The 57,085-nt window shown below is 47.2% G+C and carries 59 protein-coding genes (2 of these 59 running past the window's edge); 47 read left to right on the top strand and 12 right to left on the bottom strand.

Annotated elements, in window-relative coordinates:
• From opuFA to AC4E8B_RS20760, 14 genes are all read left to right on the top strand, one after another.
• Positions 1–99: the 3' portion of an osmoprotectant update ABC transporter ATP-binding subunit OpuFA gene (gene opuFA, locus AC4E8B_RS20825; protein WP_490215302.1), read on the top strand. It extends 858 nt beyond the left edge of the window; the window shows 99 of its 957 coding nt (coding positions 859–957); the start codon falls outside the window, past its left edge; its stop codon occupies positions 97–99.
• Positions 92–1,609, top strand: coding sequence for an osmoprotectant update ABC transporter permease/substrate-binding subunit OpuFB (opuFB, locus tag AC4E8B_RS20820; RefSeq protein ID WP_490215301.1), 1,518 nt, complete (start codon positions 92–94; stop codon positions 1,607–1,609). Before opuFA ends, opuFB begins: the two co-directional genes overlap by 8 nt.
• 145 nt (positions 1,610–1,754) lie before the next feature.
• On the top strand, positions 1,755–1,907 hold the full coding sequence (locus AC4E8B_RS20815; RefSeq protein WP_224902431.1) for a DUF1540 domain-containing protein: 153 nt from the start codon (positions 1,755–1,757) through the stop codon (positions 1,905–1,907).
• Positions 1,908–2,075: 168 nt separating this feature from the next.
• Positions 2,076–3,635, top strand: coding sequence for a histidine kinase N-terminal 7TM domain-containing diguanylate cyclase (locus AC4E8B_RS20810; protein WP_490215300.1), 1,560 nt, complete (start codon positions 2,076–2,078; stop codon positions 3,633–3,635).
• Between the two features lie 872 nt (positions 3,636–4,507).
• Positions 4,508–5,656: an ABC transporter ATP-binding protein gene (locus tag AC4E8B_RS20805; RefSeq protein ID WP_490215299.1), complete on the top strand. Its 1,149-nt coding sequence runs from the start codon at positions 4,508–4,510 to the stop codon at positions 5,654–5,656.
• Positions 5,649–7,208, top strand: a complete 1,560-nt coding sequence (locus tag AC4E8B_RS20800) for a glycine betaine ABC transporter substrate-binding protein (RefSeq protein ID WP_490215298.1) — start codon at positions 5,649–5,651, stop codon at positions 7,206–7,208. The genes AC4E8B_RS20805 and AC4E8B_RS20800 overlap by 8 nt, the downstream gene beginning before the upstream one ends.
• A 427-nt stretch (positions 7,209–7,635) precedes the next feature.
• Entirely contained in the window at positions 7,636–8,097 is a 462-nt protein-coding gene (locus AC4E8B_RS20795; RefSeq protein WP_490215297.1) for a MarR family winged helix-turn-helix transcriptional regulator, read from the top strand.
• A gap of 2 nt (positions 8,098–8,099) precedes the next feature.
• Positions 8,100–11,231, top strand: coding sequence for an MMPL family transporter (locus AC4E8B_RS20790; RefSeq protein WP_490215296.1), 3,132 nt, complete (start codon positions 8,100–8,102; stop codon positions 11,229–11,231).
• Positions 11,232–11,391: 160 nt separating this feature from the next.
• The gene (locus tag AC4E8B_RS20785; RefSeq protein WP_490215295.1) at positions 11,392–12,111 is read left to right on the top strand and encodes a hypothetical protein; all 720 of its coding nucleotides are present in this window, start codon (positions 11,392–11,394) and stop codon (positions 12,109–12,111) included.
• Between the two features lie 15 nt (positions 12,112–12,126).
• Positions 12,127–12,522: a GntR family transcriptional regulator gene (locus AC4E8B_RS20780; protein WP_129613376.1), complete on the top strand. Its 396-nt coding sequence runs from the start codon at positions 12,127–12,129 to the stop codon at positions 12,520–12,522.
• Between the two features lie 2 nt (positions 12,523–12,524).
• Positions 12,525–13,397, top strand: a complete 873-nt coding sequence (locus AC4E8B_RS20775; RefSeq protein ID WP_490215292.1) for an ATP-binding cassette domain-containing protein — start codon at positions 12,525–12,527, stop codon at positions 13,395–13,397.
• Positions 13,394–14,335: an ABC transporter ATP-binding protein gene (locus AC4E8B_RS20770; RefSeq protein ID WP_490215291.1), complete on the top strand. Its 942-nt coding sequence runs from the start codon at positions 13,394–13,396 to the stop codon at positions 14,333–14,335. Before AC4E8B_RS20775 ends, AC4E8B_RS20770 begins: the two co-directional genes overlap by 4 nt.
• Positions 14,336–14,369: 34 nt before the next feature.
• Positions 14,370–15,536 (top strand): ABC transporter permease, encoded by a 1,167-nt coding sequence (locus AC4E8B_RS20765; protein WP_490215290.1) that lies wholly within the window; start codon positions 14,370–14,372, stop codon positions 15,534–15,536.
• A 175-nt stretch (positions 15,537–15,711) separates the two neighbouring features.
• Positions 15,712–16,299, top strand: a complete 588-nt coding sequence (locus tag AC4E8B_RS20760) for a sterol desaturase family protein (protein WP_490219816.1) — start codon at positions 15,712–15,714, stop codon at positions 16,297–16,299.
• A gap of 44 nt (positions 16,300–16,343) precedes the next feature.
• Here AC4E8B_RS20760 and AC4E8B_RS20755 read toward each other — a convergent pair whose 3' ends face one another.
• The gene (locus tag AC4E8B_RS20755) at positions 16,344–17,534 is read right to left on the bottom strand and encodes a cation:proton antiporter (RefSeq protein ID WP_490215288.1); all 1,191 of its coding nucleotides are present in this window, start codon (positions 17,532–17,534) and stop codon (positions 16,344–16,346) included.
• 283 nt (positions 17,535–17,817) lie between these two features.
• Between AC4E8B_RS20755 and AC4E8B_RS20750 the strand changes: the two genes are divergently transcribed.
• From AC4E8B_RS20750 to AC4E8B_RS20715, 8 genes are all read left to right on the top strand, one after another.
• Positions 17,818–18,081, top strand: coding sequence for a metal-sensitive transcriptional regulator (locus tag AC4E8B_RS20750; RefSeq protein ID WP_148973998.1), 264 nt, complete (start codon positions 17,818–17,820; stop codon positions 18,079–18,081).
• A 78-nt stretch (positions 18,082–18,159) separates the two neighbouring features.
• On the top strand, positions 18,160–18,387 hold the full coding sequence (locus AC4E8B_RS20745) for a sulfurtransferase TusA family protein (RefSeq protein WP_257992333.1): 228 nt from the start codon (positions 18,160–18,162) through the stop codon (positions 18,385–18,387).
• Between the two features lie 54 nt (positions 18,388–18,441).
• Positions 18,442–18,921: a DsrE/DsrF/DrsH-like family protein gene (locus AC4E8B_RS20740; RefSeq protein WP_009793111.1), complete on the top strand. Its 480-nt coding sequence runs from the start codon at positions 18,442–18,444 to the stop codon at positions 18,919–18,921.
• An 11-nt stretch (positions 18,922–18,932) separates the two neighbouring features.
• Positions 18,933–19,226, top strand: coding sequence for a rhodanese-like domain-containing protein (locus AC4E8B_RS20735; RefSeq protein WP_490215286.1), 294 nt, complete (start codon positions 18,933–18,935; stop codon positions 19,224–19,226).
• A gap of 38 nt (positions 19,227–19,264) precedes the next feature.
• On the top strand, positions 19,265–19,840 hold the full coding sequence (locus tag AC4E8B_RS20730) for a sulfurtransferase TusA family protein (RefSeq protein WP_490215285.1): 576 nt from the start codon (positions 19,265–19,267) through the stop codon (positions 19,838–19,840).
• 53 nt (positions 19,841–19,893) lie between these two features.
• A complete protein-coding gene (locus AC4E8B_RS20725) occupies positions 19,894–21,006 on the top strand; it encodes an MBL fold metallo-hydrolase (protein WP_490219814.1) in 1,113 nt (370 codons plus the stop codon).
• A gap of 69 nt (positions 21,007–21,075) precedes the next feature.
• Positions 21,076–21,852: a sulfite exporter TauE/SafE family protein gene (locus AC4E8B_RS20720; RefSeq protein WP_490215284.1), complete on the top strand. Its 777-nt coding sequence runs from the start codon at positions 21,076–21,078 to the stop codon at positions 21,850–21,852.
• 96 nt (positions 21,853–21,948) lie between these two features.
• The gene (locus AC4E8B_RS20715; RefSeq protein ID WP_490215283.1) at positions 21,949–23,016 is read left to right on the top strand and encodes a hypothetical protein; all 1,068 of its coding nucleotides are present in this window, start codon (positions 21,949–21,951) and stop codon (positions 23,014–23,016) included.
• Positions 23,017–23,055: 39 nt separating this feature from the next.
• Here the strand turns inward: AC4E8B_RS20715 and AC4E8B_RS20710 are convergent, their stop codons facing one another.
• The 3 genes from AC4E8B_RS20710 to hxlA are packed head-to-tail and all read right to left on the bottom strand — an operon-like array spanning position 23,056 to position 24,994.
• Positions 23,056–23,772 (bottom strand): 3-ketoacyl-ACP reductase, encoded by a 717-nt coding sequence (locus AC4E8B_RS20710; protein ID WP_490215282.1) that lies wholly within the window; start codon positions 23,770–23,772, stop codon positions 23,056–23,058.
• 27 nt (positions 23,773–23,799) lie between these two features.
• Positions 23,800–24,357 (bottom strand): 6-phospho-3-hexuloisomerase, encoded by a 558-nt coding sequence (hxlB, locus tag AC4E8B_RS20705; protein ID WP_490219813.1) that lies wholly within the window; start codon positions 24,355–24,357, stop codon positions 23,800–23,802.
• A gap of 4 nt (positions 24,358–24,361) precedes the next feature.
• Positions 24,362–24,994 (bottom strand): 3-hexulose-6-phosphate synthase, encoded by a 633-nt coding sequence (gene hxlA / locus AC4E8B_RS20700; protein ID WP_490215281.1) that lies wholly within the window; start codon positions 24,992–24,994, stop codon positions 24,362–24,364.
• A 165-nt stretch (positions 24,995–25,159) separates the two neighbouring features.
• On the opposite strand from hxlA, the gene hxlR reads away from it, so the two are divergent.
• Positions 25,160–25,525, top strand: a complete 366-nt coding sequence (gene hxlR / locus AC4E8B_RS20695; protein ID WP_490215280.1) for a transcriptional activator HxlR — start codon at positions 25,160–25,162, stop codon at positions 25,523–25,525.
• A gap of 283 nt (positions 25,526–25,808) precedes the next feature.
• On the opposite strand, the gene AC4E8B_RS20690 is transcribed toward hxlR, so the two are convergent.
• A complete protein-coding gene (locus AC4E8B_RS20690) occupies positions 25,809–26,507 on the bottom strand; it encodes a C39 family peptidase (RefSeq protein ID WP_490215278.1) in 699 nt (232 codons plus the stop codon).
• 180 nt (positions 26,508–26,687) lie between these two features.
• Here AC4E8B_RS20690 and AC4E8B_RS20685 point away from each other — a divergent pair, with 180 nt between their 5' ends.
• Complete coding sequence (locus AC4E8B_RS20685; RefSeq protein ID WP_490215276.1) at positions 26,688–27,488, top strand: aminoglycoside adenylyltransferase domain-containing protein; 801 nt, start codon at positions 26,688–26,690, stop codon at positions 27,486–27,488.
• 18 nt (positions 27,489–27,506) lie between these two features.
• Here the strand turns inward: AC4E8B_RS20685 and liaG are convergent, their stop codons facing one another.
• On the bottom strand, positions 27,507–28,355 hold the full coding sequence (gene liaG / locus AC4E8B_RS20680) for a LiaG family protein (protein ID WP_490215275.1): 849 nt from the start codon (positions 28,353–28,355) through the stop codon (positions 27,507–27,509).
• Between the two features lie 203 nt (positions 28,356–28,558).
• Between liaG and fdhF the strand changes: the two genes are divergently transcribed.
• The 9 genes from fdhF (at position 28,559) to AC4E8B_RS20635 (ending at position 38,272) form a co-directional block, all read left to right on the top strand.
• The gene (gene fdhF / locus AC4E8B_RS20675; protein ID WP_490215274.1) at positions 28,559–31,528 is read left to right on the top strand and encodes a formate dehydrogenase subunit alpha; all 2,970 of its coding nucleotides are present in this window, start codon (positions 28,559–28,561) and stop codon (positions 31,526–31,528) included.
• Entirely contained in the window at positions 31,521–32,060 is a 540-nt protein-coding gene (locus AC4E8B_RS20670) for a helical membrane plugin domain-containing protein (protein ID WP_490215273.1), read from the top strand. The genes fdhF and AC4E8B_RS20670 overlap by 8 nt, the downstream gene beginning before the upstream one ends.
• Positions 32,061–32,428: 368 nt before the next feature.
• Complete coding sequence (locus AC4E8B_RS20665) at positions 32,429–33,694, top strand: ammonium transporter (protein WP_490215272.1); 1,266 nt, start codon at positions 32,429–32,431, stop codon at positions 33,692–33,694.
• 60 nt (positions 33,695–33,754) lie between these two features.
• A complete protein-coding gene (locus AC4E8B_RS20660; RefSeq protein WP_490215271.1) occupies positions 33,755–34,729 on the top strand; it encodes a putative nucleotidyltransferase substrate binding domain-containing protein in 975 nt (324 codons plus the stop codon).
• Complete coding sequence (locus AC4E8B_RS20655; protein WP_490215269.1) at positions 34,729–35,460, top strand: exonuclease domain-containing protein; 732 nt, start codon at positions 34,729–34,731, stop codon at positions 35,458–35,460. The genes AC4E8B_RS20660 and AC4E8B_RS20655 overlap by 1 nt, the downstream gene beginning before the upstream one ends.
• A gap of 177 nt (positions 35,461–35,637) precedes the next feature.
• On the top strand, positions 35,638–36,282 hold the full coding sequence (locus AC4E8B_RS20650; protein ID WP_490215268.1) for an exonuclease domain-containing protein: 645 nt from the start codon (positions 35,638–35,640) through the stop codon (positions 36,280–36,282).
• A 127-nt stretch (positions 36,283–36,409) separates the two neighbouring features.
• Positions 36,410–36,982, top strand: coding sequence for a GNAT family N-acetyltransferase (locus AC4E8B_RS20645; RefSeq protein ID WP_490215267.1), 573 nt, complete (start codon positions 36,410–36,412; stop codon positions 36,980–36,982).
• Positions 36,983–37,013: 31 nt separating this feature from the next.
• Entirely contained in the window at positions 37,014–37,592 is a 579-nt protein-coding gene (locus AC4E8B_RS20640) for a GNAT family N-acetyltransferase (protein WP_490215265.1), read from the top strand.
• A 116-nt stretch (positions 37,593–37,708) separates the two neighbouring features.
• The gene (locus AC4E8B_RS20635; protein WP_490215264.1) at positions 37,709–38,272 is read left to right on the top strand and encodes a hypothetical protein; all 564 of its coding nucleotides are present in this window, start codon (positions 37,709–37,711) and stop codon (positions 38,270–38,272) included.
• A gap of 408 nt (positions 38,273–38,680) precedes the next feature.
• Here AC4E8B_RS20635 and AC4E8B_RS20630 read toward each other — a convergent pair whose 3' ends face one another.
• The gene (locus tag AC4E8B_RS20630; protein ID WP_490215263.1) at positions 38,681–38,815 is read right to left on the bottom strand and encodes a hypothetical protein; all 135 of its coding nucleotides are present in this window, start codon (positions 38,813–38,815) and stop codon (positions 38,681–38,683) included.
• Positions 38,816–38,980: 165 nt separating this feature from the next.
• Here AC4E8B_RS20630 and AC4E8B_RS20625 point away from each other — a divergent pair, with 165 nt between their 5' ends.
• From AC4E8B_RS20625 to AC4E8B_RS20600, 6 genes are all read left to right on the top strand, one after another.
• Positions 38,981–39,619, top strand: a complete 639-nt coding sequence (locus AC4E8B_RS20625; RefSeq protein WP_490215262.1) for an adenine nucleotide alpha hydrolase family protein — start codon at positions 38,981–38,983, stop codon at positions 39,617–39,619.
• Positions 39,620–39,912: 293 nt separating this feature from the next.
• Positions 39,913–40,182, top strand: a complete 270-nt coding sequence (locus tag AC4E8B_RS20620; RefSeq protein WP_490215261.1) for a hypothetical protein — start codon at positions 39,913–39,915, stop codon at positions 40,180–40,182.
• Between the two features lie 27 nt (positions 40,183–40,209).
• Positions 40,210–40,719 (top strand): spore coat protein, encoded by a 510-nt coding sequence (locus tag AC4E8B_RS20615; RefSeq protein WP_490215259.1) that lies wholly within the window; start codon positions 40,210–40,212, stop codon positions 40,717–40,719.
• A 245-nt stretch (positions 40,720–40,964) separates the two neighbouring features.
• Positions 40,965–41,768, top strand: coding sequence for a FixH family protein (locus AC4E8B_RS20610; RefSeq protein WP_490215258.1), 804 nt, complete (start codon positions 40,965–40,967; stop codon positions 41,766–41,768).
• A gap of 116 nt (positions 41,769–41,884) precedes the next feature.
• A complete protein-coding gene (locus AC4E8B_RS20605; RefSeq protein WP_490215257.1) occupies positions 41,885–42,664 on the top strand; it encodes a DUF4931 domain-containing protein in 780 nt (259 codons plus the stop codon).
• Between the two features lie 546 nt (positions 42,665–43,210).
• Positions 43,211–44,383, top strand: a complete 1,173-nt coding sequence (locus AC4E8B_RS20600) for an FtsW/RodA/SpoVE family cell cycle protein (RefSeq protein WP_490215255.1) — start codon at positions 43,211–43,213, stop codon at positions 44,381–44,383.
• Positions 44,384–44,409: 26 nt separating this feature from the next.
• On the opposite strand, the gene AC4E8B_RS20595 is transcribed toward AC4E8B_RS20600, so the two are convergent.
• The 4 genes from AC4E8B_RS20595 to AC4E8B_RS20580 form a co-directional block, all read right to left on the bottom strand.
• On the bottom strand, positions 44,410–45,474 hold the full coding sequence (locus tag AC4E8B_RS20595) for a Ger(x)C family spore germination protein (RefSeq protein WP_490215253.1): 1,065 nt from the start codon (positions 45,472–45,474) through the stop codon (positions 44,410–44,412).
• Positions 45,471–46,559 carry a GerAB/ArcD/ProY family transporter gene (locus tag AC4E8B_RS20590; protein ID WP_490215251.1) on the bottom strand — a complete coding sequence of 363 codons (1,089 nt, stop codon included), beginning with the start codon at positions 46,557–46,559 and terminating at the stop codon, positions 45,471–45,473. Before AC4E8B_RS20590 ends, AC4E8B_RS20595 begins: the two co-directional genes overlap by 4 nt.
• Before the next feature lie 17 nt (positions 46,560–46,576).
• Complete coding sequence (locus AC4E8B_RS20585; RefSeq protein WP_490215250.1) at positions 46,577–48,058, bottom strand: spore germination protein; 1,482 nt, start codon at positions 48,056–48,058, stop codon at positions 46,577–46,579.
• Positions 48,059–48,221: 163 nt separating this feature from the next.
• A complete protein-coding gene (locus AC4E8B_RS20580) occupies positions 48,222–49,190 on the bottom strand; it encodes an ABC transporter substrate-binding protein (protein ID WP_490215248.1) in 969 nt (322 codons plus the stop codon).
• A gap of 201 nt (positions 49,191–49,391) precedes the next feature.
• Here AC4E8B_RS20580 and AC4E8B_RS20575 point away from each other — a divergent pair, with 201 nt between their 5' ends.
• The 7 genes from AC4E8B_RS20575 to AC4E8B_RS20545 all read left to right on the top strand — a co-directional run bounded on the left by AC4E8B_RS20575 (position 49,392) and on the right by AC4E8B_RS20545 (position 54,596).
• Entirely contained in the window at positions 49,392–50,393 is a 1,002-nt protein-coding gene (locus AC4E8B_RS20575) for a FecCD family ABC transporter permease (protein WP_490215247.1), read from the top strand.
• Positions 50,393–51,448 (top strand): FecCD family ABC transporter permease, encoded by a 1,056-nt coding sequence (locus AC4E8B_RS20570; RefSeq protein ID WP_490215246.1) that lies wholly within the window; start codon positions 50,393–50,395, stop codon positions 51,446–51,448. The genes AC4E8B_RS20575 and AC4E8B_RS20570 overlap by 1 nt, the downstream gene beginning before the upstream one ends.
• Positions 51,449–51,500: 52 nt before the next feature.
• Entirely contained in the window at positions 51,501–52,328 is an 828-nt protein-coding gene (locus AC4E8B_RS20565) for an ABC transporter ATP-binding protein (protein ID WP_490215245.1), read from the top strand.
• Positions 52,321–53,055, top strand: coding sequence for an IucA/IucC family C-terminal-domain containing protein (locus AC4E8B_RS20560; RefSeq protein ID WP_490215243.1), 735 nt, complete (start codon positions 52,321–52,323; stop codon positions 53,053–53,055). The genes AC4E8B_RS20565 and AC4E8B_RS20560 overlap by 8 nt, the downstream gene beginning before the upstream one ends.
• A gap of 1 nt (position 53,056) precedes the next feature.
• Entirely contained in the window at positions 53,057–53,320 is a 264-nt protein-coding gene (locus AC4E8B_RS20555; protein WP_490215241.1) for a YusU family protein, read from the top strand.
• Between the two features lie 126 nt (positions 53,321–53,446).
• Complete coding sequence (locus tag AC4E8B_RS20550) at positions 53,447–53,641, top strand: hypothetical protein (RefSeq protein WP_490215240.1); 195 nt, start codon at positions 53,447–53,449, stop codon at positions 53,639–53,641.
• 37 nt (positions 53,642–53,678) lie between these two features.
• Entirely contained in the window at positions 53,679–54,596 is a 918-nt protein-coding gene (locus AC4E8B_RS20545; protein WP_490219811.1) for a proline dehydrogenase family protein, read from the top strand.
• 547 nt (positions 54,597–55,143) lie between these two features.
• On the opposite strand, the gene AC4E8B_RS20540 is transcribed toward AC4E8B_RS20545, so the two are convergent.
• Positions 55,144–55,272, bottom strand: a complete 129-nt coding sequence (locus tag AC4E8B_RS20540) for a YuzL family protein (protein ID WP_009791500.1) — start codon at positions 55,270–55,272, stop codon at positions 55,144–55,146.
• A gap of 297 nt (positions 55,273–55,569) precedes the next feature.
• On the opposite strand from AC4E8B_RS20540, the gene AC4E8B_RS20535 reads away from it, so the two are divergent.
• On the top strand, positions 55,570–57,085 hold the 5' portion of the coding sequence (locus tag AC4E8B_RS20535) for a 3-hydroxyacyl-CoA dehydrogenase/enoyl-CoA hydratase family protein (RefSeq protein WP_490219810.1). Its footprint extends 866 nt past the window's final position; 1,516 of the gene's 2,382 nt are visible here — the first part of the coding sequence; the start codon lies at positions 55,570–55,572; its stop codon lies beyond the right edge, outside the window.

Genomic DNA, 57,085 nt, shown 5'->3' with positions numbered 1-57,085 from the left:
GTTGAAAAAGACGGGACCATCATCGGTATGATCAGCCGCAGGGAAGCCATCAGGCATGCGGCAGGCAGCTTAGGGGAAAGGGGGGCTCTAAATGAATGAATTGGCCGGTGTTTTTAAAGAGAGGCAATCCGAGCTTTTCAGTGCACTCATAGAACATATACAAATCTCATTTATTGCGCTTTTCTTCGCTGTCTTGATTTCAATCCCGCTCGGAATTTATCTGACGCGTCATAAAAGAGCAGCTGAGGCAGTCATCGGCGTTACAGCGGTGCTGCAGACCATTCCTTCCCTTGCCTTGCTTGGGCTCCTCATCCCGCTGTTCGGGATCGGGAAAGTGCCTGCAAGCATCGCGCTGATCGTCTATGCCCTGCTGCCGATCCTGAGGAATACGTATACAGGCATAAATGAAGTAGAGCCTTCTCTTATTGAAGCGGCAAGGGCCATGGGGATGAACAGCTGGAAACGGCTTGTTAAAGTAGAATTGCCTCTATCCATGCCAGTGATCATGGCAGGGATCCGGACGGCAATGGTCCTGATCGTCGGGACAGCAACTCTCGCAGCTTTGATCGGTGCAGGAGGCCTTGGGGATATCATCCTTCTCGGCATTGACCGGAACAATACGTCCCTCATTGTGCTGGGTGCGATCCCGGCTGCATTGCTGGCCATATTATTTGATCTGCTGCTGAGGAGATTCGAGAAAATATCGTTTAAAAAATCCCTGATCCCGCTGGGGGCGATCGCCCTTGCAGCCATTGTCATCATGGTGCTGCCGTTTGTTTCCGGCAAAGGCGAAAAAGATCTCGTGATTGCCGGAAAGCTTGGCTCTGAACCGGAAATCCTGATCAATATGTACAAAATCCTCATTGAAGAGGAAACCGATATGAGTGTTGATTTGCAGCCAGGGCTTGGCAAGACTTCTTTTGTGTTCAACGCGCTCCGTTCAGGTGATATTGATATATATCCTGAATTCACAGGAACAGCCATTTCGGAATTTTTAAAAGAAACGGCAGTGAGCACAGACCGGCAGGAAGTGTATGAGCAGGCAAGGGACGGCATGGCAGAGGAGTTTGAACTGGAGATGCTGGAACCGATGGATTATAACAATACATATGCACTGGCTGTGCCGGAAGAGCTGGCATCACAATATGGACTTGAAACGATTTCAGATGTAAAAGCCGTGCAGCAGAATATCAGCCCGGGCTTTACACTGGAGTTTTCAGACAGGGAGGATGGCTACCGGGGCATACAGAAGCTGTATGGCATAGAGTTCCCTAATGTGAAAACGATGGAGCCCAAGCTCCGCTATAGTGCCGTGGAAACAGGCGATATCAATATGGTGGATGCCTATTCAACGGACAGTGAGCTGGAAGCCTATAATCTGAAGGTGCTTGAAGATGACAAAAACCTTTTCCCGCCTTACCAGGGTGCACCTCTCTTAAAGAAAGAAACGCTTGAAGATCATCCGGAAGTCGCGGATGCTTTGAATAAACTGGCAGGAAAAATCACAGACGACCAGATGCGGGAAATGAACTATAAAGTCAATGTTGATGGAATGAGTGCTGAGGACACAGCGAGGGAATTCCTGCAGAATGAAGGCCTGATAGAGTAGGGTTCTTATGGTAATTGCTTGCCCGGCTGTCCGGCAGCTTCCATCTAAAAGCGTTTATAATGCCGCAATGCGGGAATAGACTATTAAGTGCTACTTAATCAGAAACACTAGTCTCACTTTACAAATCTCACAGGAGGTGGTTAGAGTGGCACAGGATGTATTATGTGAAGTAGTCAATTGCAAGTTTAACCGCAACGGCAGGAAATGCGGGGCGGACGAAATTTTTGTCGGAGCTATCACTGGAAAGAAAGCGAGCACCAATGAAGAAACCGACTGTAAGACGTTTGAGCCTGAATAAGCAATACGGCAGCCATTGATAAAGGCTGCCGCTACATAACGGCCTGCCGGACAAAAAGTCCGGCAGGTTTTTTTCTGGCAGAAATGACATAAGGCATCTACCGGATTATATACTTTTTCCTTCCGGGTTATGGTAACATTAAAGCAAAAAATTAACCTGGTGAATATAATGAACTCAGATATTTTTAGTTATGCCGTCCTGATTTCTGTGTCCGGAGTCCTGACAAGCATTTTGGGCTTGTATGCATATGCTAAAAGAAAAACATTTGCTGCCGGCAATGTCTTTGTCTGGATAGCAGCGACTTCGGCTATCTACATATTCGGGCATGCTTTTGAGCTGACAGCTGATTCGCTGGCAGAAATCAAGTTCTGGATTGTCTTTCAATATGCGGGCCTGCCCTTCATTTCCCCTATCACATTAGTGATGGTCATGAGATTCACCGGCTTGGACAGATTTTTGACCCGCCTCAATCTTATTCTTTTTTTTACCATCCCTGCCATCAGCCTGCTGATGGTGATGACAAATGACTGGCATGGCCTTTTTTACAGCCAGTATCATCTGCATCAAGAGGGAGCATACCTGCTCGTGGATATGGATGTGGGCTTTTGGTATGTGATTCATGGCAGCTTTACATTTGGCAGCCTTTTTGCAGGAGCATGTCTGGTTGTCTGGTACTGGAAGAGGGCAGGCTTTGCCTACAGAAGGCAGCTTATTACCATGTTTGCGGGGCTGACAATCCCCATGACAGCCTCTTTTCTCTATTTAATGGGTTTTTCCCCTTACGGCATGGATCCTGTTCCAATGGTCATGTGCCTCACCTCCTTTTTATATTTGCGTGCCTTTTTCATGGACAGGCTGACCGCTGCACCGATTGCAAAGGAGCGTGTTTTTGAAAGTATGCGCGATGGTGTCCTCGTTTTTGCCAAGGATGATGGGCTTGTTGATTATAATCCAGCGGCTGAGGAGATGCTGCCTGATCTTAACTCCAGCCTGATCGGGGAAAATATGAAGGCGGTTCTCCAGCCAGTTGCCGGATATTCGCGGGCCGGGGCAGATGGCGGCAGTTATTCGGGCATCCATAAACTGGAGGGAGCGGCAGAAACTTATCTTCAGATCCATACCTTTCCTATAAAAAAAAGCAGCGGGGAACTTACTGGGACAACGGTGATCCTTAGCAATATCACCCAGGAAGTACTGCTAAGGCAGGAACTGGAGGAGCTTGCTTTTAAAGATGGGCTGACAGGCATCTATAACCGGACATACTTCATTGAACAGAGCGGCAGGCTACTACAGGAAGCGGCAGACGCCGGGGAAAATATGTCAGTTATACTATTTGACATCGATTTCTTTAAGCATATCAATGATAAGCACGGACACCTGCAGGGCGATGAGGCGCTTCGGCATATAGCGCGGATCAGCGGAAGCCAGCTTGGCGGGAATTCGATTTTTGCCCGCTACGGGGGAGAGGAATTTGTTATTTGCCTCCCTGGTGCAAATCTTGAGGAAGCGGCAGAGAAGGCGGAAAAAATCAGGAGCAGGATTGAAGCAGGGCATCTGACTTCTGAAAAGGGAATGATCTTCTTGACTGCGAGCTTTGGAGCGGCAGAAGCAGCACCGGGAATGACGCTCGAACGCCTGCTTCACAATGCAGATACGGCTTTATATCAATCAAAATCCGCAGGCAGAAACAGAGTTACATGCTGCGAGACCCCTGTTTTCATATCATAGCTTGGCTGCCATAATGGCAGCCTTTTTGTTTTATGAGAGGGGAATTAAATTGCGGTAGACAGGGCTGGATTCCAGCATGGAAGAGCCGGCTGATAGGTGTTTAATTGGTAAATAAATGGCGTGGCGGGCAGAGGAGGTGCAGATTGGTGAAAACAGGCGGTTCGGCAGGATAGATGTTCATTTGGTAGAATAATTGGAAAATTCGGTAGAAAATCGGCCGATTCGGTAGATTATATGCTCAATTGGTGAAATAAATGTCGGAGTTGGTAGAATCCTGGTCCAATTGATTAAAAAACAAAATATAAGCTGGCAGATTATGTGCTGTGTTGTTAAATCCGAGCTCAATTGACGAAAAAACCTCTAATATTGAATTTTGCAGCCAGTTAAAACAGTTGATATGTTAATAAAATTTGAAAAACTGTGTCATTTATGTATACAATTAAATAGAAAATGGGTAAAAAGTTGGGCTGATAAAAAGGAGGTAAGCTGCAAAAAATCATTGTTATGGGATTTCACTTATTGCGTTATGGACGACGGCTTTAACGGTCAGCACCGGTTAAACTGCTGAATATTTGGAAATGGCGAAAGCCTGTTCAACATATTGATTTGCTGAATCCGCGATATGATGGCCTCTATCCTCAGTGCCATATAAGGCAAATCAATTTTTCAGGATCTTCCTGTCTTTGAAATTCCCGCATTTATCTGCATCTGCCACTGGCAGAACTCTTGTCTAATACCATTTTGCAAATCCATTAGAGTATGCCTGGCTGCTTTTGAAGCTACAGCCTGATTTTTTTCTGTGCCTTCATTCAAGCTGCCTGTTTTTGGGCATGTTAATCTTAAACATTACATAGTGAAAGAGGCGTTGATGATTGATTACTTTTAAGCATGTCGGAAAAAAGTATCCGGACGGCTTCGTTGCCCTGAAGGATATCGATTTCCATATAGATGAAGGAGAACTGGTTGCGCTGATCGGGCCGAGCGGCTGCGGAAAAACGACAACCATGAGAATGATTAACCGGCTAATTGAACCGTCCAGCGGCCAGATCCTGATTAATGGAGAGGATATTGCCAAGCAGGACCCGGTCAAGCTCCGGCGTAATATCGGCTATGTCATTCAGCAAATCGGCCTGCTGCCTCATATGACCATTGAAGATAATATCACTCTTGTTCCAAGGCTCAAGGGCTGGGATAAGGAGCAGTACTCAGAAAAAGTGGATGAATTACTGGAGCTTGTCGGCCTGGATCCTAAAGAATACCGGACCCGGTTCCCGGGCGAGCTATCCGGCGGTCAGCAGCAGCGTGTCGGCGTCATCCGCGCCTTGGCGGCCGAACCGCCGATTATCCTGATGGACGAGCCCTTCAGCGCACTGGATCCGATCAGCCGTGAACAGCTTCAGGATGAGCTTGTCAATCTGCAGGAAAGTATTAAGAAGACGATCGTGTTTGTAACGCATGATATGGATGAAGCCATTAAAATTGCAGACCGGATAGCGATCATGAAGGATGGGGAAATCATCCAATTTGATACACCGGAGAAAATACTCCGTTATCCTAAAAATGAATTTGTAAAAGGCTTTATCGGAGAGGAACGATTGAATGCCGGTGAAAATGAGCATCCGCAAGCCGAGGATTTAATGTTGAAAAAAGTGATCACATCCCGTCCAGGCAGAGGGCTCGCACAGGCATTGAAGATGATGAAAACATACAAAGTGGACTCCCTGCTGATAACAAACCAGCAGAATGAGCTGCTGGGAGTGGCTACAATCGATAATGTTGAAAAGTATTACCATGATGAAGATAAAACGCTGGGGGACATTATGAGCACGGATGTTCCTTCAGTCGAAAGCGGCACTGCCTATCCTGAAGTGGCCGAAATTTTTGCAAGAGGGGCACAGATTATACCGGTCCTGCTCGAAGGAAAAGTGACTGGTCTGATAACAAGGTCCACCATGATGAGAGGCTTGGCAGGAATGAGAATTTCACCAGCTGTGGAAGGAGGCGGAGCAGCAAATGAATAATGATAACTTTTTTGCGCTGCTTATCGATGTCTTCCGGACAAGATGGTCTGAAATACTGGATGCTCTTCAGCAGCATTTATTTTTATCACTTGTGTCCATTGTTATAGCTACTTTGATTGCCATTCCGGCGGGGATTTTTATTGCGAGAAGAAAAAGAATCGCTGAACCGGTCATTGGGGTTGCTTCCATTTTTCAGACGATTCCAAGCCTTGCCTTGTTCGGATTCCTTCTTCCCTTATTTGGGATCGGAAATATTACAGCTATCATAGCACTTACCGTTTATGCTCTGCTGCCCCTGCTCAGGAATACTTACACAGGCATTAACGGTGTGGACCAGTCAGCAGTCGAAGCTGGGCGCGGCATGGGGATGACGAAGAATCAGATCCTTCGTATGATCGAGCTCCCCCTTGCCTTGCCGTTTATCATGGCCGGCTTAAGAACAGCAACTGTATTGACTATAGGTGTCGCCACTCTCGCAGCATTTATTGGTGCCGGGGGGCTTGGGGACTTGATCTACAGAGGGCTTTCGACAGCAAGGAATGAACTCGTGCTAGCTGGTGCGATCCCTGCAGCTGTACTTGCCATCGTCATAGATCTCTTGCTGAAACGGATTGAAACCGCTACAGATCCAAGATCAGGAAAAAGGTTCTCCTGGAAACGTGCTTCTATTATTCTGATCCCAATTGCTGCCATCGCCATATTCTTTGGAATGCGCGGCGGCGGAGAAGACGAAGAAGCCATTGTGATTGCCGGAAAGAAGTGGACTGAGCAATATATCCTCCCTCATATTGTCTCAGAGTATATCAAAGACAAAACAGATTATAATGTCAGGGTTCAGGATGGTTTAGGGGAAACGCCAATATTGACTCAGGCGATCAGAAAAGCCGATATCGATATGTATGTTGAATATACGGGAACAGGCCTGCTGACCATACTGAAAGAGGAATATAACCCGGAGAATAGTGCGGATGAAATTTACGACAGGGTCAAAAAAGGCTACAGTGAGCAGTATGATCTGGAGTGGATGAAGCCGCTCGGTTTTCAAAACACATACGCACTGGCTGTAAATGAAGAAACCGACAAGAAGTATCAGGCTGCAACGATTTCTGATCTGGCTCCATTTTCACCAGAAATAAACTTCGGCGGCCCGACGGATTTCTTTGAAAGGGAGGATGGTTATGATCCTTTTGTGGAGACATATAATTTAAACTTCCAGGAAAAGAGGAGCCTTGATCCCAATTTGATGTACTCGGCTGTAAGAGAAGGGGAAGTGGATGCCATCCCGGCCTATACGACTGATGGAAGGCTTGTCCGTTTCAACCTTAAGGTTCTGGAGGACGACAAGAAGTTCTTTCCACCTTATTATGCAGCCCCTATTGTCAGAAAGGAGACGCTCGAGAAGTATCCGGAGCTTGGGGATACAATCAACGAGCTGGCCGGCCAGATCTCCGAAGAAGAAATGGCTGAAATGAATGCCAGAGTCGACCTCGACAAAGAAAACCCGCGCGAAGTAGCAATCGACTTCCTGAAACAGAAAAACTTAATCGACTAAGTAAATAAAAGAAAAAAGGGTACGGAATAATCTCATTCCGTACCCTTTTTTTGCTAAGTGTTTTAAATAACACTGATGTATAGCAGCACGAAATTTCAAAAACCCGTTGAATGCAGTGGAAGGCACGAAGACTCCAGCGGGAAAGTAGCGGCAAAGCTGAGACCCCGCAGCGCGCAAGCGTGAGGAGGCTCAGCGCCGCCCCGCGGAAAGCGAAGTGCCTGCAACGGAAATCAACACCCCATAATAAGCAGATACCCGGAAAAACTCATCGTTACAGAAATAGAAATAGTTTAATTATATGAAATCCATATAGGTTCAATTTTTAGTCAAAAGCTCCCCCTTGACAGAAAAATACAATTAAGATAAATTAGTTAAAGTGTTGAATTATTAAAGAGTAGAACTTTACAGCAGGAGAGGTGAATAATGCATGCCGCATGAAAATATAAAAGACTTAGTGGACCGGTACATATCCGTTTCCTTTTCAGTAAACAAGACGGGCGAGAACCTGGTGAAGTGCCAGCTTGGGGATGAACTGACGAATGACCAGCATTACACGCTCAGATACATCCACCATTCTGAAAACTGCACTTCAACGGAATTGGCTGAAGTGTTTGATGTCAAAAAAAGTGCGATCACAGCCATTATTAACAGGCTGTTTGAGAAGGGCCTGATTGAACGGACACGTGACGAAAAGGACCGCAGGGTCGTATACTTGACGCTTTCTGAAAAAGGCAGGGAGCTTTTTTCGGAAACCGAGCAAAGAATCAACAAACTGGTTGAATCTTTTATCAAAAAATTTGACCAGCAGGAGATAGAGCAGTTCATCACAACCTATGAAAAACTGAGCAGTATTCTGCTTGAAATTAAAGATCAACAGGTGGAGGAATAGGCGTGTATACAATAATCAAGAGAAAGTGGTTTGTCATTATTGCATGGATTGCAGTCATTGCCGGATTGTTTTTCCTGGCCCCTAATATGGCTGATCTTGTCCGTGAAAAAGGACAGGTGGATGTGCCGGAGGAATATTCCTCCAAGCTGGCCGGCCAGATCATGGACGAAGTGCAGAAGCAGGAAGGCGGGGGCGATGAAACCTCTGTCGCCCTTGTTTTCCATGATGATAAAAAGCTGTCGGCAGATCAGATCAAAGAAGCTGAGAAAGCCATCAATGAGCTGGAAGCAAATAAAGAGGAGTTGGGGATCACTCAAATCCTTTCCCATTTTACTGAAGAAAACCTGAAAGACCAGCTTGTTTCAGAAGACGGAAAATCGATCCTTGCGTCATTGAGCATCAGCTGGAATGACCGTGAAGCAGGCGAACTGAGTGACGCCTTATATGAAACGATCGAAGATGCTGATGTTGACCATTATTATACGAGCAACTGGATGATCAATGAAGATCTGACCACCAGCTCGGAGGAAGGCCTGAAGAAAACAGAGGGGATCACGGTTGTGTTCATCCTCGTTGTCTTGTTCCTGGTATTCCGGTCTATCGTAGCGCCGGTCATCCCGCTGCTGACGGTTGGATTTTCTTATCTGGCTTCACAATCGATTGTATCGATCCTGGTGGATAAGGTGGATTTCCCGATTTCCAACTATACGCAAATCTTCCTGGTGGCGGTACTGTTCGGCATCGGGACTGATTATTGCATCCTGCTGCTGAGCCGTTTTAAAGAAGAAATGGCTCACAGCGAAACAACGGCAGATGCCATTGTTGCCACTTACAAGAATGCCGGCCGCACCGTACTTTTCAGCGGCTTGGCTGTCATGATCGGCTTTGCAGCCATCGGATTTTCCCAGTTTAAGCTGTATCAGTCAGCATCGGCTGTTGCCGTCGGGGTGGCGCTCCTGCTGATTGCCCTGTTCACGGTTGTCCCATTCTTTATGGCTGTATTGGGCCAAAAGATCTTCTGGCCGTCGAAAAGTACGGCAGAACATGGGGAGAGCAAGCTTTGGGGAACAGTCGGCCGCTTCTCGCTTGCCCGCCCATTCATCGCACTATTGATTGTTGCAGCAGTCTGCGTGCCGTTCCTTGTGGTGTATGACGGAGATCTCTCCTACAACTCACTTGAGGAAATCAGCGGAGATGTGCCTTCCATCAAAGCATTTGATGCGATCAGCGGCAGCTTTGGCCCTGGTGAATCAATGCCGACACAAATTGTGCTTCAGAATGATGAGCGGATGGATTCTGCCGAATACATCGCCCTCGCAGAAAAAATCAGCCAGGAGCTGGAAAAAGTGGACCTGGTCGACACTGTCCGGTCTGTAACAAGGCCGACAGGTGAGCCGATCGAAGATTTCTTCGTCTCCAAGCAGGCCGAAAGCCTTGAAGATGGCCTTGGCGAAGGAAAAGACGGACTTGACCAGATCAGCGACGGGCTTCAGGAAGCAGGAAGCGAGCTTTCCAAATCAGAGCCGGAGCTTGATCAGGCTGTTTCTGGCATCGGAACTTTGATATCAGGAACAGGCGAAATCCAGAATGGCCTTTCAGAAATTGAAAACAATCTGGCTAAAATTGAAGATGGTCTCCGCCAGGGAACAGCCGGATCCACTGAGCTGAAAAAAGGGCTGGAGGAGACAAAGGCTGGGGCGGAAGAGCTTCTTGCAAATTATAATACATTACTCGGAGGATATCAGAAAGCAGCAGACGGGGTAAGCGGTCTGCAAGCTAAATATAATGATATCGGTTCAGGTTTGAATGGTCTTTCAGAAGCCCTTGCAGGCATTAAAGCAGATGATTTTGCTGTACTGGAAGACAATTATCAGGGAATAGCTGACAACACTTCTTACAAAAAAATCAAGGGAACTGTGCAGAATGTACAGGCAAATATTAAACCACTGGCAGAAGGCCTGGCACAGCTGAATGGCGGTCTTGCGGATGTCAGGACCGGACTTGACACAGCCAACAAAGGTTTCGGCCAGGCAATCGGAGGCCAGCAGAATTTGGCCGGCGGACTTCAAAACATCATCGCCGGCATCGAACAGCAGCAAGCCGGACTTCAACAGCTGGCTGACGGCCAGGGCCAGATTGTCAATGGATTCCCGCAGCTGTCAAACGGACTTGCAGGCGTTAATGACGGACAGAAGCAGCTTATGGATGGCTTCGGCAGCCTCGGCGGCCAGCTGGGCGAGCTGACAGACGGCCTCAATCAGAGTGTGGATGGGCTGAATCAGGTATCAGACGGACTGGGTTCCGCACAGGACTATCTGTCCGGACTGTCAGAGTCAGATTCACTGAATGCTTTCTATCTGCCGGAAGAAGTCCTGGAAAGCGATGATTTCGACCAGGCGGTAGATGCGTATATGTCAAAAGACCGCAAAGTCATGACACTGGATGTTATTTTTGAAGCAAATCCGTATTCAAATGAAGCCATCAATCAAGTTCCTGAAATTAAGGAAGCTGTGAAGAGGGCGACAAAGGATACAAAGCTTGAAAATGCTAATTTGGCATTAGGAGGAATTACAAGCACGAACGCGGATCTTGATGAGATGTCAGGCAAGGATTATTCTCGCACAGTTGTGCTGATGCTCGTCGGCATTTCTATCATTCTTGTGTTCTTATTCCGTTCTATCATTATGCCAGTCTATATTATCGGGTCATTGATCCTGACGTATTATACGTCCATGGCGATGAACGAAGTGATCTTCGTTGATATCCTCGGCTATACAGGCATCAGCTGGGCCGTGCCGTTCTTCGGATTCGTCATTCTTGTCGCGCTTGGGGTGGATTACAGCATCTTCCTCATGGACCGCTTCAATGAATACAAAGACCTTTCAGTAGCAGATGCGATGCTGATGGCGATGAAGAAGATGGGAACTGTCATCATCTCGGCTGTTGTCATCCTTGGCGGTACATTTGCGGCGATGATGCCATCCGGCATGCTGTCACTGCTGCAGATTGCCTCGATCATCCTGGTCGGACTCCTGCTGTATGCGTTTATCATCCTGCCGCTGTTCATCCCGGTCATGGTGAAGAACTTCGGCCAGGCAAACTGGTGGCCATTCAGAAGGGGAACAAATGAATAAAAGCTGTTAGCGTCTTGAACACCGTCCTGCTTTGCAGAGCGGTGTTTCTTTATGGCTGCTAATGATTTGGATTATTTTACAAAAATACTGGCAAAAACAATAAGGTCCCTATATACTGTGTATATAGATATAAACACTATAACAGTGGGAGGAATCAAAATTGAACGAATGGAAAGAAGCGATGTGGCTCGTTAAACTCGAATTGGGCAAATCGGCAAGAGGGTTTATACAGCTCATACTCAATACTGTCCTGTTTCTAGGGGTAACCGTTTTAGCTTTTTCGCTCGGTATTGGCAAAACTGCCATTGTGGATTTTATGTTTATGATTTTATTCGGTTTTTCGGCGGCCTGGTCGAGGACAAAGGACTTCCAGGCTCAAAAAGTGCAAGCCGACGTATGGGCCTCCCCATATTTCATGACGCTGAGCCAGCTGCCGATCGGGAAGGAGATTTTGGTGAAAAGCCGTTTTTTGACTTATTTTCTGACCGTTATCCCAGCGCAGCTGATTTTCATGATTCTGCTGTACAGCTTTAGTCCAAGTCTGAACAGTGAGCTGGGAATCGGCGGATTTACTGCATTTTCGCTTATATGGCTTGCTTTCAGCATTTTCTTTGGACTGTCTTTCCCGGCAATGGAAGCTGGCGATACTATCAAGCGCGCCCGCATGGTCATTTACAGCATTATGCTGTATGGCGGAGGAATTGCAGCTGTCATCCTTTTCAATACCTACAGCAGCGGCCTTGTCGGCTGGACGATTATGGCCGCGGGAAAATGGCCGCTATTAACGTCTCTGCTTGCGATAGCAGCTGCAGTGGCCTGCACGCTCTTTTATAAAAAATACATGCTGAAGAAAATGGCAACAATCGACTATCTGTCATAGAAAGGAGGAAACCGCTTGGAGCTTCCTATCAGATTATCCAAGGAGTCCCGCGTTCCCATCTACCACCAGATTGAGGGACAGATAAAAGCTTTGATTGCGAGCGGGGTGCTTCCGGCAGGATCGCCGCTCCCGTCCATCCGCTCCCTGTCGAAGGATCTTGAGGTAAGTGTCATCACAACGAGAAGGGCTTATCAGGATCTTGAATATAAAGGCTTCATCACCACGATCCAGGGAAAGGGAACCTTTGTGGCAGAGGTGGCTGAATCGGAAAAGGCGGATGTTAAGCACAATTCAGTCTACCAGGCATTGGAAAACGGCATCCGGACGGCCATGAGCTATGATTGCACACTTGAGGAAATTGAAGAAATTTTTCATAAAGTGATAGAAAAAATTAAGAACGGGGAGGAATGAGCATGCTGCCAATAGAAATCACCGGACTTGAAAAAAATATAGACGGCTTTAAACTGGGCCCTTTGGATGCAAGGTTTGAGCCAGGGACCATCACAGCACTAATCGGGAATAACTCATCAGGAAAAAGCACCCTATTAAAATTAATGATGAATCTTGCCAAAAGAGATAAGGGAGATATCCTGATAAACGGGCACTCGATTTCAGAGGGAGAGTCATGGAAGCGGAGCATCGCGTATCAGCCTCAGACACTGAACGGCGTCAGCACGCTTACCGGATATGAGCTGTATTCACTTGTTTCGAGATGGTATCCTTCCTGGGATAAGCAGCTGTTCGACGAGATAGTGAACCTATTTTCGGTTCCGCTTGATAAGCCGTACGGCAAGCTTTCGCAAGGCGTACAGCAGAAGCTTAGCCTTGCATTGACCCTCCCAAGGGATACAGAGATTCTTCTTCTGGATGAACCATCTGCCTCCATGGATATACCTGCAAAGCATCTTTTAATGGAATTGCTTGCTAAGTGGATGGAGCGGGGAGATAAGACGATGATCATTGCGACTCATCAGGCGGAGGATATCCGCAAACTGGCCGATTATATCCTTTTTATGAAGGACGGAGAAATCACAGGTCATTTTGATAAAGATGAATTGGCCCTCAAGTTTAAAAAGTATTGGGTTAGCGAGCTGCCGGTCTCCAGCATACCTGGGGAAGTATCGCGCCAGGGAAATCGGATGGTCATAACAACGGCAGCTCTGGAAGCAGAACATTATTTTAAAAAAGTAGATATTGCCGTTTTGGAGGAAGAGGTGCCGGAGCTTGAGGAAGTGCTGGCCATCATGCTGCAGCAGCCAAAACAGGAAAAGGGGTGGAGAATGTGAGCGGGAAGGTGCTCTCGGTTGAAAGTATCGGCAAGTCGTATAAAGAAAAACAGGTGCTGAAGGATATTTCTTTTTCAGTGCATGAGGGTGAAATTATGGCAATCCTTGGCCCGAATGGCGCCGGCAAATCCACCTCGATCCGCAGCATCATGGGCATCATTCTGCCGGATGAAGGGGATATCACGTTTCACGGGCATTCTTCAGGAAAAAGCATTCCCCGCCATCTGATTGGCTACCTGCCTGAAGAAAGGGGCCTTTATAAAAATGTCAAAGTGATGGATATGCTCCTCTATCTGGCTGAGTTAAAGGACTACCCCTTGAAAAAGGCAAAGAAGCGGGTTCTTGAGTATTTGGCCAAGTTCAATATGGAAGGGAAGGAGAAGGCCAAACTGGAGGAATTGTCCAAAGGAATGGGGCAGAAAATCCAGTTTATCGCCTCTGTCCTTCATGAGCCCCGCCTTCTCATCCTTGATGAGCCTTTTTCCGGGCTGGATCCAGTCAGCCAGGAGGTTTTCAAAAAGGAAATCAGGGAGCTTGCGGATAAAGGAACGGCCATTCTGCTTTCCTCGCATCAGATGAATATGGTGGAGGAATTGTGCGACCGGCTATTTATGATTCATAAAGGGCAAAAGGTCCTTGCAGGAACCGTGGAAGATGTGAAAAAAGAGTATGCGAACTATAAATGCACAATCCGGGGAGCAAATGGAGCGGCACTGCTGGAGAAAATTCCTCATGTGCAGAGGGTGGAGAAGAAAGGCGATGTGTCAGTCCTTTATCTCGACAGCAGTGTTCATCCAGCCAGGTGGCTGAAGCAGCTGCCTGAGGAGCTGGCTGTCCAGGAGCTGTCCATCGACCGTGTTTCCCTGCATGAAATATTCATAGACATTGCATCGGAAAAGCATCTTATACAGAAAGGGGTTCATAGAATTGCGCAATAGCTTAAAGGTAGCCAAATGGGAGATAAAACGGAATATGAAAAATAAATCCTTCGTCATTTCGCTTTTGCTGACTCCGCTAAGCTTCCTGTTTTTTGCCATATTGCCAGCCATGATGGACCGCTTCCAAAGCGAGCCCGAGCCGGTTAATGTGATAATAAAGGATGAACTGGGTATCTGGAATGGCACAGAAGGAATCATGGCAGGGCTTGATTGGGAAGTCGAGCTGACAGATGCTTCTGAAAGTGAAATATTAAATAAGCTTGAAGCTGCTGAAAATACGGTCTTTATTCCGCTGACAGAGAACAGACTTGATGCTGGACGTTTCCCGATCTATATGAGTGAAGGAGTACCGGATGATGTTCTGCAGCAGCAGGCGATGCTGCTGGAGCAGCCCTTGCGCGCCTTTCAGCTGAGCCAGCTGGCGCTTGATGAAGAGGAGCTGGCAGCAGTCTCACAGGATATCAGTTTTGCAGAGGTTGATGCGAAGGAGACGGGTGCTGGAGAGGATATGTATGAACAGCTGATCCCGGGAATCACTGCGGGTGTTGTCCTGTTTTCGGTTGTAATCTCGGGAATGATGATCTTCCAGAGTGCGTCACAGGAAAAGAAAGATAAAATAGCTGAAATTATGCTGTCTTCTCTGACATCCGGTGAACTGATGCAGGGGAAAATCATCGGTTATTTTACCCTTGGCATCATCCAGGTGGCCGTCTGGCTTCTGTTCGTCATCCCGGCTGCATCATGGAGGCTCGATGTCCCGCTGATCCAGTATCTCGCAGCCCCGGAAACGTTGGTCCTTATGCTGTTTGCGATCCTTGGCTATCTGCTGTTTGCCGCAGTTTTTGCAGGGATGGGTGCAACCGTGGAGGATGTAAACTCTGCCAGCAATTTTCAGGGCTTTATACTGATGCTTCCTTTTGCACCGCTTTTGTTAATCAAGCCGGTCTTTTCCGATCCTGAAGGAGTGATGGCAATCGCGGGCTCTTTTATCCCATTCACAGCCCCGGGGGTATGGATCATGAGGCTTTCCGTCATGGAAGAATGGCCATGGGGAGAGATCCTTCTTTCAGCAATCATCCTCCTGGCCAGTATTGCTTTACTGATGAAGGCGGCCGGGAAAATATTTAAGGTTGGCATTTTAATGCACGGCAAAAATGCCACTCCGCAGGAAATGTGGAAGTGGCTGAGTAAAGCGGAATAAGAGCAAAAGTCTGGATAGAGTCTATCCAGGCTTTTATTATTGCTTGATAAATATTCAGAAAATATTGACATCTAATATCTCCGGGAATATATTGGACATATTAGACAGGAGTGTGAAGCAATTGAAAAGCAAAGGCATTTATAAGGATTTCTTTTTTCATCCAGATATCATCATCATGTCAGGCCTATTTGCAGCCGGACTCATTTGGTATATAGCGGTACTCGGTGCCGGCTGGCAGCTCCTTGCCTTTACAGCAGGAGGAATGCTTACATTTATGTTCAGTGAATATCTCACACACCGCTTCCTGTTCCATCTTAATCCGCCAAAGAATGCTCTGTTTCTGACCTTTTTAAAGCGCATTCATTATGACCACCACAAATATCCCAATGATTTAAAGCTGCTTTTTCTGCCGGTCTGGTACAGCCTGCCGAACTTGTCGGTCCTTGCCCTCATTTTTTTCTTCCTTACTGGTTCGCTGCCTGATACGGTATCATTCAGCCTCGGCCTCGTGCTCATGCTGCTGATCTATGAATGGAAGCATTATGTTGCCCACCGCCCGCTCAAACCGAAATTCAAATTTGGAATATGGCTGAAAAAAACGCATATCCTTCACCATTTTAAAAATGAAAACTATTGGTATGGAGTCTCAACTCCATTTGTGGATGCTCTGTTTGGGACATTGAAGGATGAGAAGGAAGTAGAGACAAGCAAAACGGTGAAGGATCTTGAGGGCAGGAGCAAGGAAGAGAAGCTTTCATCCTGAAGAATAGGCTCATCAATGGAAAAAGCTGCCCCACAGCAGCTTTTTCATTTTTTTATAAGTGCTTTGGAAAGGGGATAGATGGTCGAGCTTTGGATAATTAAGCTTAAAATGACCGCGGTAAAGGTCAGCGAAATGATCATATCGGCTCTGGTGGTTTGTGCTGCATCGAGAATCAGCAGAAGAACGACCGACATGGTTCCTTTAATGCCGGCCCATGAAATGATGGACGATTCCCGCCAGCTGAACAGCTTCCTTTCTTTCGGAAAAGCAAGGATAGTTCCATGGATGACAGCAAAGCGGATCAGGATGCTCATAGCAAAAATGACAAAGGCAATGCCCCAATAATCAATGGTCAGATGGCCGGTTGCTTCGATTCCAATCATAAGAAAGACAAGGGAAATAATGGTCGGCTCGATTATTCCCCAGAAGCTGTCGAGGGACTCCAGGTAATGGTCTTCCTTATTTGTGTGATTGAACTCCCATGACAGCATGATGCCGGCAGAAACCGTGGCCAGCACACCCGAAACGCCTGCAAGCTCTGCTGCATAGAAGATTCCGTACGAAAGAATGATGCTGAGCATCACCTGGTAATCTTTCCGCTCGGTCACGTGGACAGCTTTGCTGACGATCCAGCCGCATATAAGTCCAAGAAAAATACCCCCGAGAGATACAAAGAGAAAGTCTTTTGCAAACGAAAAAACCGAAAAGGATTCTCCTCTGGCAAACATCCCTGTCAGTACAGTGAACAGTACAAAGCTCGTCCCGTCATTGATCATGGACTCACCTTCCACAATTTCGCTTACCCTTGGATCAGAGGAAGCCTCCTTAAGGATGGATATGACCGAAACCGGGTCGGTGGGTGTAAGGATGGCAGCAATCATCAGGCTTCCCAGGAAGCTGATGCTAATGAAAAGATTGGCAAAATAATAAATGGCAGCCCCAAGGAGCAGAGCAGTGATCAAAAGGCCTGCTGTACTCAGGAAGCCAATCATGCCTGCATTTTTTTTCAGGGCGGCTGGAGGAAAGCGATATGCTGAAATGAATAATAATGAAGGCAGGAAAATATCATACAAAATTTCCTTTCCGATATGAAGCGATGCAAAATAGCTTATAAAAGAAAGGCCGATTCCTATCAGCACCAATACTGGCGGACCTGGGAACAGCTTTTTCTTTTTATCAATGGTCAAAACAATATAGCCGATCAGCAGCAGCAGAATAATTTTTATCGGTTCCATGCAGCCTCCTCCCCCTTTCAAATCTTAATAGAAAAATACCCTTTTGCCATCAGGCAGAAACATATAGCCAATAGGGTATCTTTATCATCCCGGTGCTGGAAAGATGAATGCGGAGCGCTGATGAAAATAAAGAGGCAGGGGAGTTTGCAGCACAATGAAGCACCCGCTCTGCAGTTTTACCGGACTTCAGATTTAGACTGTTGACAAAATACCTACTAGGGTATAATATTGGTTCACGGCCGCAAGATAAAGCGGTAAACACACACGAAATGGAGGGCATCCTTTGGAATATAATAATGGCACCAAGAATCGGATTAAGCGGGTTGAAGGGCAGATGCGCGGCATTATGCGCATGATTGAAGAAGATGCAGATTGCAAGGATGTCATTACCCAGCTGTCAGCTGCAAGGTCGGCAATTGACCGGGCAATCGGCGTAATCGTGAGCACAAATCTGGTGGAATGCATGAAAGATGCCGATGAAGATGGCACTCTGGAGCCGGAAGAGATGATAAAGGAAGCAGTCAATCTGCTTGTAAGAAGCAGATAAGGTTGACAACCTTTTTATTTTGAAATATCATATACCCCATGAGGTATTTAAAAACAATTATCCAAGGAGGAATTTTTCATGAACAGCAATAAAGTATTAGATGCAAAAGGCTTGGCTTGCCCAATGCCAATCGTTAAAACAAAGAAGGCAATCGGTGAGCTTGAATCAGGTCAGATATTAGAGGTCCTGGCGACTGACAAGGGAGCAAAAAGCGATCTGACAGCATGGGCTTCATCAACAGGGCATGAACTGGTTGATATGAAGGAAGAAGCAGGCGTATTTACTTTTTACATTAAAAAAGGCTGATTTTTTTTGCAGGGTTATATACCCGGCACAGTATATTAGATGAGGGGGATTAGAATGTCAGAAAAGAAAAGAACAACGATTGTCCTTTTTAGCGGAGACTATGATAAGGCGATGGCGGCCTATATCATTGCGAACGGAGCAGCAGCGTATGACCACGAAGTTACCATTTTCCATACTTTCTGGGGATTGAATGCTCTTCGGAAAGATGAGAATACTATGGTGAAAAAAGGATTCATGGAAAAGATGTTCGGCAGGATGATGCCAAGGGGAGCCGATAAAATGGGGCTTTCAAAGATGCACTTCGCAGGGCTTGGGCCTAAGATGATCAAAGGTGTCATGAAAAAGCATAATGCACTCCCGCTGCCGCAGCTGATCGAAATGGCCCAGGAGCAGGATGTGAAACTGGTTGCCTGCACAATGACTATGGATCTGCTCGGACTGCAGCAGGAAGAGCTGCTTGATAATATTGAGTATGCAGGTGTTGCAGCATATCTCGGTGATGCCGAAGACGGCAATGTAAATCTGTTTATATAGGAGGAATAATTATGGAGAAATGGACAGCTAAGGAAGTTGAAGGCAAGCTGGAAAAAGGAACTCTTAATATTGTGGACGTCCGGGAAGTGGATGAGGTAAAAGAAAGCCGTATTCCTGATAGTGTCAATATACCGCTTGGACTGCTTGAATTCCGGATGCATGAGCTTGATAAAAACAAAGAGTATGTACTTGTATGCCGGTCGGGCGGCCGCAGCGGAAGGGCATGCCAGCTGCTTGAATCCCATGGTTTCAAGGTCGTTAATATGGAAGGCGGAATGCTTGCCTGGGAAGGGCAGACAGAGTAATTTTTTTTGAGAAATCATATACCCTGGGAGGTTTAAAGATGACACAGATTAAGACAGATTCCACTCTTGATGCAAAAGGGCTTGCCTGCCCTATGCCAATTGTTAAAACGAAGAAGAAGATTACGGGCATGAATGCAGGTGAAGTGCTGGAGGTGCTGGCTACAGATAAAGGCTCGAAGGCAGATTTAAAGGCTTGGGCAGAGAGTGCCGGCCATCAGTATCTTGGAACTGTAGAAGAGGAATGCGTGCTCAAGCACTATCTCCGCAAAGCAAGCGGCGAAGAGGTGCAGGAAAAAAAGCATCCTCATGTTGTCAGTAATAGTGATCTTGAGAAGCTTGTGGCGGAAGACGGCGATATCATTGTGCTGGATGTAAGGGAATCTGCAGAATATGCTTTCCACCACATTCCGGGCGCTGTCTCCATCCCATTAGGGGAGCTGGAAGAACGCGCCGGAGAACTGGACAGTGACGCACAGATCTATATAGTCTGCCGGACAGGCAGCAGAAGCGATCTTGCTGCAAGGATGCTTGATTCCAAAGGCTTCAAGGATGTCAAAAATGTGATCCCTGGCATGAGCCAGTGGAACGGACCATCAGCCAGTATGAATCAATAAAAATTTTAAATAAAAATATACGGCAGGGGGTAATTAGATTGGCAGTAAAAGCAATGACAGCAAAAGAAGCTGCACGAAAAGTAATTCAAAAAGAAGAACTGTTTATTCTTGATGTACGCAATCATGATGCATTTGAGGATTGGAAAATTGAAGGAGACCGTTTCCAATATTTGAATGTCCCATATTTCGATCTTTTAGATGGCGTTGAAGAGATTATGGAAAAGCTGCCGGAAGATAAAGATATCCTGGTTGTCTGTGCCAAGGAAGGTTCTTCAGTAATGGTTGCTGAGATGCTTTCTGAAGAAGGGCTTGATGTTTCATATCTGCAGGGTGGAATGAAGGCATGGAGCGAGCATCTTGAACCTGTCAAAGTTGGGGATCTGAAGGACGGCGGAGAGCTGTACCAGTTTGTGCGTCTTGGAAAAGGCTGCCTTTCTTATATGGTGATTTCCGGCGGGGAAGCGGCCATTATTGATGCAGCCCGGATGACAGAAGGTTACAGAGAGTTTGCTGGCGAAAAAGGAGCGGCAATCAAGCATGTGTTCGATACACACCTTCATGCTGATCATATTTCCGGAGGAAGAATGCTTGCTGAACAGACCGGAGCAAGCTACTGGCTGCCGCCAAAGGATGCCGGCGAAGTCACTTTCGATTACAGCAGCCTTGAAGGTGGAAGAACAGTGGAAATCGGCACAACTGCTATTGATATCCATGCATTGTACTCTCCTGGCCATACGATTGGATCAACATCTTTCGTGATTGATGGACAATACTTGCTTTCAGGCGATATTTTATTCATCGACAGCATTGGGCGCCCCGATCTGGCCGGCCTAGCAGACGACTGGGTAGGAGATCTGCGTGAGACACTGTATAAGCGATACCGCAATCTATCGGAAGAGCTGCTCGTGCTGCCCGCCCATTTCATGATCATTGATGAACTGAATCATGATGGTTCTGTTTCAAAGAAGCTGGGCACCTTATTCGCAGAAAACCATGGTTTGAATATCAGCGATGAGGCTGAATTCCGCAGTCTGGTCACCGAAAATCTCCCGCCGCAGCCGAATGCCTATCAGGAAATCCGCAAAACCAATATGGGTAAAATCTCTCCTGATGAAGAAGAACAGCGTGAGATGGAAATCGGTCCGAACCGCTGTGCTGTTAGATAATAACAGGAAGAAGCCTGCCGTACCTTTATAGACCGGCAGGCATTTTCCTGAAAAGGGAGGATGAGAACCATGAGCATTGAATTTATCATCGTCATTTTCCTGCTTGGTTTTGCTGGATCGTTTATTTCCGGGCTGCTCGGCATAGGCGGTGCCATCATCAATTATCCTATGCTGCTGTATATACCGGCTCTTTTGGGAGTGGCCTCGTTCACTGCGCATGAAGTGACAGGCATCAGTGCGGTCCAGGTGTTTTTTGCTACGATCGGCGGTGTATGGGCCTACCGTAAAGGAGGATTTTTAAATAAGTCTCTGATCATTTACATGGGCATCAGCATTCTTGCAGGAAGCATGATCGGCGGATACGGATCAAAATTCCTGCCTGAGGCAGGCATCAACCTTGTGTATGGCATCCTCGCATTGATTGCGGCGGTCATGATGTTCATTCCGAAGAAGGGGATTGATGATGTTCCGCTTGATAAGGTCGTTTTTAATAAATGGCTTGCTGCTGCGCTTGCCTTCATCGTCGGCATCGGTGCAGGAATCGTCGGGGCCGGCGGAGCTTTCCTGCTCGTTCCGATTATGCTTGTTGTCCTGAAAATACCAACGAGGATGACGATTGCATCTTCCCTTGCCATTACATTCATTTCTTCCATTGGTGCAACAGCGGCTAAGATTTCGACCGGACAGGTGGAGTATCTTCCAGCCCTGATCATGGTTGCTGCAAGCCTGCTGGCCTCTCCTCTTGGGGCGAAAGCCGGGAAGAAGGCCAATACGAAAGTGCTGCAAGTGATCCTGGCTGTCCTGATCTTTGCTACCGCTATAAAGATCTGGATGGATATTTTATAATAGGATGCTGCCCCTCAAGAGGGGCAGTTTTTTTGTATGTGAAAAGATATATAGCATAAATTAACGTTAGCATAAATGAGAGGCGGTGAAATTTCTATGAAATATATTGTGAAAAAGCCGGTCAAGCTATTTGACCAGATTGAAAGATATGGCGAAATCACCAATGTTCTTGGATTTGGGGATCCGCATGTAGCCAAAGTGGACGGCCGGTGGCAGATGTTTATCGGCGGTTTTCAGACAAATTTCAAAAACAACCTATTCACTGCCTCGCTCCCGCATGGGGATCCGCTCAGCAGCAATAATTGGGAGCTTGCCATGGATAAGCAGAACCCGAAAAAGGCGGAGCCTCTCATTGAGAACTCCGAGAAAGGGAGCTGGGATTACTTCGGCTTTCATACTCCATGCTATGTGAAGGGAGAAGGAAAAAACGGTGAAACAAAAGAATTGATATATTATACCGGAAGAGCCTCCAAAAAGGTTCTTGACAATGATGCTCCTTACTCTATCGGGGCTATTGAAAGGACAGCCGGCAGCTGGAGGAGGATACCCTTCCCGGTAATAAGGGGGACGAGCAGCAGTCCGAACGTGCTCGAGCCTAAGGCGGGATTCATTGATGGAAAGTGGAGGATGTGGTACGTAACCACAAGACGGGAGACAGGGAAAAAAGGCTATCCGCATTATACAATCATGTACACAGAAAGTGATGATGGACTGACAGGATGGAGCAGCCCTTTGCCTTTGTTTGGAGCGAATGAAAACTATTATGATGCATCAGTCCACCCTTCAGGACAGAACGGGTATGAAATGCTGGTATGCCGAAGCACCAATCTGTATGGAAGAAAGCCGTTTCCTAAACAGGGCCTGTGGATTTTGCAGGGAACTGAGCCTGGCGGAAAGCGCAGCAGCTGGTCATCTGACCCTTATTGTATCCTGGATGCAGAGGAGGGGGAGGACTGGTACAAGCACGGCATTGGCAGTCCCTCAGGCCACTACGGGGAGTCGGAAGCTGACCGGAATACCCTCTATGTATTTTTTACAGGGCTGCACCGGGAAAGAAACTGGATGAACATCGCCCTGGACTGTTTAAAAAAGAAGAGGCGCCCCCCATTCCCGTCCCCATTTTATTTTACAGTCGGAAGGGTGGAGCTGACTAAGGAGAGATAGAAAAGAAGCAGGCCAGAGCGGTCTGCTTCTTTAAGTTTCTTATGGATTAGTCGACCACATTCCGGCATTTTTAATAAAGATGCGCGGATTCAGCTTCAGCTGGGCAACCATGTATTCTGCCAAATCTTCAGGCTGCATGACTTTTTCAGGGTTCCCGTCAGTCAGGTTTGTTTCAATTGCGAGATCTGTCGCCACTGTGCTCGGCGTCAGGGCGCTGACCCGGATATTATGCTTTCTGACTTCAAGCATCAGTGATTCTGTCAAGCCAAGGACGGCAAACTTGGAAGCACTGTAGGCGCTGGTCACAGGAGCGCCTTTTTGGCCGGCAGTTGATGAGATATTGATGATATCGCCAGATTTTCTTTCGATCATTCCAGGCAGGACCGCACGTGTTACATGGTAGACGCCCATCAGGTTAACCTGAATGATGTCTTCCCACTCCTGCGGGGAAAGCTCCAGGAAGCCGCCAAATTTAGCGATGCCTGCATTGTTGATCAGGATATCGATCTGGCCAAGCTCAGACGTTATTTTCTCAACGGCTTTGTTGACGGACTCGCTGTCCTGGACATCGGCAGCAGCAAAGGATACTTTTACATCGTACTCTTTCAGCTCTTCCGCTGCTTTTTCAAGATTGGAAAGAGTCCTTCCAAGCAGGCCGACAGAAATGCCTTCCTTGGCGAAAGCAATTGCTGCTGCACGGCCGATGCCGCGGCCGGCGCCTGTGATTAAAGCTGTTTTTCCTTTCAGACTTTGCATAAGATCACTCCTTTTAATGATATGATACTACTCCAAATTGGCATGCCTGCCAAACATTTTGGCTGAATCAAGATCTTTTTTCTCCATGACGCGAAGGATGATGGCATCATAAAGCAGGAGAAGGGACTGCTCAAACAGTGATCCCATCGGCTGGATGGTGGAAAGACCGCCTTCGTTCTGATCCTTTGTCGCGCCCGGCATTTTGACAGTGATATCAGCAAGGCTGGCGATGGATGAGTCAGGCACAATGGTTGCGGCTGCTATTTTGCCGCCGATCGACCTGGCTTTTTCAGCCATGGAAACAAGGCTCTTTGTCTCTCCGGAGCCCGACCCGATGATCAGCAGATCATTCTCTTCAAAGCCCGGCGTGACGGTTTCGCCGATAACATAGGCGTCGACCCCCATATGCATGAGCCTCATGGCAAAGGATTTTGCCATGAAGCCTGACCTGCCGGCACCGGCTGTGAAAACTTTTCCGGATTCGAGTATCTGGCTGGCGAGTGCTTCCGCCTCCACCGGGTCAATCGCTTCTGCCGCATGTTCCAGCTCGTTCAGAATCTTTTTCAGGTATTCTGCCGTATTCATCATCTTATCCTTGCTTGATGATTTCCTGCATTTTGCTTGCAGCTGCTTTTTTATCATCCTGGCTGGTGATGCCTCCGCCAACGATGACCAGATCCGGCTGAGCCTTGACCACTTCCGGAAGGGTATCAAGCTTGATTCCGCCCGCGATGGCTGTTTTAGCATTTTTTACAACGCTTTTAATTGTTTTTAGATCTTCAAAAGAGTTCTGGCCAACAGCCTGCAGGTCATAGCCGGTGTGTACGCAAATATAGTCAACGCCAAGCTCGTCCAGTTCTTTTGCGCGCCCTTCGAGGTCCTTGACGGCAATCATATCCACAAGGATTTTTTTGCCTTGCTTTTTCGCCTCTTCCACTGCCCCTTTGATGGACTCATCTTCAGCAGCGCCGAGGATCGTGATGATGTCTGCGCCAGCTTCAGATGCCTTCATGACTTCATATCCTGCTGCATCCATGATCTTTAAGTCGGCAAGCACTTTCAGATTAGGGAATGCTTCCTTTACTTCTTTGACCGCTCTGAGGCCTTCATTTATGACAACAGGAGTGCCGATTTCCACGACATCGATATGCTCTTCTACTTCTTTCACCAATTCGATTGCTTCAGGAATGTTCACCAGGTCTAACGCTAATTGTAATTCCATTTTTTTCACTCCTTCAAAATAGTCTGGGATGAACTGTGTTATTGAATATCACAGTATGAATGTCATTATAGAGATAACAGCTCTCATTTGTAAGTACGCACTTTATTTTTACATAGTGCCTAAAAGTATACTAATGAGTTATAATAGGCTTCGGAGGTGGTTGTGATGTCCCGAATGCTGGATAAAACCTTTAACTGTGAAAAAGAACTGACTCTTTCTGTGATCGGCGGAAAGTGGAAAATGATCATTTTATGGCACCTGGGAAAAGAAGGCACCAAGCGATTTGGCGAACTCAAAGCCCTTATACCGGGAATCACTCAGCGGATGCTCGTCAACCAGCTGCGCGAGCTGGAGGAAGACAGGATCGTCCACCGCGAAGTTTATCCTGTTGTGCCGCCGAAGGTCGAATATTCCCTCACTGAACAGGGCAGGACGCTTATGCCAATCCTGGACAGCATGTACAGCTGGGGAAAAAATTATATGGAAACTGTCATAAACTCTGGTCAGGATCCTGATCAGACTGCAAATTGACGAAAAAAAGATTGCTTCATGCGAAGCAGTCTTTTTTGTTTTTCACGACTTTATTAAGTTGTCCTGCCGGATGGATTTTAGCAGCAGAAGTAGAAAAATAAGCGGCTGTTTGCAGATTCCCTTTATGGCCCGGAAGAAAACCTGCAGTGTGGCAGACGATTAAAGATAATGGCCATGAAGAGTTTCCTAAATACAGCGGCATGTCTCATGACGCAATGGAAAAAGAGGCAGAGCGAGTTCTGCTTCCTATTATCATAAAGCTGGAATGCCTATGATTCGTTTGTTAATCTGCCGCTTCCTCATAGGTGATCGCCTGTTTGCCAATCTGTTCCCAGCCGGCTATGAACTCTTCCCGCGGGAGCTTGCGGTTTTTTTTGTCGAGAGGGTCGTTAACATAGAGGTTTTGTTCATCAAATCCTGTGACAAGGACCGAATGCATGCTGTAGGTGATTTTGACTGGTCCGCTTTCGGTCTCCCATGTTTCCCATTCACCTTCAGGAAGTCTATCGAAGGTGCTGGTGACAATGACCCAGACAGGGCGGCCGTCTTCGACCTGCTCCAGGACAGAGTCAAAGCTTTCGCCTGTCATGTCTTTTATTTTCCCCGGCAGATAGTTTTCTGCCAGTTCGGCGACCGGTTCATGATAAACGCCAAGGCCGGGTTCATCCATTGTCTGCATATTGCCGACGAATCCTTCATGGATGTTGCCGCGGACACCGTTATCCTCGAAAGGCACCCGCTTGATTTCTTCGGAAAGGGTCATTTTGTCAACAGAAACACCAGCATCCTGGAGGAGCATGGCAAGGGCAGTCACTTCACAGCCCCTCATCAGCTCAGGCTTCTGGGAAATATGCGGGGCATCGATCATCATCTGCTCAGCCGTCTGCTCCTCGGCTGGCTTGGAGACGGCTTCTTCTTCGGCACCGCTGCTGTCAGAACAGCCGGCAAGCACAATAACTGCAGCTATCATCGCTTTTTTCAAGGATTTTCGCTCCTTTCCCGTTTTTATTGTACGTTCCCTTTATGCCGATGAGTTAACCTGGAAAAGCATGCTGCGGCCTTCGTGCAGGGATGGCCGGCAATTTCTCTTGTCCAGGAAGGTTTTTTATTGTCCGGCTCGAATAGTAGAAGATAGTAAGAAATATCGAGAGGAGGCAGCAGAGTGGGAATTGGATTCTATCTGATGATGGAAGAGTATATGGAAATGGCCGACATTTATTTGCCAGGCAGGCTGGAAGGCCTGTATATCCATGGCTCTGCCGCGCTCGGAGCTTATCTGCCGGGCAAAAGCGATATTGACTTTATTGCAGTTACAAATGGTGCTTTAAATCAGGAGGAAGCAGATCAGCTCATGAGGGTCCATGAAGAGCTTGTTTTTAAGCATCAATCTCCAGAACTGGACGGCTGCTATGTAATATGGGACGACCTTGGCAGTCTTGCAGCGGAATCCCGCTATATCTATAATGGCGGGGAATTAAAAGAGGGTGCACCATTTAACCCGGTCATGTGGAGAATTTTAAAAGACCATGGAATCAGATTAAGGGGCCCAGATATATCAGATCTTTCTATCCCTATTCGGGAAGAAGACCTGGCCGAATATATCAGGGAGAACAGCCAGTCGTACTGGAGGAAAAGAATGGAGGCAATGAAAGCTGACCTGGAAGGAATAATGGCGCTTCCGGGAGAAATGATTTATGAAGAGCTGGAGTGGAGCATACTTGGCCTGCTGCGGCAGCTTTATACCCTCCAGGAAAACGGGATCACCTCCAAAGCAGGGGCAGGGAAATATGGGCTCATACATATGCCGGATAAATGGCATTCAGTGATTGAATTGGCGCTTCTTGTCCGGGAGGGGAATACGCCTCCTGCTGCACCGGAAAAAGATGTGATCATAGATGCGCTTCAGCTGATGGATCATTTGTCTCCTTCCATCTTGAGAGAAAAGAAGGGCCTTCCTTCATAAAGAGAGGCCCTTCCCAGATTAATAAATGCTGACATCACCGCTGGAAACATCAACCTTGATTTCATGTTTGCCTTCCTTATTACTTCCGCTTATGCGGTTGTCTTTGACTTCTTTTTGGTCCATGGGGACATCTGCATGAATGTCACCGCTGCTGTAGTAGGCATCGAGTGTAAAGCTGGCATCATCAGGCAAATCGAGCTGTACATCGCCTGAGCTGACTTCCAGGCCGATAGGTGCTGTAAGCTTCTTCATTTTGATATTGAGTTCTCCTGATGCTATGCCGGCCTCAAGTTTTCCTTCTAAGCTGTCAATGACGGTGCTGCCTGAACTGATTTCAAGGTCTGCTTCTTCTGCATGTAATGAAGATATGAACAGTTCCCCAGATGCGCCGTTAAGCTCAAATTCCCGGACTTGAAGGTCTCCGAGCATAACATCTCCTGAACTCATATCCAGCGAGACTTCCCGCAGCATGATCGGGTTCCTGCCGTCAAACTCAAAATTTCCGGAGCCAAGATTGATGTCCATATCTTTGTCGTAGTTTTCGGGAATATAAATGCTGAGCTTTGTCTTTTCAAAGCCGCCGAACCAGTGAGGCCATTTTCGTTTATAATCGATCTTTATTGTGCTGCCGTTTTTCTTGACGTTCACTTCACCCTTGCCATCCAGAACGGCTTCGACGGTATCTCGTTCTTCCTGGATGATGGTTGTCTCTACTCCTGACACATTTACTTCAATCTGGCTTATCCGTTCGGCTGAAGCTTTTTCTTTTCCGTTTGCGCCCAGGCCCAGCCAGCTGAAATGGCTGAAGCTTGTAAAGGCCAGGTAAAGACCGGTGATAACCAGGAATAACAGAATGATTTTTTTCATATGGAAACCTCTTTCTATTTTTTGTTTGTCATTTAAATGTTCTTGTTTGTATTCTACAGGAAGATCCAGTCCCCTTTAATGCACCTCCGCATGATTTCTTTCTAAGACCTGAGACATATAAGTGAAACCGCTTTTTCTTCTGATGTTTATTTTGGAAAAAGGAGGGTACAGGGACTGTTACAGGAAAATGATTAAGAGAAAGGATGAGTGATTTGCCTGATACTTATCAAGTAAAACTAAATGGTGCCGATGTGAAGGTGGCGGCAGATGATAATACAACCATCCTTCATCTTGTGCAGAACTCATCAGTGGAGGTGCCGAATGTCTGCTATCATCCGAGCCTAGGGCCGATTGAAACATGCGATACCTGCATCGTCAGCGTTAATGGGGAGCTTGTCAGGTCATGTTCAACCAAGCTCAACGATGGGGATATCATCGATACAGTATCGGCAGAAGTGAAGGAAGCACAGGTTATCGGGATGGACCGCATACTGACCAACCATGAGCTTTACTGCACAGTCTGCGACTATAATAACGGCGGATGCGAAGTACATAACACAGTCAAAGAAATGAAAATCAACCACCAAAGCATCCCTTTTGCGCAAAAGCCTTATCCCACAGATGATTCCCATCCTTTCTACCGGTATGATCCGGATCAGTGCATCCTTTGCGGACGCTGTGTCGAAGCATGCCAGGATGTGCAGGTGACAGAGACGCTGACAATCGACTGGGAGCGTGAAAGGCCCCGCGTCATATGGGATAATGATGTGCCAATCAATGAATCCTCCTGTGTTTCCTGCGGCCACTGCTCAACCGTCTGTCCGTGCAATGCCATGCTGGAAAAGGGCATGGAAGGGGAAGCCGGATTTTTGACAGGGATCGCCAAACAGACGCTTCGGCCGATGATTGAAATCACAAAAAATGTCGAAACAGGCTACGGCTCGATCCTCGCCATCTCGGATATGGAGGCGGCGATGCGCGATGAGAGGATTAAAAAGACGAAAACGGTCTGCACGTATTGCGGAGTGGGCTGCAGCTTTGATGTCTGGACAAAGGGCCGTGAAATCCTGAAGGTGGATCCGCAGGTGGAAGCCCCGGCTAACGGAATTTCCACCTGTGTTAAAGGGAAGTTCGGCTGGGACTTTGTCAATAGCGAGGATCGCCTGACCAAGCCCTTGATCCGGGAGGGGGAGTTTTTCAGGGAGGCAGAATGGGATGAGGCCATCAGCCTGATCGCCCGCCGTTTCACTGAAATCAAGAATGAACACGGTGCGCAGGCCATGAGCTTCATTTCTTCCTCTAAATGTACGAATGAAGAGTCCTTCCTGATGCAGAAGCTGGGACGCGCGGTAATCGGGACCAATAATATCGATAACTGCTCGAGGTACTGCCAGACGCCTGCCACCGTCGGGCTGTTCAGGACGGTGGGCTATGGAGGGGATGCTGGCAGCATCCGGGATATCCAGATAGCCGATCTTGTCCTCATCATCGGCTCCAATACAGCTGAATCACATCCTGTCCTGTCCACCAGGGTGAAAAGATCGCACAAGCTCAGCGGCCAGAAGCTGATTGTGGCAGATCTGCGCAAACATGAAATGGCTGAAAGGGCGGATCTGTTCGTGCAGCCTAAGGCAGGCACTGATATCGTCTGGCTGTCAGCAGCGGCAAAGTATATTATCGACAATGGCATGGCAGATGAAAAGTTCCTTGCTGAAAAAGTGAACGGGCTGGATGAATTCACAAAAAATCTGGAAAAGTACACGATGGAATATGCTGCCGAAGTTACGGGCATCCCGCTGGAACAGCTGATTCAAATGGCAGAAATGATCGGCAGGGCGAAATCCGTCTGCGCCCTTTGGGCAATGGGCATCACCCAGCATATGGGCGGCAGTGATGCGAGTACAGCCATTTCCAATCTCCTTCTTGTCACAGGGAACTATGCCAAGCCAGGTGCCGGGGCTTACCCGCTTAGAGGGCATAACAATGTCCAGGGGGCGAGCGATTTCGGCAGCATGCCGAATATGTTCCCGGGATACCAGGAAGTTGCTGATCCTGAGATCAGGAAGAAGTATGAGCTGGCATGGGGAACAGAGCTTCCAGGCGAGCCTGGGCTCAATAACCACGAAATGGTCGAAGGCATTCATGCCGGCACCCTTAAGGCAATGTACCTGAAGGGGGAAGATATGGGACTCGTTGATTCAAATATCAATCACGTGCATGCTGCGTTTGAGAAGCTTGATTTCTTCGTGGTCCAGGATATTTTCCTCAGCAAGACGGCGGAGTTCGCCGATGTCGTCCTCCCGGCAAGCCCGAGCCTTGAAAAGGAAGGGACATTCACTAATACCGAGCGCAGGATCCAAAGGCTGTACCAGGCCCTTGAACCGCTTGGTGACTCAAAGCCTGACTGGCAGATCATCATGGAAATCGCCAACAGCCTTGGGGCAGGCTGGAACTACAAACATCCATCCGAGATCATGGAAGAAGCTTCGAAGCTGATGCCTTTATATTCCGGCGTGACGTATGAAAGGCTGGAAGGTTATAACAGCCTGCAGTGGCCGGTAGCGGAGGATGGTACGGATACCCCGCTTTTATATACAGACAGGTTCCCATTTGAAGATGGCAGGGCCAGGCTCGTGCCGGTGGATTGGACAAAGCCGCTGGAGTTTGAGGAAGAGTATGATCTCCATATCAATAATGGGCGTCTTCTTGAGCATTTCCATGAAGGCAATATGACATACCGTTCCAAAGGGATCAGCGAAAAGACGCCAAGAGTATTCCTGGAGGTTTCCCCTGAGCTTGCTGAGGAGCGCGGCCTGGAAAGCGGTACGCTTGTCAGGCTGACATCCCCATATGGGAATGTCAAAGTTCAATGCCATATCACGGACAGGGTGAAAGGGAAAGAGGTATATCTTCCGATGAATGACAGGGGAGAGGCGGCCATCAACCTCCTGACAAGCAGCTATGCTGACAAAGATACAGATACCCCTGCTTATAAAGAAATCCGGGCAAAAATGGAGATTCTGAAGGCCAAGGGCGATGATCCGCTCCCCGGGATCAACCACCGGTTTGGAAACCCGCAGCCGCAAATCGGCGTTCAGGTCCAGAAGAAGTGGGCACGGAAGGATTATATTTTCCCTGGTGATCTTGTGAAAAAGGAGCGAGAACATGGCTAAAGCAATCACGCATATCAAGCGCAAGACATTGAGCGAGGAAGAAAAGCGTAAAAAAGATCTGATGGAAGTGGAAGATGCCCTGATCGATAATAAAGAAGCTATCCTGGAGTCTCTCAAGGTCATGAGGAATATGCATGACCGGGGGGTGCTTTCCCTGCTCAGCAGTCTGTTTGGCCAGGGAGACAAAGTCCTCGACATCCTCGTCAGGGCGGCCGACAAACCGGAAACCTCGAACACACTGAAAAATTTGCTTCTGATGGCCGGGACTCTGGGCATGATCAATGTCAAACAGCTGGAGCCGTTCCTGCTTAAAATCGACTCGGGAATTGCCAGGGTGGCGGAAGCAGGAGATGCAGAGGAAAAGACAAGCTTTTTCGATCTGGCTAAATCTTTGAAAGATCCGGAAATCAACAGGGCCGTCACCCTGCTGCTGACCTTCCTGAAAGGGATGGGCCAGGAAACGAAGGAGCTGGAGAGGAATACCCAGCTTCCGCAGGAACAAATAAAAGAGCAGAGGAAACAAAATGAGTAATTTTAGGAGGAGGGCTGATGCTCTCTTCTTTTTTTGGCCAGCTGAATATCCGGCTGAACGAACCTAATATCAACAGCTATGTCTAACCCAGATTTTTTGTAAATGAAATGAGGGATTAAGCGGCCCCTAGAGTCCTGGCTTGGACCTGAAATTTTCAAAAACTTTCTTTTAAAAAATCAAACCCTTCGATATCAAGGAAGACAGCGTTTACATGTTAGGTTATTTAACATTAAGTTATCAGAAATTTTAAAATACTCATTGACACTCGTTTTAAATTAGATAAAATAAGGGTAAGAAACCAAATGTTATATTATCTAACATTAATATGTTAGGTGATAAGCGCAAATTATTTTTTAGGGGGAGAGAAAGTGGATACAACTTTTTTGATGAACAGCTTATGGGTCATGGTTAGTGCAGTCCTGGTCATTTTCATGCTTGGAGGGTTCATTATGCTGGAGGCCGGGTCTACAAGAATGAAAAACGCCGGCCATATAGCCGGGAAAACCATTTTTACCTTCGGGCTTGCTTCACTCGTTTTTTGGGCTGTCGGCTTTGGGTTCATTTTTGGGGACAATAGCAATTTCTTTACAGGGTTATCGCACTTCTTTTATTCTGGATATGAAATTGAAGGAATGAGTCTTTCCTCATCAGTGTTTTTCCTCTTCCAGCTTGCTTTTGCAGGCATCTCCATCACGATTGCCCTCGGCGGCTTCGCAGAAAGGGCAAAGCTTTCAATCTATCTGATATTTACGGTACTGTTTTCAGCGCTTGTCTATCCGGTGGTTGCCCATTGGATCTGGGGCGGTGGATGGCTGGCTGAACATGGGAAGCAGGACTTTGCCGGCTCCACTGTCGTTCACCTGACAGGGGCGATGGCGGCACTGGCAGCGACCCTCCTACTTAAACCGAGGATCGGCAAATATAATAAAGATGGCTCTGCCAATAATATTTACGGACATAACCAGGTTTTCACAGCCCTGGGAGTATTGATTCTCTGGATCGGCTGGTTCGGCTTCAATGCAGGAAGCACGGTCTCTGTAGATGGAGCATTCTTTGGCTTTGTTGCCCTGAATACCAATCTTGCGGCAGGTGCAGGAGCGGTCGCGGCACTCCTTATCTCATGGGTGGTTCTTGGCAAGTCGGATATCACGACAATGCTGAATGGCGCCCTGGCAGGCCTTGTTGCCATAACAGCATCCTGTGCCTTCGTTGACACTTGGGCAGCTGTCATCATTGGATTTGTTGCCGGAGTACTCGTCTTCTATAGTGTCCGATTCTTCGAGAAACTGAGAATTGATGATCCGATATATGCCCTTTCTGTCCATGGAGCGGCAGGAGTGTGGGGCACATTGTCAACCGGATTCTTCGCCACCCCTGAATTGGCAACAGTCGGCCAGCCGGGATTATTCTACGGCGGAGGCTTCACGCAGCTGGGAGTCCAATTCATGGGTGTGGCTGTATCTGCCATCTATGCATTTGCCGTATCATTTGTCATACTGCTCATAGCGAAGAAGGTTATGAATGGCTTGCGTGTATCTGAGGAAGAAGAAATTATGGGCCTTGATGTCAGTGAGCATGGCAGCTATGGATATCCAGAGGTTTTTCTTTCAAAAGAAGATAAATTGTCTTCATGAGCATAGCATAGGGCCTCTTTATGGGAGGCCTTATTTTTCTTATAAAGGGAGTGCGTTTAATTGCAGGAGTTTCAGTCATATGCAGAAATAAGGGAATGGAAGGACAGCCGCATCTCCATGGCTGCCTCCAGTACAGCCGGAATAAATGAAGTCCATGATGAAACGATGAAATACGTGTTCAGGCAGTCTGTGCAAAAGGCCGGAAAAGGGCCGGACGAATCGGGTTTTGTCTGGTTTGTGACCGGCAGCGGAGGCAGGCTGGAGCAGGGGGTTATCAGTGACCAGGACCACGGCATTGTTTATACCGGGGGGGAAGAGGAAGCAGCGTATTTCCAGGAACTGGGGCAAGAGCTGTCATATGGACTGAATGAAACGGGATACCCCTATTGTGAAGGCAAGGTGATGAGCAGCAGCCCATTATGGCGGAAAACGGCAGAAGACTGGAAAGGGCAGCTTAAGAAATGGATCAAGGAGGAAAGCTGGGAGTCGATCCGGTATCTGCAGATTTTTTATGATGCAAGGGCACTTGAAGGAAGCGGAATGTTTATCAGGGACCTGAAGTCTTATGTACACGCTGCTATGATGGCCAGGCCCAGGCTCTTAAAAAGGCTTGCGGAGAATAGCATGCATATAAAACCGGCTGTAGGTCCCCTGGGCCAAATCCTTATTGAGGAAAAAGGGAAATTTGAGGGCTGCATAGACTTGAAGCAGACTGCTTTCCTTCCTTATGTCAACAGCATCCGTCTATTAGCGATGAAGGAAGGGCTTTTTGAGACCTCCACCCTTGAAAGGATCAGCAGGCTTGCGGAAAATGCAGAATATAGGGACGCACTGGAAAAGGCAGAGCGCAATTTCCGCCTTCTGCTGTCCTGCAGGGAAAGTATCTTCTCCCTTGCCGGCTCTTATGAAACTTCCCGCTATTTGAATGTAAAAAAGCTTCCAAAGGAAGAACGGGCCAAGCTCCGCAATATCCTGAAGGGCGGAAAAAAGCTGCACCAATTTGTACAGGCCAAGATTGAAAAGGGTGTTCAATAATGCGCTTTGAAAGCATGTTTCAAATGATGAAAGGGCTGCCGGGGAAACTGAATTCAGGTGTATTCGGGGGGATGCAGGGCGGTCAGAATTCCCAGCAGCAGGCCTTCCTGCGCAGGCTGAATAAAGAGATACGGGCAGAGGAAGCGCTGTCAGTGCCGCTTGACAAGCTGGAGGCTGTCGTCATGGATATTGAAACTACGGGCTTTTTTCCTGATCAGGGAGATGAGATCATCTCGATAGGGGCGGTCAAGATAGAGAATGGGACGATAAATGAGGATAAGAAGTTTTATTCCCTGATCAGATATGAAAAAACACTTTCACCGCAGATTGAACAGCTTACAGGCATAAGGGACTCCCAGCTCAAGGAGGCGCCTCCGCTGCCTGAAGTGCTGATAGAGTTCTTCCAATTCTGCGAAGCGCGGACCATCATAGCACATCATGCCCAGCATGAGAAAAGCTTCCTGCAGAATGCGGGCTGGAAGCATTTCAAGGCTCCTCTTAAGCACAGGATTATAGATACCTCTTTTCTGTACCGGATTGCTGAGCCGGAGCTTAACCTGCAGAGGCTGGAGGATTTGTGCAGCCACAACGGCATTCCGGTCATGGTGCGCCACCATGCCTTGGAAGATGCCCGCCTCGCTGCCGAGCTATGGTGCTGTTATATAAGCAAGGTCCAGACAAAAGGCTGTATGACACTGAAAGATGTATATGAAAGGGTTGCTTCATTATAGCCCTATTAAAGGTGCGGTTTCTGCTGTGCCTTTTTTGTATTCTTTAATTTCCTTTTTCAGCCAGAAAGGGGGTTTAACTGTCATTTTTCCAGCGAAAATACTAAAATAGGAAATAGCTATAAAAATGTTAAAAATCCAGCTTTCTATTCGAAGGCAAAAAATATAAAGGTGATTAATATGAATATAAATAAAAAAGGACTGCTGGTCGACGTGGAAACCACCGGCCTGGCTCCTGGCGGGGACGAAATCATAGAACTGGCATTTATTCTGTTTTCTTATGATGAAGCTACAGGGGAAATCATCGAGGTAGAGGAAAAGGATTCTTTTTTGAGGGAGCCGCTTTCAAGCAGGGCGCTGAGAAATTACAGCAGTGCCTACAGGATTCATGGGATTCCATTTGAAATGGTAAGGGGGCAGGAATTCCATGATGATTCTGTCCAGTCTTTCCTGAATAAAGCAGACTCTGTATTTGCCCACAATGCCTCATTTGACAGAAGCTTCATGTATCAAATGTATCCCGAAGTGAATGGCCTTAAATGGTATTGCACCATGAAGGGAGTACAGTGGAAAAAGTATGGCTTTGCCAACAGCAAACTGGCGACGCTCCTTTCTGCCCATAATATTACAAATCATCAGACACACAGGGCGATGGACGATATTACATATCTGATGGAACTGATGAAGCAGCAGAATCCGGACGGGGGACTGTTTTTAAAAGAGGTGCTTGATAAAGGCCCGATGAGAAAATACCAGCCTGCGAAAAAGCCTGTGAAAACTTATAATTGGAGCGCCGGCAGCAGCATTGATCCCCCCTTCAATTAATCTATTTAACGAAACCGCCTTATAGGCGGTTTTTTATTATAGGAAATGATGAAAGTTTCCATTTTTTGAGAAAGGTTTTATTGGTATAATGGAAATATTACAAAAATGATTACGAAGAGGTAAACCTATGCTATTGACAGAAAATGAAGTTATTCTCCGGACAATCACCGAAGAAGATTTGCCCCGATTATGGGAGCTGGCTTTTAAGGAAGAGCATCCAGAGTGGAAAAAATGGGACGCTCCGTACTTTGAGCATAAATCATTGACGTTTGCTGAATATGAACAGCGTAAAGAGCAAGTAGTCAACCAGGAGGATATGCTGGCCATCGAAATTAACGGCAAAATCGAAGGGACGGTCAGCTATTATTGGGAGCATGTGCCATCTCTGTGGCTGGAGATGGGAATCGTCATTTATTCGCCGGAATATTGGAATGGCGGCTATGGGACAAAGGCATTGAGACTCTGGATCAGCCACCTTTTCCAAACAAAGCCGATTGCCCGGACCGGGTACACCACCTGGTCGGGAAATGAGCGGATGGTCAAGGTCGGCGAAAAGCTGGGGATGACGATGGAAGCAAGATTAAGGAAATGCCGAATTTATAATGGTGTCCATTATGATTCGATCCGGATGGGCCTTTTGCGTGAAGAGTGGGAAAGCAATCCTGTCTTTCAATCGGCTGGGCCGGATGCTGGAGAATAATTATGACAAACAAGAAACGGAAGTATGTCCAATGAATAAAATAAAAGAAGAATTGAAGAAGCCGTTTCCGGCACTTGAAACGCCCCGCCTCCTGCTCAGGAAAGTGGAACAGGGAGATGCTGCTGATATCCTCAGGTATCTTTCCGATCCTGAAGTGACGAAATATTACGGACTTGAGCCATTTGCTGATTTGGAGGATGCGCGCTCCGAAATCCGCTGGTATGAGCGCATACTGAAGGAAGGCACGGGTGTCCGCTGGGGAATTTCGTTAAAGGACGGACAAGGGCTGATCGGCAGCTGCGGATTTTTGAATATGGATTCCAGCCATTTCCGGGCAGATATAGGGCTTGAGCTGGATCCTGCTTATTGGAATCAGGGAATCGGGACCGAGGCAATCGGGGAAATCATCCGCTATGGTTTTGAGAGCATGAATCTGATGAGGATCCAGGCATTGATTGAACCTGCAAACATCCAGTCCCAGCGCCTTTTCGGGAAATGCGGTTTTATCCGTGAAGGATTGCTGAGGAACTATGAGTATACCTGCGGGAAGTTTGATGATCTGCTGATGTTTTCCAGCATAAATCCCAATCATCTAAGCCCAGGGTCTTAGAAGCAAATAATGCCAGAGTTCGTTTTTAAGGGAGCATTGTGGCTGTATGATTATGGAGAAGGGCAGCACGGTCGCCACTGCGCATTTCCCTTCATTTTTTTCAGGAGGGAAAAGAAATGGGCCATCGCCAGGTATTTGTACTGCTGACCGATACAGGAACTTTATTCACAAAGCTGATCCGGGTATTTACTGGAAAAGAGCTCAATCATGCGTCCATCTCATTTGATGAAGGGCTGCTGGATGTCTACAGCTTCGGGAGGATCAATCCTGCCAATCCGTTTTCCGGGGGATTCGTGAAAGAAGATGTGCGCGCGGATTTATTTGCAAAGGCCCGCTGCGCGGTGTATGCCTATACGGTGAGCGAGCAGGAGTATGGCAGGATGCAGGAGCAGGCGGCATTCTTTGAAGAAAACAGGCATCATTATAAATATAATCTCCTAGGCTTGTTTGCCGTGCTGTTCAACTGGGAATATAACAGGTCCAATGCCTTCTTCTGCTCTGAATTCGTCGGGACCATCCTTAAGGAAACCGGCGGATGCCGGGTGGAAAAGCCTGTTTCACTCCTCAAGCCGCATGAACTGGAGAAAGTCTTTTCGCTTCATCTTGTATATAAAGGCAGTCTGTCTGATTACCTTCAGGCAGATATAGTACGGGAAAGCATGGATGCTTCCATCGCATGAAGGGAAGCCAGCTCTGTTAGGGGCTGGCCAAAATGTCAGGATGCTGACGCCTCGCTTTTCTTCTGTCCAGCTGCGGGTGCCAGTCCCGCCTTTCGATTTGTCCAGCTCCGGTGGCTAGAGCCTCGAGTCATAAGCCAATCAGGCCAGAAGGTTAAAGAACAACCTTCCGTCCTGCTCGTCTTATGCTGGGCCCGCAGGATGCGGGTCATGCAGGCGTTGCCACAGGACGTGGCGGTTTTAGCCTGCGTTCCTTGATTCTGAACAAGCCGCCTCCGCATTTCGATTTGTCCAGCTCCGGCGGCTAGAGCCTCGAGTCATAAGCCAATCAGGCCAGAAGGTAAAGAACAACCTTCCGTCCTGCTCGTCTTATGCTTGTCGGCTCTGAACAAGCCGCCTCCGCATTTTGGGTCAGTCCGCGTCTGTTTTGCTTTTTTGGTCTTTGTTGTGTTTATTTCCTTTGCTGTTGTCGCCGCTGACTGGCTCGGACAGGCCAGCGCGCGGGGAATTTTGGTTATGGCTGCCTTTGTTAACCTTTTTTGTCATCGAATTTCCCCCCCTTATTATAAGTACATCATTATCATCCCATGAAGGATTCTTTTATATGCAGCAGCGGGCTTAAGGAATGGCTGGGCCCCGGCCGCTTCCGGCTGGGTTGCTCTGGCATGCTATGCTATAATGTAGGCAAAATGGCTAAACGAGGTGAACGATATGCTGGAAACGATACTGGTGTGTGTGAGCAGCCCTCAGCATGCTGAAACCCTCATTCAAAGGGGCAAGCTCCTTGCTGATGCGTTTAAAGGGAAGTGCTATGTACTTTCGGTGCTTCCGGGACAGGAGGAGGAGCTGGACTTCAACCAGATACAGACAAAGATGCTGTTCGAATCACTGGCTGAAAAGTACGGCCTCCCAGCCATCCAAAAGTATAAGAACGGGGAGAAGGTTTCTGATTTAATCGCGGAAACGGTGCGGGAGAAGTCCGCCACTCAAATCGTCATGGCCCACGCGGTCCAGAGCAAATGGGAAATGGTCATCAAGCATTCCCTCGTTAACCATTTGTTCGAGCTTCTCGAAGGCGTCGATCTCCATCTTGTAGAAGTGAACCGCAATGTCTTCGATCCGGCTGGAGAATGGGATAAAGGGATAGATGCCTCTTTGGTAAAAGAAAAAGCAGACAGCTATAGAATATCCTTTGACGATGTCGGGAAAGAAGGGACAGTTGGAACCTTTTTCAGGGAATTGTCCACCGACTTTTCCAATGGCTTTTTTGTAGCAGGGAATGGAAAAGATCAAAAAGTCATTAAAATCCATAATGGAATTGCTGCAGCAGAAGCTGTGGAAAAGGAATGACTGTTTTAAGAACATAATTTACTTATAAGATATAGATGGCGGCATACAGTGCCGCCTCTTTCTTTATTCTTTTAAAAGGGCCCCCGGCATAGGGCCCTTTTTTTGCGTCCGGGGGATGAGCCCGAACTAAATGGATGAAATCCCATATACAAGTAGTATAAGGGCCAAGCGTCATGAAGGGCGCGCTATCTGCCGATACAAACGCCCTTTTAAGCCGGGATAGGGATTAGCCCTCACTTGCCGGCTTAAAAATCATATTAAATAGTATAAGCGCTCGGAGGGGGTGAACTGTGTTGGATGAACTAAACAACAAGATGGCTGAGCTATCGAATCAGCTTGTAAGCCTTAAAGTCAGAGACCTTTTAAAGCGGAATCAAAGCGATGAAAGCGGATTGAAAACGAAAAGCCTGTCAGATGAAGAAAAGACGCGTATCCGCAATCTTGTGAAAGATCTGGAACAGCAGGTTAATGATTTTGTGGAAGCACAAAAAAAGAAAAATGATTCCGCCGAAGAAGAGCCAAAGAAAGAAGCCAGACGCACATTTAGGAAAAAAAGCCGCTAAGGCAAAAAATTAAAGGGAGAGATTACATTGTTAAGTGGAAACTATCGTCCTAAGGTAGAAGATGTTTATTGTGAAACTAATACTGCCGGCGCTTCATGCCACCACAGCGGATGGAATGCCCTTGATCCTTCATCAAGCCATCCTATGAGCATTTTTGACAGCAGCGACAGAGATGTAAAAGATGTAGTGCAAGGCACGAATTTGGGCCAATACTCTAAAGAGTCCATTGTCCTTAAAAACTGCCTCAATGTTGAAGTGAATTCAAGTGAAACCCAAGTTGCAGCTTCATTGCAGGCTGCCCTTGTTGTAGCCATCGTGATTGTCATCAATATCTCGATTGCTGACGGAGGCCAAGCTGAAAGAATCACGGAAGATCTGCTTCAATTCACACAGATCAGCCAATCTAACCGACAAAGCGTTTATATTGAAAATGCGAAAGACTGTACTGTAAACCTTGAAGATACTCAGGTAGCCCTGTCACTCAACCTTCTGATCCAGATCCTTCTTGCACTGGTCATCGAACTGGAAATCCTGTAAAACCGCAGTCTTAACGCGCAAATCTTTATCCAACCCTACCTCCTTTAATATAATAGATACGCGGCATAGGGGCCTTCCTTGTGCTGCTTTTTTTTGAGGATTTGGAGCCGGGGGGAATGAAAGATATAATGTACATAGAGGCACAGCTTCCGTTATTAAATGTTTGATGTAATTTCTTACTTATTTCACAATTAAGAGATATAGTATCCTGTATAAAAGGAATTTGAATGAAAGAGGGACAAAAAATGAAGAAGTATCTATATGTTTTTATCCTTGCCGTAATGGTCCTTGCAGCCTGCGGAAAAGATTCTGGTGACAGCAGCCAGGGAGACGCGGGGCAGGTGCCGGAAATTCTTGAAGCGAAGATTGATATTCCGCAAGAAGTGGATCTGAATGAAGAAATAACTCTTTCTGTCGAGGTGGTGCAGGGGAAAGAGGCTGTAGAGGATGCAGATGAAGTGAAGTTTGAAATATGGCAGGACGGCAATCAGGAGGAGAGCGAAATGCTCCCTGCAGAACATACAGGCAAAGGGATTTACGAGGCCCATAAGACCTTCGTCAAGGATGGGGATTTTATAGTCCAGGTCCATGTGACTGCAAGGGATATGCATACCATGCCAAAAGCCGAGGTACAAGCCGGTGAGGGCGGAGAGGCTGACAACAGCGCGGACGGAGAAGCCGGTCATGACCATGGGGAAGATGAAGGGCATGACCATGCATCAGGCGGAGAAGAATCCTCACACCATCATGGTGAGGCGGCAATCAGTTTCATCAAGCCGGACCACATCCATGCGGACCAGGCAGCGGGCCTAGAGGTCCAGGTGGACAACCAAGATGGGGCTCCCCTTGAAAAAGCGCTTGTTAAGCTGGAAATCATGAAAGAAGGAAGAGACACGCCTGAATGGGTGAACCTGACAGAGTCCGGAAAAGGCAAATATTCAGCAGAGCATAGTTTTGCAGAAGCGGGCAGCTATACAGTGACTGTCCATGTGGAGAACTCGGAAGGACTGCATGAGCACTCGGATTTCCCGCTGGCAGTCAGCGAATAGGGAAGAAAAACGGCAGCTGCCCGGCTGCCGTTTTCCTTTTCAAGGGCAAAAAGGCGCCAGAGGCAGGGGGGAAGTGATATGATTTACAGGAGAAAAACCTGCAGGATGGTGGAAATATGACAAGAACACATTTGAATTTCAACACTTCAATCGGAGTGAAAAAACCTAACAGTATCCGTGACAAAGAGCAGGGCTGCCCTTTCTGTGAAAGAGAAGAGCTGACCGATATCCTTGCAGTCGAGGACAATATCATTTTGCTGAAAAATAAATTCCCTGTACTCGAAAATACCCTTCAGACCGTTTTGATTGAATCGGACGAATGCAGCGGGGATATCTCAACATATTCTTCAGAGCATCTGGAAAAGCTGCTTAGCTTTGGATTGAAGCACTGGCTTGATATGGAAAACAGCGGGCGCTTCACATCTGTCCTGTTTTTTAAAAACCACGGGCCGCTCTCAGGTGGGACCATTGCGCATCCCCATATGCAGATTGTCGGACTTAATGAAGTGGATTATACAGACAACATCAGAGAAGAAGAGTTTGAAGGACTGGCCATCAGCCAAAAAGGCAAAACGCTGTTCAATATTTCAACATTCCCGAAAATCGGTTTTTATGAATTTAACGTAAAGTTCGGAGGCATGGACGAAATCGCTGCCTTTGCTTCTTATATTCAAGCAGCGGTCCGCTATATCCTTCACAGTTTCCCGTTCAAATGCACCAGTTATAATTTATTTTTCTATAAACTCGGGGATGACATCTACGCCAAAATAGTCCCGAGGTTCGTCACAACGCCTATTTATATTGGCTACTCCATCCCGCAAGTCCCCAATAATCTGGAGTGGCTGAAAGAAGATATCCGCAGCAAGTATTTTGACAGCTTCCCAGCTGCCGACTGATCGGGCAACTGAAAAAAAGAATAGTGAAAAATGAAATAATATCCAGCAGCATGAAAGAAGTTGTGATTTGTCTCTTAAAAAAATATAATGAAGAATTGTAGTAGATTTTTTGTTTGGGCAGCCTGCACAGCATAAGCAAGCGCCTCCGCTTTTCTATTTGTCCAGCTCCGGGCGCTAGCCTCTCGAGTCATAAGCCACTTAAGAATTGAAGGCAAAGAACGCCTTCCATCCTTAAGCGTCTTATGCTTGTCGAGGCTGAGCAAGCGCCCTCCGCTTTTCTATTTGTCCAGCTGCAGGGGCCATCGGCTCGAGTCATAAGCCACTTAGGAATTAAAGGCAAAGAACGCCTTTTATTCCTAAGCGTCTTATGCTTGTCGCCGATGAGCAGGCCCCTTCCGCTTTTCTATTTGTCCAGCTCCGGCGGCTAGGTGCTCGAGTCATAAGCCAATCAGGCCAGAAGGTTAAAGAGCAACCTTCCGTCCTGCTCGTCTTATGCTTGTCGCACCTGAACAAGCCGCCTTCGCTTTTCTATAAAAGGAGACGATTATGACTTCTAAAAATAATTCTAGTTATCGGATAGATTTTGGGTTAATTCTGATTTTGATGCTGCTGTGCCTGGTTAGCTGCATTTCGATTTACAGCGCGCAGACGACGGGGCAGTATAAAGATAATTTCCTGCTGAAGCAGATAGTGTGGTGGGTGGTCGGAACCGGGATTGTTGGAACGGTTATGACGCTTGATTCTGATCAGCTGAAGAAGATTTCCTGGTATGCCTATGGACTGGGAATTGCGCTGCTCGGATTTTTGATCGTGGCTCCTTCGGGGATTGCACCTGTCATCAATGGGGCAAAGAGCTGGTATACATTCCCTGCGGTAGGCTCCCTTCAGCCTTCTGAGGTTGTAAAAGTAGTGATCATCCTGGCTCTGGCAAGGGTGATAACAGACCATCATCCAAAATATCGGATCAAGACCATCCAAACCGATCTATGGCTGCTGGTGAAGATTGGTGCAGTCACATTCCTGCCGCTCATGCTTGTGATGCAGCAGCCTGACCTTGGAACCAGCCTTGTATTCATTGCGATCATGATCGGAATGATCTTCATTTCGGGAATCACGTGGAAGCTGCTGCTCCCTATATTCGGCGGAGGCCTTTCTTTGATTGCAGGTATTTTCTACCTTGTGCTCTGGCACCCCGACCTGCTGGAGAAATATCTGGGCGTCAAACAATACCAGTTCGGCCGGATCTATTCCTGGATCGACCCCTATAATTATCAGGGGACGACCGGCTTCCAGCTGACCCGCTCCCTGCTTGCCATCGGTTCAGGGGAAACAAGCGGAAAGGGCTATGGGACACGGGAAGTTTATCTCCCTGAAAGCCATACCGACTTTATTTTCAGCATTGTTGGCGAAGAGTTCGGGTTCATTGGGGCCAGTGTTCTGATCAGCCTGTTCTTCCTGCTGATTTATCATATTACAAAAGTGGGCATGGAAACGAAGAATGATTTTTACACCTATATTTGTGTAGGGGTCATCAGCATGATCACCTTCCATGTATTCCAGAATATCGGCATGACGATCGGCCTCCTTCCGATCACGGGTATCCCGCTTCCGTTCGTCAGTTATGGGGGAAGCTCGCTCATGGGCAGCATGCTTGCCATCAGCCTGATTTTCTCCATCCGCTATCATTACAAGAAATATATGTTCTCGAACAACGACTAAGGACAGGGAAGCCCCTGTCCTTTTTTTCATTCTATGACCCCTGATTCAAGTATCTCTACATTGCTGGTGACCTTTACGCTCAAACGTTTATATTCGTCTTCCCATTTTTTATAATCAAATCTCCTTGTTTTGCTTTTTACAATAGTCCCAAACCCCACCGGATCAATGTCTTCTTTCTGGAAGCGGGTAATGAGGGCTTCTGTTTCCCGGTCTATGAGACTCTGGAAATTTTTCTCCACCTCTTTGATTTCTTTGATGGTCAGCTGCTTTCCGGAGTATTCGCGGATGATCCCTTTTATGCTGATTTCGACCTTGAGCTTATAAGGCTCCCGTTCGATGATTTTGATTTTATGCTTCGATTTTATGCTTTTGATGGCTGCCTGGTCGTTCCCGATCTTTATCTTATAGGAACCCTCGCTGTATTTGTCTACCAGAAGCTTAAAAAAGAACATTTTTTCAGGGGGCAGCTCGTCCACCACTTTATCGTACTTAAATAAGGAGATGCCCGAAATTTCGACTTTATCCTTCCCGATGTCTTTCAGTTTAGGCAAATAAGCTGTTTTTCCCTGCTGATAAAAATTAGCCAGGAAAATTTGCAGATTGCTCTTAGGGACGTCGCGCTGCTCCATATTATGCTTGAGAAGATTGGAGATATAGATGGCATTTCCCCTTGTGCCATATTCGCCTTTCACGATATCGGCGGCTTTGCCGTCAGCAACAGCCAAAAAGACTCTGGCGCCAATGCTTGCGTCCCTCTGGAAAGAATCAAGAACATCAATGATACCCCTTTCTGTCAGTTCCTTTCCGAACACACCTACTTCCAAGCTTCCTGTCACTAAAGGTTCAGAAGACTGGCGCTGCATTTCCAGCAGCAGATCCCTGCTTAAAGTGGAGGTGCTGGTAAAAGTGACATTTTTAACAGGCTGATCCGGCAGGTAGACAGGGATGAGCGCGGTGCCTCGCAATTTATTATCCTCCCAATCATAAGCAATTCCGCTTTCAATATTTAAATCATCAATAATTTCTTTTTCCAGGCATCCTGTCAGCAGCAAACAGGCAGCGATGGGCGATAAGAAACTGGTCAGCCTCATTTTTTCCTCACCTTCTTTGCAATGATACTGCCGGCAAACAATAAAGGTACATAGCCGTAATTAAAATAGAAGCCGAATTGGGAAGAGATATTATTGAGAAGATCAATCTGCTCCCTGGTTTCAAATATATTGGCAACAGCAAGGCAAATAAGGACGATGCCAATGACGTTCTTGCGCTGCCGGATGCCGGAGACCCGTTTGACGATCCTGCTGGCCCCCCAAATTGCCAGGCAGGCATTCGGCAGTATGATCAGTATCCAGTTGGCTATCCCGATATATTCAAATCTTTCAACAAAGGGCATTTCAACAATCTTCCACATCGTCAATGTTGCCCAGACCGTTTTCTGCAGCTGCTTTTCAGAAAAATAGCCGAAGGTGATGATGGTCAGGATGACATAAAGTGAGGTTGTGGTGAAGATGGCGAGATGGGCCCATTTTTTCGATTTGCCCGGATCTTTTAGAAAAGGATAAACAAGCAGGAAAATTTCATAGCCAAGATAGGTCAGCGACATATCCCTCGCTGCCAGTGCAATATCTTTTATCGAATGATCCAATACTGGAAAAAGATTGCGATAATCGCTGAATGGTATCGCAAAGGCGAAGGTAAGCATCAGATAGCTTGGAAGTACGGCTCCCAGAAAGGCGACGCCAGTAACTGTCCGGAGACCCCCGCTGACTACATAGGCGGCTAGAATTAAAAAGCCTAAAGAAAACCAGAAGGTGCTCATTTCAGGGAAGAGCCACACTTGAATGACTTCGATATATGTCCTTAAGATGGTGACAGTCAGCAGGATGAAATATATGGAGAACCCCAGGCTCAAGACCTTCCCGATTTTCTTTCCGAAAATGAAAATGTTGATGGCTATTAAGTCCCCTCCTGCATTTTCAGCTGTTTTATACATCATCCAGAGAATGATATGGATGGAGACGCCAGCCGCGATGACTGCCATCCAGGCATCATAGCCGGCCGTTTTGGCGATGATCCGCTGATAGCCGAGAACACCGATGCCTATCTGTATGGATACAATTATATAAAATATCAGGAAGGGAGATATTTTCACATTTTCAGGCAAGGACTGCTTCATAGCCATAACCCTCCGTTTTACTCGTCAATGTCTTTCTTTTGCTGGGCCTTCTTTTTTGAAAAACGCTTTGGCTGTTCTGCCCGGACATACACCGGCCTGCTTGACTGTTTTGAGAACGGCAGGCGGATGAGCGCATCCTTTAGATCAGGGACCCTGAGCGGATAGATCGGCTCAAGGAACGGCCGGCCCAATGACGTCAGCCGGATCAAATGTGTCATTAAGAGGCAAAAGCAAAATACGATCCCGAGGAGCCCCCATAACTCGGCCAGGAAAAGAAATGGAAAGCGCAGCAGGCGGATTGTGTTGCCCATCCGGTAGACGGGTGTCGTAAAAGATGCAAGGGCGGAGAGGGCAACGATGATAAGAAGAATATTGCTCGTCAGGCCGGCTTCAACAGATGCCGTCCCAATGACGATTCCCCCTACGATACCGATTGTCTGGCCTACTTTGGTAGGCAGCCTTGCACCGGCCTCCCGCAGCAATTCTATAGTCAGCTCAAGGAAAAGGGCCTCCAGGATGGGCGGCAGCGGTATCTCCCTCCTGGAAGTAATCAGCGTGCTCATCAGATCTTTCGGAATCAGTTCGTAATGATACGACAGCGTTGCAACGTAAATGGGCGTGATCAAGATAGAAAAGGCAACTGCAAACAGGCGGACAAGCCTGAAGAAGGAAGACAGATACCAATTCAAATAATAATCTTCAAAAGAACTGAAATATTCCACAAGCGTTGTCGGGCATATCAGCACTTGAGGGGAGCCGTCCACTACAATGGCGATTTTACCTTCAGCAAGGATGCCGGAAACCCGGTCTGGCCTCTCCGAATCAAGGATTTGCGGGAATATTGTGTTTTGGTTGTCTGCAATGATTTCGACAATATAAGAACTGTCCATGATATGGTCTATCTCAATATCCTTCAGGCGCTGCCGGACTGTATTAACATTTTCATTGTCGGCGATGCCTTCGATAAACAGGACGGCGACCTTTGTTTTCGAAAGCTTTCCGATTGTATACTGCTCGATGATCAATTCCTTTATGGACAGTCTTTTCCGGATCAAGTTAAGGTTCTGGTCGATGGCTTCTACAAAGGCTTCCTTTGGCCCGATGACGCTGAACTCCACTTCAGGCTGGGTAAGGCTTCTCACAACTTCCTTCTGAGCTGCGACAAATGCGAAGTGCTTTACTTCTGTTTCGATCGTCACCATTACGTAGCCGTTAAAGAGCTTCTGTTCAATCTCTGAAGGGTCCTCAGAAATACTTACATCAGGGATGGGGACAATCTTTTTGACATCCTCAATCTTGGTGAAATCTTCCCCCTGCAGATAAGGGAGGACCCCTTTTTGCAGAATGCTCTCATCCACAAGTGTAGACATAAAGGTAAAACCGAACCTTAGTCCCGTTTTCTGGTTATAATAGAAAGTTCTCTTATAATCCTCCGATTTAATAAGCGTTTCTTCCCAGTCTTTGAACTCAACATCCTTTTGGATGCGTGGCTTTTTCATCCAGCTTTTCTTCTTCACATATATCACCGCGTCTTTTTAGCATTACCGATATTGTTGCCGAAATTGGAAAAGTTATGAACGGATGGCATCAAAAAAAGGATCCGTTTCCGGATCCTTTCTGCTGCTATATAAAAGAGGGGGCTTCTGTTAAGCAGGAAGTTCATTATTTGACCATGAATTTTTCAATATCATCAAGCATGAGGTTGGCTGCAAGAACACCGCCTGCTGTATTCCAGATGGTATCATCCACTTTGTACACATTTCCTGACTTAGCAACTTCAAGATTTTTGAAGAGAGGGTCTTCGATCCACTCTTTTTCCACATCTGTTGCTTCGCCGTCTCCGGATTCATAGGTAAAGTAGAAAAGTGCATCTCCGTCCATGGCCGGAATTCGTTCTTTCGTGGCATTTTTCTCGGCGAAATCATCTACATCCTGGCTCTCGGGACGGGCAAAACCGATCTGGTCAAGGATGACGCCTGAGAATGAATCTTTGTGATAGATGCGCACATCTCCGGCCATGAAGCGGACCATTGAGATTTCTTTGTTAACATCGTCGCCGAGTTTTTCCTTCAAATCAGCGATGCGCTGATCATAATCAGCAATGACTTGCTGGCCTTCTTCTTCTTTATTGATGGCCTTTGCATAAAGCTCGAAGTTTTCCTTCCAGTTGCCGCGCAATGTATCCGCAAAAATAGTCGGGGCAATTGACTTCAGCTGATCATAAATTTTTTCCTGGCGCATTTTGTTGCCGATGATCAAGTCTGGCTCAAGCGCTGCGATCGCTTCCACATTCACTTCGCTTTCAAGGCCGACAACCTGGACATCTTTCATTTGGCCTGAAATATGGTCATACCAGGGATCGCCTGTCCATGACTGAACAGCTCCAGCAGGTGTGACGCCCATTGCCAGCAGCGCCTCGGTGCCTTCGTTTGTCAGAATGACAATCTTTTCAGGTGTTTTTTCGATTGTTTCAGTTCCCATTGCATGTTCTACTGTGTAGCTTGTATCTTCGCCGCTGCCGGATGACTTTTTGCTGTCTGATGCTTCTTCCTCATTACCGCCGCCGCAGGCAGCCAGCATCATGATCGCCAGGAGTGTGATAAGGCCAAGATAAATTTTGCTTCGCTTCATTCTATGTATCCTCCTAAATGTTATTAAATGATAATCATTTTCAATGGCTTTTTTATCATAAAATGAAAGCGTTCAAGCTGTCAACAGATTAATGAAAATGATTCTCAAACTCATTGACAGAGTTTGCCGATTATCCTAGACTTATTAATAGAGAAAAAGCTGTTATTTGTTTATAAAAGAGTGCAGAAAGGTTTACGCAGGATGCTACTAAAAAAAACAGGGCATAAATGGCTCGGACTGTTTATGTCAATTCTTATACTTCTATTACTAATGTGCGCCAGCATAGTGTATGGCTATACAAATACAACCTGGAAAATGGCCTTTGAAGCTTTTTCCGCATTCGATGGTTCGAATGAACATATCATCCTCCAGTCGGTCCGCCTTCCGCGGGCGCTGATTGGGGCTGCTACTGGGGCGAGCCTGGCAATCGCCGGTGCGCTTATGCAGACGCTGACAAAGAATCCGCTCGCATCGCCGAGTGTATTTGGAGTGAATGCAGGCGCTGGCTTTGCAGTTGTGCTGGGCGTGACTGTGTTCTCGGTCTCCAGCCTTCAGGCGTATACCTGGATTTCATTTGCAGGAGCCGCAGCAGCTGCAGCAGCTGTATATGGGATAGGCTCTATTGGGCGGGAGGGACTCACGCCGATGAAGCTGACGCTGGCAGGGGCCGCGATGAGTGCCATGTTTTCCGCCTTTACCCAAGGGATGCTGGTTGTCAATGAAGCGGCATTGGAACAGGTGCTCTTTTGGCTTGCCGGATCAGTTTCAGGAAGGAAGCTGGAGTCTCTTACAGCTGTGCTGCCATACTTTGCGGCAGGCTGGATCGGATCCATGCTCCTTGCGAAAAAGCTGAATGTCATATCAATGGGCGAGGATGTTGCCAAAGGGCTGGGCCTCCGCACCGGCTGGACGAAGCTTTTCGCGGGAGCTGCGATCATCCTTTTGGCAGGCGGCGCTGTTGCCGTAGCCGGCCCAATTGTTTTCATCGGCATCGTCATCCCTCACCTGGCAAGGGCGGTTGTGGGGATCGACCATAGATGGGTGATCCCGTTTTCTGCAGCCATGGGGGGTATCCTCCTTGTCGCTGCAGATATATCTGCCAGGTATATCATCATGCCGCAGGAAGTCCCTGTCGGTGTCATGACCGCCATCATCGGCACCCCGTTTTTTGTCTATATCGCAAGAAAGGGGTTTGGCAGCTGATGTCCAAGTATATTAATTTCAGGCTTTTCAGGGGCAGGGTTTCCTTCCTGGCCGACCGGAAATCACTTTTCACAATAATCATTCTCGCTGCCGCTGCCTTTGCTGTCTTTCTTTTCAGCACAGGTACGGGTGAGCTGAAAATAAATCCGCTCAAAGTACTGCAGGTCCTTCTAGGCGGCGGAACAAACATGGAACAGCTTGTCATCAAGAATTTCCGTCTGCCGAGGATCATCGTGGCCCTTATGGTGGGAGTCGGGCTTGCCATTGCCGGAGGCATTCTTCAGGGCATGATCAGGAACCCGCTGGCTTCGCCTGACATCATCGGTATCACCGGGGGGGCATCAGTCGCTGTTGTCGCCTTCCTGGCATTTTTCAGTGATGAAAATAATGCCTTGACCGTAAGTATAGAATGGATGCCCGTTGCCGCTTTTGCAGGCGCTGCGGCCATTGCTTTCCTTGTCTATCTTCTGGCATGGAAAAATGGGTCATCACCGATCAGGCTTGTGCTGATCGGGATAGGGATATCCACCCTCACCCAGGCGCTTACGAACCTGATGATGATTCTTGGCCCTATCCATCAGGCTTCACAGGCCAATATCTGGATTACGGGGACTGTCCATGGATCAAATTGGGATAATGTGAAAATCATCGTCCCATGGATCATCTTATTATCTGTACTGGCTATGATTTTTGCCCGAAACCTGAATATACAAGAGCTCGGGGATGATGTGGCCACCGGAATCGGCGGAGCTGTGCAGCGCCACAGATTCATCATGCTGATGCTCAGTACAGGACTGATCGGCGGCTCAGTTGCTTTTGCCGGGGGAATTGGTTTTGTCGGACTCATGGCTCCCCATATCGCAAGGAGGCTCGTGGGATCATCCTTCGGTGCCCTGCTGCCTGTTGCCGGCCTGATTGGCGGCATTCTTGTAATGGCAGCTGATCTGATCGGCAGGACTTTGTTCTCGCCTCTCGAAATCCCGGCAGGTGTATTCACTGCCAGCATTGGGGCGCCATACTTTATCTACCTATTATTTAAAACCCGGAATGGGTAACATATCAAGCATATCAGCCATTGGATGACAAGATGAAAAAGGAGAGAGCGCTATGACCGTTGGGCAGGCAATTTCAACGAAAGAGCTGACACTTTCATACGGGGACACCATCATCATAAATGAATTGGAGCTCGAAATTCCCAAGGGGGAAATCACAGTCTTCATCGGAGGGAATGGCTGCGGGAAATCGACGCTGCTGCGTTCGATTGCAAGGCTTCTGAAACCGAAATCAGGTGCAGTCCTGCTTGAAGGCAAGACTATCTCAAAGCTGTCCACAAAGGATGTGGCCAAGAAGATGGCCATCCTGCCGCAGTCGCCATCCGCACCTGAAGGGCTTACTGTCCTGCAGCTTGTGAAACAGGGCAGATATCCTCATCAGACATGGCTGAAGCAATGGACTGAAGAAGATGAAACAAAGGTGAATGAGGCGCTTGCCGCAACAGGGATCGAGGAGCTGAAGGACCGCACAGTCGACTCTTTGTCAGGGGGGCAGAGGCAGCGGGCATGGATTGCCATGACCCTGGCACAGGATACCGATATCATTCTCCTGGATGAGCCAACGACTTACCTGGATATGACCCATCAGATTGAAATCCTTGATCTGCTGTTTGAGCTCAACGAGAGGGAGAACAGAACCATCCTCATGGTGCTTCATGACTTAAATCTTGCCTGCCGCTATGCCCATAATATAGTAGCAATAAAGGACAGGGAGATTTTTGCACAAGGGAAGCCTGAGTTCGTCATCAATTGCAGCCTTGTCCGCAATGTGTTTGGCATGGAGTGCGAGGTCACGATGGATCCGCTTTTCGGCACGCCATTATGCATCCCTTACGGAAAGGGCAGATGCATCCTGAAAAAGCCTGAGGCAGCCAGTGTCTGAACCGGCCCGGGCCTTGCGCAGGCTTGAAGACTTCCGCCTCGTTTGGACGGAAAATGATGACCCGCTTACGGCAAAAGCAGAGCGGCTGCTCTCCCCTGGAGAAATGGAATGGTATCTGGGCAAGCTTGCAGCAGAGCTTGATGCCCCCATCCATGCAGCAGGTTCTCTTTTTATAAAAAGGTATGCCTTCCTGGCAGTGATTTATTTATACAGCTTTACGGCTAAAAATCACAGGCTAGATGTGTCATATTCTAATGTTTCCGTCGTCTCTGCCTATCAGAATGAGATGTGGCTTCCGGGCTTTTATTTGAAAAATGCAGAATCCTTTCAAGCGGAAGCTGATTCGCGCGAAGAGTTGAGGGAACGCTGCTTTCATGCCCTTTTTTCAGAACATATGCAAACGATGCTGGAAAGGGTGTCACAAGCTTCCGGAGTCTCCAGACATATATTGTGGGAAAACATAGCCGTTTACATCTATTGGCTCTACGAATCAGTCCTTGCTGATGGACCTGATGAACTGAAATCAAGAGGAGCGGGTGATTTTGCCTGTCTGCTGGCATGGCCGGGAGGACGCTTTGGCATGAAGGATAATCCTTTTAAAAAGTATCATCACCCTGAAAAGGGGGCAAGGATGAGGAAGACATGCTGCCTCTCTGACACCATAGATGATTCGATGCAGTGCACTACCTGTCCAAAGGCATGCAGGCTGAGTGAAGGGGGAGTTTAGGATGGATTCAAAGTTTAAAGAAGAAATAGAGGGACTGTATAGTAAATACACGGAACTTCTTGTCGGCGAAGCTAATGAGGAAATGACCGAGAAGGTTAAGGTATGGATCCTTTATAATCATATTGCGAAATCAATGCCTGCCCTTGCACGTCATTGGAATGGAACCTGCCCGGAGTCAAAGGAAGGCGTCAAGAAGCTGATCATGGAAATCAAGGTGCTCAATGAGGCAAAGCGGAAAGAAGATAATAACAAAAGCGATTCATGAAGGATCTTCCAGGGCGGATGGTCCTTTTATTATTGCTTTAATGCTATATAAGAAAGAGCGGGAAGAGCAGATTTTAAGGCAGGTGGCTGCCGTTTACAGAGGCGGGATAAAGGGAGAATTCAGCAAATGGAAGAGTCTGGACGGCTGCCGACAAATCTCGCTAAATTTCACGGAAAATTATATTCAAATAAAGAGAAAGATGATAGAATTATGGTTATCAAAGGCACATTTCAGAAAATTGACCATATACAAAAATTGAATGTGATCCATGAGTCATCATCCTTTGCCACTGCCCCGATTTCGCTGAAAGACAGGGCTTAATTATACAAAATGTATGCGTTTTCAAGGGGGATCCATGATGGAACAAGTAATGAGGGACTTTTTTCTCTTTTTATCCAAAAATAAATCGCTGACAAAGCTTGCGAAGAAGTACGGCCTTCGTTTTGGGGCAAGCCGCTTCGTTGCGGGCGAAATGATCAGCCAGGCAGTCAACGTAATTAAAGATCTTAACAGCAAGGGTCTGGTAGTGACCATTGATTATTTGGGTGAATTCGTAGACAACGAGGCAGAAGCAAGGGAAATGGCGGACAACTCAATTTTGGCAATTGAAGCAATCGGCCGGGAAGGGATCAATTCACAGCTGTCGCTCAAAATGACGAGCATGGGACTAGATATTTCTGACGATGTCGTAATGGGGAATATGAGGCGCATCCTGGAAGCCGCCAAGAAAAACGGCGTGTTTGTCACGATTGATATGGAAGACTACTCGCGCTGCCAGAAGACACTGGATATCTTCAAACAGCTTAAATCGGAGTACGACAATATCGGGACAGTCATCCAGGCCTACCTGTACAGGACTGAAGGCGACATGGACGACCTTAACCAATACTCGCCCAATCTGAGGCTTGTAAAGGGTGCTTATAAAGAATCTCCTGAAGTCGCCTTCCCGGAAAAGAAAGATGTGGATGAAAACTTCAAGAAAATCATCAAAATGCATCTTCTGAACGGCAACTATACAGCCGTTGCCACCCATGATGATGCGATTATCGACTATACCAAGCAGCTGGTCAGGGAACATAGCATCCCGAACAGCCAATTTGAATTCCAGATGCTCTACGGCATCCGCAATGAGCGGCAGCTGGAGCTTGCCAATGAAGGCTATAAAATGAGGGTATATGTCCCTTATGGAACAGACTGGTACGGCTACTTCATGCGCAGGCTCGCAGAACGCCCGGCCAATGTGGCATTTGTTTTGAAGGGTATGGTTAAGAAATAAGAATGGAAAGTCCAGCAGGGAGAGATGCTGGGCTTTTTTGTTTTGAGGTGAGGGTGGAGGGGGGGGGGTGGTGCAAGTAAGTAAATGGGAGTTGCAAATGGGGGGGCGCAAATAAAATTGGAGAGTCCGAATATATATAATCAAAAAGTCGCAAAAAAACCAGAAATGCCGCTGTCGAAATTGAATAAGTATCTGCAGGCTAGGTTTTTGCCCGTTATCAAGGGTGAGCCATAAAAAATCATCAGTATGCTGCTTGTAAATAGCGGCGGAAACTGGCCAGTTGCTAATAAAAACTGAAAGTTGCTAATATAATTCCAAAGTTGCTAATAAAATCAAAAAGTTGCTAATAAATCCAAAAAGTTGCTAATAAATCCAAAAAGTTGCTAATAAAGTCAAAAAGTTGCTAATATCCGCAAAAACGGACTCTCCAACCCACATCCCACCCCTATCAAACAAACATCCTCCACCCCTCTGAGCCCATCACACCCCGCATTCCTCCCAAAACCAGCAAAAAGAGAGCGGCATCACCGCTCCCCTGCAGCAAATCTTACTTCTTATACTGATTGTTTTGGCTGTTCCTTTTGCCTCCGCCGTCGCGTTCAACTGTCGGGCCGGCGTCACCTTTCACACTGGCGGCGCTCACGCCTGCTTTAGAAGGGTTTTTCTTATGCTTCATCCTGCTCACCTCCTGCCTGCCAATCAAAGCTGATCGGGGAATATCCACCCGAAGAACGGCATTGCCTGGAAAAGCGGCCGTTCAATTGTAGAGAAGCTTCCATACTAGGTTGTCCATTCAAAGGCGATTCACTATAAGGCGGACATTGTAAATTTTAAGAAATTTCACTGCTAAATATTGCGAAAATTTCAGAAATATCTTATAGTAATAACTAACAGAACTCATTCTCTGCCATTTTTTTTAACAGAAAAATGAATGAGTGTTCATTCAAAAGTGTCAAAGGGGGAAACAAAATTGATCCAACAAATTAAGAAGGCAGCAGTATTAGGTTCAGGCGTAATGGGATCGGGGATTGCTGCACATTTGGCTAACATTGGCATCCCGACATTGCTGCTGGATATTGTGCCTCGCGAATTAAATGAGGCTGAACAGAAGAAAGGCCTGACATTGGAAGATAAAGCGGTCCGCAACAGGATCAGCCAGGGAGCGCTGCAAAAGCTTCTCAAGCAGAAACCGGCCCCGCTTACAAGCAAAAAAAGCCTGGCGCTGCTTGAAGCCGGCAATTTTGATGATGATATGGAACGTTTGAAAGATGTAGACTGGATCATTGAAGTCGTTGTTGAGAATCTGGATATAAAAAAGAAGGTATTTGCAAAAGTGGACCAGTTCAGGAAGCCTGGCAGCATTGTCAGCTCAAATACTTCCGGCATATCCGTCAACAGCATGGCTGAAGGAAGATCTGAAGATTTTCAGAAGCATTTTATCGGCACCCACTTTTTCAACCCGCCGCGCTATCTGAAGCTGCTGGAAGTAATTCCTGCCAAAACGACAGCCCCTGAAGTCCTTTCTTTCATGAAGGAGTTTGGTGAAGATGTGCTGGGCAAAGGTGTTGTTGAAGCAAAGGATACACCGAATTTCATCGGGAACCGCATCGGGACATACGGCCTTCTGGTCACAGTCCAGGAAATGCTAAAGGGCGGCTATAGTGTCGGCGAGGTAGACTCTGTAACCGGTCCGCTCATCGGCAGGCCAAAAAGCGCCACCTTCCGGACACTTGACGTTGTTGGACTTGATACGTTCATCCACGTGGCGAACAACGTATACGAGCAGGTGGACGGCAAGGAGAAAGAGGCCTTTGAAGTGCCGGCATTCATGAAGCAGATGCTTGAGAATGGCTGGCTTGGCAGCAAATCCGGGCAGGGATTCTTTAAAAAGGAAGGAAAAGAAATCCTTGAACTCAATCCGGATACACTCGAATACGGACCGCGCCAAAAGCTGAAAACGGCATCGGTTGAAATGAGCAAGCAGGAAAAAGGGCTGGCCAATAAATTGAAAGCGCTTGTATATGCGGAAGACAAAGCGGGACAGCTTCTCTGGAATATCCTCAGCCCGGCGCTTCTGTACTCTGCCGAGCTGCTTGGAGAAATTGCAGACGATATCGTGAGCATTGATAAAGCCATGAAATGGGGCTTTGGCTGGCAGATGGGCCCATTTGAAACCTGGGACGCTATCGGCCTTGAAAAATCTGTCGGTAAAATGGAAGCAGAAGGCAAGGAAGTCCCTGCATGGATCAAGGAAATGCTCTCAAATGGGCATACATCCTTCTATAAAGAAGAAAACGGGGATATTTCTTTTTATAAAAACGGCGAGTATGTGCCGGAAGAAGAAAATCCGAAGAATATCAATTTAAAGAAACTTAAAAAACAAAAGGGAGTCATTAAAAAGAATACTGGCGCAAGCCTTTTAGACCTTGGGGATGGGGTTGCCCTTCTTGAGTTCCATTCACAAAGCAATGCAATCGGGCTCGATATTA

Source organism: Bacillus sp. SRL543 (genome assembly GCF_984799205.1).
Note: the sequence above shows the minus strand (reverse complement) of the source record. Positions and strands in the feature narration are given on the sequence as shown.

What these genes read in the sequence shown, in the direction of transcription:
- opuFB (WP_490215301.1), top strand. Translation starts at nt 92, where the DNA reads ATGAATGAATTGGCCGGTGTTTTTAAAGAGAGGCAATCCGAGCTTTTC.
- AC4E8B_RS20810 (WP_490215300.1), top strand. Translation starts at nt 2,076, where the DNA reads ATGAACTCAGATATTTTTAGTTATGCCGTCCTGATTTCTGTGTCCGGA.
- AC4E8B_RS20800 (WP_490215298.1), top strand. Translation starts at nt 5,649, where the DNA reads ATGAATAATGATAACTTTTTTGCGCTGCTTATCGATGTCTTCCGGACA.
- AC4E8B_RS20795 (WP_490215297.1), top strand. Translation starts at nt 7,636, where the DNA reads ATGCCGCATGAAAATATAAAAGACTTAGTGGACCGGTACATATCCGTT.
- AC4E8B_RS20775 (WP_490215292.1), top strand. Translation starts at nt 12,525, where the DNA reads ATGCTGCCAATAGAAATCACCGGACTTGAAAAAAATATAGACGGCTTT.
- AC4E8B_RS20765 (WP_490215290.1), top strand. Translation starts at nt 14,370, where the DNA reads ATGAAAAATAAATCCTTCGTCATTTCGCTTTTGCTGACTCCGCTAAGC.
- AC4E8B_RS20760 (WP_490219816.1), top strand. Translation starts at nt 15,712, where the DNA reads ATGTCAGGCCTATTTGCAGCCGGACTCATTTGGTATATAGCGGTACTC.
- AC4E8B_RS20755 (WP_490215288.1), bottom strand. Translation starts at nt 17,534, where the DNA reads ATGGAACCGATAAAAATTATTCTGCTGCTGCTGATCGGCTATATTGTT.
- AC4E8B_RS20745 (WP_257992333.1), top strand. Translation starts at nt 18,160, where the DNA reads ATGAACAGCAATAAAGTATTAGATGCAAAAGGCTTGGCTTGCCCAATG.
- AC4E8B_RS20740 (WP_009793111.1), top strand. Translation starts at nt 18,442, where the DNA reads ATGTCAGAAAAGAAAAGAACAACGATTGTCCTTTTTAGCGGAGACTAT.
- AC4E8B_RS20735 (WP_490215286.1), top strand. Translation starts at nt 18,933, where the DNA reads ATGGAGAAATGGACAGCTAAGGAAGTTGAAGGCAAGCTGGAAAAAGGA.
- AC4E8B_RS20730 (WP_490215285.1), top strand. Translation starts at nt 19,265, where the DNA reads ATGACACAGATTAAGACAGATTCCACTCTTGATGCAAAAGGGCTTGCC.
- AC4E8B_RS20725 (WP_490219814.1), top strand. Translation starts at nt 19,894, where the DNA reads ATGACAGCAAAAGAAGCTGCACGAAAAGTAATTCAAAAAGAAGAACTG.
- AC4E8B_RS20720 (WP_490215284.1), top strand. Translation starts at nt 21,076, where the DNA reads ATGAGCATTGAATTTATCATCGTCATTTTCCTGCTTGGTTTTGCTGGA.
- AC4E8B_RS20715 (WP_490215283.1), top strand. Translation starts at nt 21,949, where the DNA reads ATGAAATATATTGTGAAAAAGCCGGTCAAGCTATTTGACCAGATTGAA.
- AC4E8B_RS20710 (WP_490215282.1), bottom strand. Translation starts at nt 23,772, where the DNA reads ATGCAAAGTCTGAAAGGAAAAACAGCTTTAATCACAGGCGCCGGCCGC.
- hxlB (WP_490219813.1), bottom strand. Translation starts at nt 24,357, where the DNA reads ATGAATACGGCAGAATACCTGAAAAAGATTCTGAACGAGCTGGAACAT.
- hxlA (WP_490215281.1), bottom strand. Translation starts at nt 24,994, where the DNA reads ATGGAATTACAATTAGCGTTAGACCTGGTGAACATTCCTGAAGCAATC.
- hxlR (WP_490215280.1), top strand. Translation starts at nt 25,160, where the DNA reads ATGTCCCGAATGCTGGATAAAACCTTTAACTGTGAAAAAGAACTGACT.
- liaG (WP_490215275.1), bottom strand. Translation starts at nt 28,355, where the DNA reads ATGAAAAAAATCATTCTGTTATTCCTGGTTATCACCGGTCTTTACCTG.
- fdhF (WP_490215274.1), top strand. Translation starts at nt 28,559, where the DNA reads ATGAGTGATTTGCCTGATACTTATCAAGTAAAACTAAATGGTGCCGAT.
- AC4E8B_RS20670 (WP_490215273.1), top strand. Translation starts at nt 31,521, where the DNA reads ATGGCTAAAGCAATCACGCATATCAAGCGCAAGACATTGAGCGAGGAA.
- AC4E8B_RS20655 (WP_490215269.1), top strand. Translation starts at nt 34,729, where the DNA reads ATGCGCTTTGAAAGCATGTTTCAAATGATGAAAGGGCTGCCGGGGAAA.
- AC4E8B_RS20650 (WP_490215268.1), top strand. Translation starts at nt 35,638, where the DNA reads ATGAATATAAATAAAAAAGGACTGCTGGTCGACGTGGAAACCACCGGC.
- AC4E8B_RS20645 (WP_490215267.1), top strand. Translation starts at nt 36,410, where the DNA reads ATGCTATTGACAGAAAATGAAGTTATTCTCCGGACAATCACCGAAGAA.
- AC4E8B_RS20640 (WP_490215265.1), top strand. Translation starts at nt 37,014, where the DNA reads ATGAATAAAATAAAAGAAGAATTGAAGAAGCCGTTTCCGGCACTTGAA.
- AC4E8B_RS20635 (WP_490215264.1), top strand. Translation starts at nt 37,709, where the DNA reads ATGGGCCATCGCCAGGTATTTGTACTGCTGACCGATACAGGAACTTTA.
- AC4E8B_RS20630 (WP_490215263.1), bottom strand. Translation starts at nt 38,815, where the DNA reads ATGACAAAAAAGGTTAACAAAGGCAGCCATAACCAAAATTCCCCGCGC.
- AC4E8B_RS20625 (WP_490215262.1), top strand. Translation starts at nt 38,981, where the DNA reads ATGCTGGAAACGATACTGGTGTGTGTGAGCAGCCCTCAGCATGCTGAA.
- AC4E8B_RS20610 (WP_490215258.1), top strand. Translation starts at nt 40,965, where the DNA reads ATGAAGAAGTATCTATATGTTTTTATCCTTGCCGTAATGGTCCTTGCA.
- AC4E8B_RS20605 (WP_490215257.1), top strand. Translation starts at nt 41,885, where the DNA reads ATGACAAGAACACATTTGAATTTCAACACTTCAATCGGAGTGAAAAAA.
- AC4E8B_RS20600 (WP_490215255.1), top strand. Translation starts at nt 43,211, where the DNA reads ATGACTTCTAAAAATAATTCTAGTTATCGGATAGATTTTGGGTTAATT.
- AC4E8B_RS20595 (WP_490215253.1), bottom strand. Translation starts at nt 45,474, where the DNA reads ATGAGGCTGACCAGTTTCTTATCGCCCATCGCTGCCTGTTTGCTGCTG.
- AC4E8B_RS20590 (WP_490215251.1), bottom strand. Translation starts at nt 46,559, where the DNA reads ATGAAGCAGTCCTTGCCTGAAAATGTGAAAATATCTCCCTTCCTGATA.
- AC4E8B_RS20585 (WP_490215250.1), bottom strand. Translation starts at nt 48,058, where the DNA reads ATGAAAAAGCCACGCATCCAAAAGGATGTTGAGTTCAAAGACTGGGAA.
- AC4E8B_RS20580 (WP_490215248.1), bottom strand. Translation starts at nt 49,190, where the DNA reads ATGAAGCGAAGCAAAATTTATCTTGGCCTTATCACACTCCTGGCGATC.
- AC4E8B_RS20575 (WP_490215247.1), top strand. Translation starts at nt 49,392, where the DNA reads ATGCTACTAAAAAAAACAGGGCATAAATGGCTCGGACTGTTTATGTCA.
- AC4E8B_RS20570 (WP_490215246.1), top strand. Translation starts at nt 50,393, where the DNA reads ATGTCCAAGTATATTAATTTCAGGCTTTTCAGGGGCAGGGTTTCCTTC.
- AC4E8B_RS20565 (WP_490215245.1), top strand. Translation starts at nt 51,501, where the DNA reads ATGACCGTTGGGCAGGCAATTTCAACGAAAGAGCTGACACTTTCATAC.
- AC4E8B_RS20555 (WP_490215241.1), top strand. Translation starts at nt 53,057, where the DNA reads ATGGATTCAAAGTTTAAAGAAGAAATAGAGGGACTGTATAGTAAATAC.
- AC4E8B_RS20550 (WP_490215240.1), top strand. Translation starts at nt 53,447, where the DNA reads ATGGAAGAGTCTGGACGGCTGCCGACAAATCTCGCTAAATTTCACGGA.
- AC4E8B_RS20545 (WP_490219811.1), top strand. Translation starts at nt 53,679, where the DNA reads ATGGAACAAGTAATGAGGGACTTTTTTCTCTTTTTATCCAAAAATAAA.
- AC4E8B_RS20540 (WP_009791500.1), bottom strand. Translation starts at nt 55,272, where the DNA reads ATGAAGCATAAGAAAAACCCTTCTAAAGCAGGCGTGAGCGCCGCCAGT.